57 protein-coding genes and 1 pseudogene (1 of these 58 cut by a window edge) are annotated in these 55,793 nt (G+C 68.8%); 30 read left to right on the plus strand and 28 right to left on the minus strand.

Going from position 1 to position 55,793, the window contains the following annotated elements; genetic code table 11:
- Positions 1-18 precede the first annotated feature (18 nt).
- Positions 19-600 carry a tat pathway signal sequence gene (locus ACRC20_RS15915; protein WP_438687352.1) on the plus strand — a complete coding sequence of 194 codons (582 nt, stop codon included), beginning with the start codon at positions 19-21 and terminating at the stop codon, positions 598-600.
- Between the two features lie 9 nt (positions 601-609).
- Here ACRC20_RS15915 and ACRC20_RS15920 read toward each other — a convergent pair.
- Positions 610-819, minus strand: a pseudogene (locus ACRC20_RS15920) (winged helix-turn-helix transcriptional regulator); the annotation flags it as partial.
- 43 nt (positions 820-862) lie between these two features.
- Between ACRC20_RS15920 and ACRC20_RS15925 the strand changes: the two are divergent.
- Positions 863-2,275, plus strand: a complete 1,413-nt coding sequence (locus ACRC20_RS15925; protein ID WP_438687353.1) for a DNA repair protein RadA — start codon at positions 863-865, stop codon at positions 2,273-2,275.
- On the opposite strand, the gene ACRC20_RS15930 is transcribed toward ACRC20_RS15925, so the two are convergent.
- Entirely contained in the window at positions 2,159-2,632 is a 474-nt protein-coding gene (locus tag ACRC20_RS15930; protein WP_438687354.1) for a MerR family transcriptional regulator, read from the minus strand. The genes ACRC20_RS15925 and ACRC20_RS15930 overlap by 117 nt on opposite strands.
- A gap of 66 nt (positions 2,633-2,698) precedes the next feature.
- Here ACRC20_RS15930 and ACRC20_RS15935 point away from each other — a divergent pair, with 66 nt between their 5' ends.
- Positions 2,699-3,649 (plus strand): polysaccharide deacetylase family protein, encoded by a 951-nt coding sequence (locus ACRC20_RS15935; RefSeq protein ID WP_438687355.1) that lies wholly within the window; start codon positions 2,699-2,701, stop codon positions 3,647-3,649.
- Here ACRC20_RS15935 and ACRC20_RS15940 read toward each other — a convergent pair.
- Positions 3,580-4,245, minus strand: coding sequence for a hypothetical protein (locus ACRC20_RS15940; protein ID WP_438687356.1), 666 nt, complete (start codon positions 4,243-4,245; stop codon positions 3,580-3,582). The genes ACRC20_RS15935 and ACRC20_RS15940 overlap by 70 nt on opposite strands.
- Positions 4,246-4,270: 25 nt before the next feature.
- On the opposite strand from ACRC20_RS15940, the gene ACRC20_RS15945 reads away from it, so the two are divergent.
- Both ACRC20_RS15945 and ACRC20_RS15950 read left to right on the plus strand, forming a co-directional pair.
- Positions 4,271-5,170, plus strand: a complete 900-nt coding sequence (locus tag ACRC20_RS15945) for an A/G-specific adenine glycosylase (protein ID WP_438687357.1) — start codon at positions 4,271-4,273, stop codon at positions 5,168-5,170.
- Between the two features lie 26 nt (positions 5,171-5,196).
- Positions 5,197-5,688 carry a TspO/MBR family protein gene (locus ACRC20_RS15950; protein WP_438687358.1) on the plus strand — a complete coding sequence of 164 codons (492 nt, stop codon included), beginning with the start codon at positions 5,197-5,199 and terminating at the stop codon, positions 5,686-5,688.
- Between the two features lie 13 nt (positions 5,689-5,701).
- On the opposite strand, the gene ACRC20_RS15955 is transcribed toward ACRC20_RS15950, so the two are convergent.
- A complete protein-coding gene (locus ACRC20_RS15955; RefSeq protein ID WP_438687359.1) occupies positions 5,702-6,523 on the minus strand; it encodes a HoxN/HupN/NixA family nickel/cobalt transporter in 822 nt (273 codons plus the stop codon).
- An 85-nt stretch (positions 6,524-6,608) separates the two neighbouring features.
- Positions 6,609-7,013, minus strand: coding sequence for a hypothetical protein (locus tag ACRC20_RS15960; RefSeq protein WP_438687360.1), 405 nt, complete (start codon positions 7,011-7,013; stop codon positions 6,609-6,611).
- 143 nt (positions 7,014-7,156) lie between these two features.
- Here ACRC20_RS15960 and ACRC20_RS15965 point away from each other — a divergent pair, with 143 nt between their 5' ends.
- Positions 7,157-7,909: a hypothetical protein gene (locus tag ACRC20_RS15965; RefSeq protein ID WP_438687361.1), complete on the plus strand. Its 753-nt coding sequence runs from the start codon at positions 7,157-7,159 to the stop codon at positions 7,907-7,909.
- Here the strand turns inward: ACRC20_RS15965 and ACRC20_RS15970 are convergent.
- The 15 genes from ACRC20_RS15970 to ftsH form a co-directional block, all read right to left on the minus strand.
- Positions 7,893-8,654, minus strand: coding sequence for an alpha/beta fold hydrolase (locus tag ACRC20_RS15970; RefSeq protein ID WP_438687438.1), 762 nt, complete (start codon positions 8,652-8,654; stop codon positions 7,893-7,895). The two genes, ACRC20_RS15965 and ACRC20_RS15970, sit on opposite strands and share 17 nt — an antisense overlap.
- A gap of 61 nt (positions 8,655-8,715) precedes the next feature.
- Positions 8,716-11,244, minus strand: coding sequence for an ATP-dependent Clp protease ATP-binding subunit (locus ACRC20_RS15975; RefSeq protein WP_438687362.1), 2,529 nt, complete (start codon positions 11,242-11,244; stop codon positions 8,716-8,718).
- Positions 11,245-11,561: 317 nt separating this feature from the next.
- Complete coding sequence (locus tag ACRC20_RS15980) at positions 11,562-11,903, minus strand: histone-like nucleoid-structuring protein Lsr2 (protein WP_438687363.1); 342 nt, start codon at positions 11,901-11,903, stop codon at positions 11,562-11,564.
- Between the two features lie 256 nt (positions 11,904-12,159).
- Positions 12,160-13,665: a lysine--tRNA ligase gene (gene lysS / locus ACRC20_RS15985; protein WP_438687364.1), complete on the minus strand. Its 1,506-nt coding sequence runs from the start codon at positions 13,663-13,665 to the stop codon at positions 12,160-12,162.
- 21 nt (positions 13,666-13,686) lie between these two features.
- Positions 13,687-14,115, minus strand: a complete 429-nt coding sequence (locus ACRC20_RS15990; RefSeq protein ID WP_438687365.1) for a rhodanese-like domain-containing protein — start codon at positions 14,113-14,115, stop codon at positions 13,687-13,689.
- Between the two features lie 252 nt (positions 14,116-14,367).
- Positions 14,368-15,156, minus strand: a complete 789-nt coding sequence (locus ACRC20_RS15995) for a type III pantothenate kinase (protein WP_438687366.1) — start codon at positions 15,154-15,156, stop codon at positions 14,368-14,370.
- A complete protein-coding gene (gene panC, locus ACRC20_RS16000) occupies positions 15,156-16,085 on the minus strand; it encodes a pantoate--beta-alanine ligase (protein ID WP_438687367.1) in 930 nt (309 codons plus the stop codon). The genes ACRC20_RS15995 and panC overlap by 1 nt, the downstream gene beginning before the upstream one ends.
- Before the next feature lie 44 nt (positions 16,086-16,129).
- Positions 16,130-17,785: a DUF6779 domain-containing protein gene (locus tag ACRC20_RS16005; protein WP_438687368.1), complete on the minus strand. Its 1,656-nt coding sequence runs from the start codon at positions 17,783-17,785 to the stop codon at positions 16,130-16,132.
- A gap of 208 nt (positions 17,786-17,993) precedes the next feature.
- The gene (locus ACRC20_RS16010) at positions 17,994-18,725 is read right to left on the minus strand and encodes a hypothetical protein (protein ID WP_438687369.1); all 732 of its coding nucleotides are present in this window, start codon (positions 18,723-18,725) and stop codon (positions 17,994-17,996) included.
- Between the two features lie 83 nt (positions 18,726-18,808).
- Positions 18,809-19,291: a DUF3180 domain-containing protein gene (locus ACRC20_RS16015; RefSeq protein WP_438687370.1), complete on the minus strand. Its 483-nt coding sequence runs from the start codon at positions 19,289-19,291 to the stop codon at positions 18,809-18,811.
- Between the two features lie 16 nt (positions 19,292-19,307).
- Positions 19,308-19,841, minus strand: a complete 534-nt coding sequence (gene folK, locus ACRC20_RS16020; RefSeq protein WP_438687371.1) for a 2-amino-4-hydroxy-6-hydroxymethyldihydropteridine diphosphokinase — start codon at positions 19,839-19,841, stop codon at positions 19,308-19,310.
- 44 nt (positions 19,842-19,885) lie between these two features.
- Positions 19,886-20,260 (minus strand): dihydroneopterin aldolase, encoded by a 375-nt coding sequence (gene folB / locus ACRC20_RS16025; protein WP_438687372.1) that lies wholly within the window; start codon positions 20,258-20,260, stop codon positions 19,886-19,888.
- Between the two features lie 12 nt (positions 20,261-20,272).
- Positions 20,273-21,133, minus strand: a complete 861-nt coding sequence (gene folP / locus ACRC20_RS16030; RefSeq protein ID WP_438687373.1) for a dihydropteroate synthase — start codon at positions 21,131-21,133, stop codon at positions 20,273-20,275.
- On the minus strand, positions 21,130-21,744 hold the full coding sequence (gene folE, locus ACRC20_RS16035) for a GTP cyclohydrolase I FolE (protein ID WP_438687374.1): 615 nt from the start codon (positions 21,742-21,744) through the stop codon (positions 21,130-21,132). Before folE ends, folP begins: the two co-directional genes overlap by 4 nt.
- Positions 21,745-21,759: 15 nt before the next feature.
- Positions 21,760-23,859, minus strand: coding sequence for an ATP-dependent zinc metalloprotease FtsH (gene ftsH / locus ACRC20_RS16040; protein ID WP_438687375.1), 2,100 nt, complete (start codon positions 23,857-23,859; stop codon positions 21,760-21,762).
- A gap of 279 nt (positions 23,860-24,138) precedes the next feature.
- Between ftsH and ACRC20_RS16045 the strand changes: the two genes are divergently transcribed.
- Positions 24,139-24,804: a hypothetical protein gene (locus ACRC20_RS16045; protein ID WP_438687376.1), complete on the plus strand. Its 666-nt coding sequence runs from the start codon at positions 24,139-24,141 to the stop codon at positions 24,802-24,804.
- A 70-nt stretch (positions 24,805-24,874) separates the two neighbouring features.
- Here the strand turns inward: ACRC20_RS16045 and ACRC20_RS16050 are convergent, their stop codons facing one another.
- On the minus strand, positions 24,875-26,416 hold the full coding sequence (locus ACRC20_RS16050; protein WP_438687377.1) for a fatty acyl-CoA synthetase: 1,542 nt from the start codon (positions 26,414-26,416) through the stop codon (positions 24,875-24,877).
- 154 nt (positions 26,417-26,570) lie between these two features.
- Here ACRC20_RS16050 and ACRC20_RS16055 point away from each other — a divergent pair, with 154 nt between their 5' ends.
- The gene (locus tag ACRC20_RS16055) at positions 26,571-27,386 is read left to right on the plus strand and encodes an enoyl-CoA hydratase/isomerase family protein (RefSeq protein ID WP_438687378.1); all 816 of its coding nucleotides are present in this window, start codon (positions 26,571-26,573) and stop codon (positions 27,384-27,386) included.
- Here the strand turns inward: ACRC20_RS16055 and ACRC20_RS16060 are convergent.
- Entirely contained in the window at positions 27,383-29,044 is a 1,662-nt protein-coding gene (locus ACRC20_RS16060; protein WP_438687379.1) for a sigma-54-dependent Fis family transcriptional regulator, read from the minus strand. The genes ACRC20_RS16055 and ACRC20_RS16060 overlap by 4 nt on opposite strands.
- A 324-nt stretch (positions 29,045-29,368) precedes the next feature.
- On the opposite strand from ACRC20_RS16060, the gene ACRC20_RS16065 reads away from it, so the two are divergent.
- Genes ACRC20_RS16065 through ACRC20_RS16115 form a run of 11 tightly spaced genes read left to right on the plus strand, consistent with a single transcriptional unit; the run spans position 29,369 to position 40,189 of the window.
- A complete protein-coding gene (locus tag ACRC20_RS16065) occupies positions 29,369-31,129 on the plus strand; it encodes an FAD-dependent oxidoreductase (protein WP_438687380.1) in 1,761 nt (586 codons plus the stop codon).
- A gap of 4 nt (positions 31,130-31,133) precedes the next feature.
- Positions 31,134-31,733, plus strand: a complete 600-nt coding sequence (locus ACRC20_RS16070; RefSeq protein ID WP_438687381.1) for a cytochrome c oxidase subunit 3 — start codon at positions 31,134-31,136, stop codon at positions 31,731-31,733.
- Positions 31,734-31,766: 33 nt separating this feature from the next.
- Entirely contained in the window at positions 31,767-32,093 is a 327-nt protein-coding gene (locus ACRC20_RS16075; protein ID WP_438687382.1) for a cytochrome C oxidase subunit IV family protein, read from the plus strand.
- 11 nt (positions 32,094-32,104) lie between these two features.
- Positions 32,105-32,938 (plus strand): hypothetical protein, encoded by an 834-nt coding sequence (locus ACRC20_RS16080; RefSeq protein WP_438687383.1) that lies wholly within the window; start codon positions 32,105-32,107, stop codon positions 32,936-32,938.
- A gap of 30 nt (positions 32,939-32,968) precedes the next feature.
- Positions 32,969-34,474 carry a CoA-acylating methylmalonate-semialdehyde dehydrogenase gene (locus tag ACRC20_RS16085; protein ID WP_438687384.1) on the plus strand — a complete coding sequence of 502 codons (1,506 nt, stop codon included), beginning with the start codon at positions 32,969-32,971 and terminating at the stop codon, positions 34,472-34,474.
- Positions 34,475-34,485: 11 nt separating this feature from the next.
- A complete protein-coding gene (locus tag ACRC20_RS16090) occupies positions 34,486-35,634 on the plus strand; it encodes an acyl-CoA dehydrogenase family protein (RefSeq protein WP_438687385.1) in 1,149 nt (382 codons plus the stop codon).
- Entirely contained in the window at positions 35,631-36,674 is a 1,044-nt protein-coding gene (locus ACRC20_RS16095) for an enoyl-CoA hydratase/isomerase family protein (protein WP_438687386.1), read from the plus strand. The genes ACRC20_RS16090 and ACRC20_RS16095 overlap by 4 nt, the downstream gene beginning before the upstream one ends.
- Complete coding sequence (gene mmsB, locus ACRC20_RS16100) at positions 36,671-37,555, plus strand: 3-hydroxyisobutyrate dehydrogenase (RefSeq protein ID WP_438687387.1); 885 nt, start codon at positions 36,671-36,673, stop codon at positions 37,553-37,555. The genes ACRC20_RS16095 and mmsB overlap by 4 nt, the downstream gene beginning before the upstream one ends.
- On the plus strand, positions 37,548-38,324 hold the full coding sequence (locus tag ACRC20_RS16105; protein ID WP_438687388.1) for an enoyl-CoA hydratase: 777 nt from the start codon (positions 37,548-37,550) through the stop codon (positions 38,322-38,324). The genes mmsB and ACRC20_RS16105 overlap by 8 nt, the downstream gene beginning before the upstream one ends.
- 15 nt (positions 38,325-38,339) lie before the next feature.
- Entirely contained in the window at positions 38,340-39,839 is a 1,500-nt protein-coding gene (locus ACRC20_RS16110; RefSeq protein ID WP_438687389.1) for an aldehyde dehydrogenase family protein, read from the plus strand.
- 38 nt (positions 39,840-39,877) lie between these two features.
- The gene (locus ACRC20_RS16115; RefSeq protein ID WP_438687390.1) at positions 39,878-40,189 is read left to right on the plus strand and encodes an EthD family reductase; all 312 of its coding nucleotides are present in this window, start codon (positions 39,878-39,880) and stop codon (positions 40,187-40,189) included.
- Here the strand turns inward: ACRC20_RS16115 and ACRC20_RS16120 are convergent.
- Positions 40,186-40,716: a GNAT family N-acetyltransferase gene (locus tag ACRC20_RS16120; protein ID WP_438687391.1), complete on the minus strand. Its 531-nt coding sequence runs from the start codon at positions 40,714-40,716 to the stop codon at positions 40,186-40,188. The two genes, ACRC20_RS16115 and ACRC20_RS16120, sit on opposite strands and share 4 nt — an antisense overlap.
- Positions 40,717-40,727: 11 nt before the next feature.
- Positions 40,728-40,895: a hypothetical protein gene (locus ACRC20_RS16125; protein WP_438687392.1), complete on the minus strand. Its 168-nt coding sequence runs from the start codon at positions 40,893-40,895 to the stop codon at positions 40,728-40,730.
- A gap of 92 nt (positions 40,896-40,987) precedes the next feature.
- On the opposite strand from ACRC20_RS16125, the gene typA reads away from it, so the two are divergent.
- The 5 genes from typA (at position 40,988) to ACRC20_RS16150 (ending at position 46,902) form a co-directional block, all read left to right on the plus strand.
- The gene (gene typA, locus ACRC20_RS16130) at positions 40,988-42,892 is read left to right on the plus strand and encodes a translational GTPase TypA (protein WP_438687393.1); all 1,905 of its coding nucleotides are present in this window, start codon (positions 40,988-40,990) and stop codon (positions 42,890-42,892) included.
- 3 nt (positions 42,893-42,895) lie between these two features.
- Positions 42,896-43,966 carry a nucleoside hydrolase gene (locus ACRC20_RS16135; protein WP_438687394.1) on the plus strand — a complete coding sequence of 357 codons (1,071 nt, stop codon included), beginning with the start codon at positions 42,896-42,898 and terminating at the stop codon, positions 43,964-43,966.
- Between the two features lie 147 nt (positions 43,967-44,113).
- Positions 44,114-45,913 (plus strand): alpha/beta hydrolase, encoded by a 1,800-nt coding sequence (locus ACRC20_RS16140; protein WP_438687395.1) that lies wholly within the window; start codon positions 44,114-44,116, stop codon positions 45,911-45,913.
- Positions 45,914-45,916: 3 nt separating this feature from the next.
- The gene (locus tag ACRC20_RS16145; protein ID WP_438687396.1) at positions 45,917-46,561 is read left to right on the plus strand and encodes an LppA family lipoprotein; all 645 of its coding nucleotides are present in this window, start codon (positions 45,917-45,919) and stop codon (positions 46,559-46,561) included.
- An 8-nt stretch (positions 46,562-46,569) separates the two neighbouring features.
- A complete protein-coding gene (locus tag ACRC20_RS16150; protein ID WP_438687397.1) occupies positions 46,570-46,902 on the plus strand; it encodes a WXG100 family type VII secretion target in 333 nt (110 codons plus the stop codon).
- An 11-nt stretch (positions 46,903-46,913) separates the two neighbouring features.
- Here ACRC20_RS16150 and ACRC20_RS16155 read toward each other — a convergent pair whose 3' ends face one another.
- From ACRC20_RS16155 to ACRC20_RS16165, 3 genes are all read right to left on the minus strand, one after another.
- Complete coding sequence (locus tag ACRC20_RS16155) at positions 46,914-47,807, minus strand: alpha/beta fold hydrolase (RefSeq protein WP_438687398.1); 894 nt, start codon at positions 47,805-47,807, stop codon at positions 46,914-46,916.
- A 53-nt stretch (positions 47,808-47,860) separates the two neighbouring features.
- Entirely contained in the window at positions 47,861-48,415 is a 555-nt protein-coding gene (locus ACRC20_RS16160) for a hypothetical protein (RefSeq protein ID WP_438687399.1), read from the minus strand.
- 85 nt (positions 48,416-48,500) lie between these two features.
- Positions 48,501-49,187, minus strand: a complete 687-nt coding sequence (locus ACRC20_RS16165; protein WP_438687400.1) for a TetR/AcrR family transcriptional regulator — start codon at positions 49,185-49,187, stop codon at positions 48,501-48,503.
- 205 nt (positions 49,188-49,392) lie between these two features.
- Here ACRC20_RS16165 and ACRC20_RS16170 point away from each other — a divergent pair, with 205 nt between their 5' ends.
- The 6 genes from ACRC20_RS16170 to ACRC20_RS16195 all read left to right on the plus strand — a co-directional run bounded on the left by ACRC20_RS16170 (position 49,393) and on the right by ACRC20_RS16195 (position 55,715).
- Entirely contained in the window at positions 49,393-50,952 is a 1,560-nt protein-coding gene (locus tag ACRC20_RS16170) for a flavin-containing monooxygenase (RefSeq protein WP_438687401.1), read from the plus strand.
- A gap of 25 nt (positions 50,953-50,977) precedes the next feature.
- Positions 50,978-51,844 carry an SDR family NAD(P)-dependent oxidoreductase gene (locus tag ACRC20_RS16175; RefSeq protein WP_438687402.1) on the plus strand — a complete coding sequence of 289 codons (867 nt, stop codon included), beginning with the start codon at positions 50,978-50,980 and terminating at the stop codon, positions 51,842-51,844.
- Positions 51,845-51,953: 109 nt separating this feature from the next.
- Positions 51,954-52,982, plus strand: a complete 1,029-nt coding sequence (locus ACRC20_RS16180; protein WP_438687439.1) for an AurF N-oxygenase family protein — start codon at positions 51,954-51,956, stop codon at positions 52,980-52,982.
- A 166-nt stretch (positions 52,983-53,148) separates the two neighbouring features.
- A complete protein-coding gene (locus ACRC20_RS16185; RefSeq protein WP_438687403.1) occupies positions 53,149-54,237 on the plus strand; it encodes an AurF N-oxygenase family protein in 1,089 nt (362 codons plus the stop codon).
- Between the two features lies 1 nt (position 54,238).
- Entirely contained in the window at positions 54,239-55,300 is a 1,062-nt protein-coding gene (locus ACRC20_RS16190; protein WP_438687404.1) for a 2Fe-2S iron-sulfur cluster-binding protein, read from the plus strand.
- Between the two features lie 43 nt (positions 55,301-55,343).
- Positions 55,344-55,715 (plus strand): DUF4873 domain-containing protein, encoded by a 372-nt coding sequence (locus ACRC20_RS16195; protein ID WP_438687405.1) that lies wholly within the window; start codon positions 55,344-55,346, stop codon positions 55,713-55,715.
- A gap of 4 nt (positions 55,716-55,719) precedes the next feature.
- Here ACRC20_RS16195 and ppk2 read toward each other — a convergent pair whose 3' ends face one another.
- Positions 55,720-55,793: the final stretch of a polyphosphate kinase 2 gene (gene ppk2 / locus ACRC20_RS16200; protein WP_438687406.1), read on the minus strand. The gene runs 829 nt beyond the window's last position; 74 of the gene's 903 nt are visible here — the last part of the coding sequence; its start codon lies off the right edge, out of view — the gene reads right to left on this strand; the stop codon is at positions 55,720-55,722.

Consider the following 55,793-nt stretch of genomic DNA (forward strand, 5'->3'; position numbering starts at 1 on the left):
CTACCCGGAGGACAGAGGATGGCAGTCACCCACAACCAGCGACGTCGGACGGTGGCGCTCGTGGCAGGACTGGCGGCCGTCGCGGCGCTCTCCTCGTGCAGCGCGGGGTGGAACAACCAGACCGGGTCGCAGCAGGCCGCCGTCGACGGCGCGCCCGTCGACTCCAAGCTGGTCGCGGTGCGCAACGCGTACGTCGCGCTCGCCGGGCAGGAGGGCTCGCTGTCCTTCGTCGCCGTGAACTCCTCGATCCGCCCACTGCGGCTGACCTCGGTCTCGGTGGTGTACCCCTCGGGCAAGCGGCAGGACCTCGCCGAGCTCGCCAACAAAGAGATCCCCGCCCAGGGGCGCCTGCAGGTCGGGCCGGTCCCGGCGCAGGCAACGGCGGACGGCGCGGCGGACAAGTCCCGCGCCGAGTTCGCCGCGAGCCCGTCTTTGAATCTCGCAGGCGAAAAGCTCGCGGCAGGGCTGTCGGTCCGGGTCGAGTTCAAAGTCGTCGCGCCGCCGTCGCAGAACCCGAGCTTCCCGAACGAGGAGCGCAACAGCTTCCACGCGGACATCCCCCTTGTCGGCAAGGGCGAAAGCCCCGCCAAGCACGACTGACGACGCGCCGCCGCTCAGCGGCCGGAGCGCCACAAGCACCGGGAAGAGGGCCCGCCCCTTGTCCGTGAGCACGTAGGCGGCACGGGCGCCACCTGCCTCCGAGACGCGTTCGAGGATCCCGTGCTCGACGAGATTGCGCAACCTGGCGGCCAAAATATTCTTCGCCACTCCGAGGCTCTGCTGGAATTCGCCGGGGCGCTCGGAGCCGCCGGGCGCGTCCGAGGCCCGGAACTTGTCGGACCCCCCTGCCACACTGTCGGGCATGAGCACAGCCCGTGATTCGAGGAAGGCCGACCAGCGCGAAGGCAGGCACCGCTGCGAGGAATGCGGCTCCGTCCATGTGAAATGGCTCGGCCGCTGCCCCCGTTGCGGGGCATGGGCGACCCTCGTGCCGGTGTCCGACGGCGCGGACGGGCGCAAAGCCGTGGTGGAGCCGATCACGCAGATCCAAGGCTCGGACGCCTTGGCGCGGCCAACCGGGATCCGAGAGTTCGACCGGGTGCTCGGCAAGGGGCTCGTCGCGGGGTCGGTGGTGCTCCTCGCGGGCGAGCCCGGGGTCGGCAAGTCAACGCTCCTCTTGGAGACCGCGAAGCAGTGGGCGTTCGCGGGGCGCCGCTGCCTGTACGTCTCGGGGGAGGAGTCTCCGGCGCAGGCCAGGGGCAGGGCCGAACGTATCGGGGCCATGCACGACGGAGTCTTGTTCACCGCCGAGACGCGGCTTGAGGCGATCCTCGCGAGCTGCGTGGAGCTCAAGCCCGAGCTGGTGGTGGTGGACTCGGTGCAGATGCTCCGCTCCACGGGCGAGGCCTCGGGGGCGATCAGCCAGATCCAGGAGGCCGTCCGCCGTTTCAGCGCGCTCGCCAAAGCGCTCGACATATCGGTCGTGCTCATCGGCCATGTGACCAAGGACGGCGAGATCGCAGGCCCCCGGTTCCTCGAGCACCTCGTCGACGTGGTGCTGACGTTCTCGGGCGAGCAGCACTCCAGGTTGCGCCTTCTGCGCGGGGTGAAGAACCGGTTCGGGCCGAGCGACGAGGTGGGCTGCTTCGAGCAGACCGAGCACGGCATCTCGGCGGTCGCCGATCCGGGGTCGTTCCTGCTCGGGCGGCGCGAGCATCCGGTCGTCGGCTCGGCGGGCACCGTGGTGATGCACGGCAGGCGGCCCTTGCTCGGCGAAGTCCAAGCGCTGGTCGCGCCCGCCGCGCGCGGGCCGAGGACTGTGGTGAGCGGCCTGCGCTCGGACCGAGTGGCGAAAATCGTCGGGGTGCTCTCCGCGAGATGCGGACTGGACCTCAGGGACAAGGACGTCTACCTCTCGACGGTCGGCGGCATGTCGATGCACGAGCCGAGCGCCGACCTCGCGATCGCGCTCGCGATCGCGGGAGCGGCCTCCGGCGAAGCCCTGCCTCTCGGCCTCGTCGCCTTCGGCGAGGTCGCGCTCACCGGCGAGGTCGTCGCCGTGAGCGCCACCGAGCAGCGCTTGGCCGAAGCCGCCCGGCTCGGCAGGACGAGCGCGATCATCCCGGCGGGCGAGGACCTGAAGCCGGGCGCCGGGAAGTCAGTCGCGGGCCTCGACCTCGTCCCGGTGTCGACCACCGGGGCCGCGCTCCGGCGGCTGAGCAGCCTCGCCGCGCTCGGCGGAGCCTCCCGAGGAGGGCTCGACATCGTCGCGTAAGGCCGCGACGACCTCTTCGAGATAGCTCGAGATGGCGTCGCGGTTGCGGACGAGAAGCCGAATCCGCTCGGCCATCCGGTCGCGCTCCCCCGCCAGCAGCGCCAGCACCTCCGGCGTCGCGTCCTTGATGTGGATCTGCCGAGGCCTGTCGAGGCACGGCAGGATCTGTTTGACGACCCGGGTCGGCAGCCCGATATCGAGCAGGCCCCTGATCTGGACCACTTGATCCACGAACGCCTCGGTGTACTCGCGGTAATTGTTCGCGATCCGGGAGGGAGCGATCAGCCCTTGCTCCTCGTAGTACCGCAGAAGGCGACGAGAGACGCCCGTGCGGTCCGACAGTTCCCCGATTTTCATGTGGCAGACCTCATAGCGAGTTGTGCAAGCCTTCACATCCGTGTGAAGGTTCTAGCATCCGATTCTATGCGCCACACCCTGTACCCCTACCGCCCCATTGTCGATCGCGAGCCGATTCATTGGCCAGGAGGCGCCCGAGTCGCCTTCTACGTCGGCCTCAACATCGAGCACTTCCACCTCGGCCGCCCTTCCACCAGCATCTATCCGGGCACTCGCGACCTCGTGCCGGATCCGCTCAACCATGGATGGCGCGACTACGGGACCCGCGTGGGGTTCTGGCGGCTGCTTGAGACCCTCGACCGGCACAAAGTGCGCGCGAGCGCGCTGCTCAACTCGGATGTCTGCGAGCACTACCCGCAGATCATCGAGGCAGGTTTGGCGCGGGACTGGGCATGGCTCGCGCACGGCAAAAGCAACTCCGACCTGCAAACCGGGCTGCCGCCCGACGAGGAGCGGGCCCGCCTCGCGGAAATTGTCGAAGTCATCGGCAAGGCCGTGCGCAAGCGTCCGCTCGGCTGGCTCGGCCCGGCGCTCTCCGAGACGTTCCACACCCCGGCGCTGCTTGCCGAGCTGGGCCTGCGCTACGTCCTGGACTGGTGCGCCGACGACCAGCCGTTCGAGACCGACGTCCCGGGGCTGCTCAGCGTCCCGTATTCCGTCGAGCTCAACGATGTGCTGCTCTTCGTCGGCAGGAACTTGAGCGGCCCGGATTTCGTCCGCATCGTGGAAGACCAGTTGGAGCAGCTCGACGCGGACTCGGCGGAGAGCGGCCGGGTGATGGCGCTGTGCCTGCACCCGTTCGTGATCGGACAGCCGTTCCGGAACAAGTACCTCGACCTCGCGCTCGAACGCGTTGTCAACCACCCCCGCGTGTGGGTGACGACGAGCGACGAGATCGCCGAGCACTACCTGCGCGAACGGGCCGCCTCGGCTACGGCGCGGTCTCGTCAGGGGGCAAGGACGTTGAACGTCACCGGCGCGGAAACCTTCTGCCCCAGCTGCGCCACCACGCGGTAGTAGCCGGGCTGGATGTCGACGCGCTCGTCCTGGCAGCCAGGAGAGGAGGTCTTGCCGGTCCAGGTGGCCTGGTAGGCGATCTGCTGGCCAGGCTTGAGCATCTGCAGGCTCTGCCCGTTCGTCGGGGCGCAGTCCTGGCTCGACCAGATCCGGGTCGCGCCGTCGAGCGTGGACACGACGAACGCCTGCATGCCGTCCCCGACATCCCGCTGGCAGGCGAGCGGCGAGCCGTTCGTCACCACGCCGGTGAATTTCGGCTGCTCGCCGACGGTGTATGTCGCTTTGTCCGCAGAGGCGACCATCGCCAGCCAATCGTCCGAGCACGGCTGGCCCGCCTGGGCGAGCGTCGGCGGCGGCGGGGGCTGGGATTCGGACGCGGAGGGCGACGGCGAGGAGTCGGGGGCCTTCGAGGGCGAGACGCTCGCGGCAGCGGACACGGACGAGCGGGCCGGGGGCTTGGACCCCCCGCCCCGCACCAGCACGAAAACCAGGGCGATAATGGCAACCAGGATGAGCGCGCCGACCCCCAATGCCAGCGAACGCCGCCGCAAGTACACCTCCGGTGGCAGAGATTTGGGTCCTGACTCTCCTGTCACGAGCGCGACACTACTCGGCAACGACATGATTTCTGGCGAGGCACACCCGGACGGGCTCGAATTCTCAGAGTCGGGGCGGGCATTGATCCGATGGTTCGACGAGCATGCGCGGGCGTTGCCGTGGCGCGAGCCCGAAGTCACGCCGTGGGGAGTGCTGGTGAGCGAGGTCATGCTGCAACAGACGCAGGTGGAGCGCGTGCGGCCGGTCTGGGAGGAATGGACCGACCGGTGGCCGACTCCCGCCGCGCTCGCGGCGCAGCCGCTCGCCGAGGCGCTGCGCGCCTGGGGGCGGCTCGGCTACCCGAGGCGCGCGGCGCGGCTGCACGAGGCCTCGCGCGTGATCGTCGCGGAGCACGACGGGCTCGTGCCCGACGAGCTCGAAGCGCTCCTCGCCCTCCCCGGGGTCGGGGACTACACGGCGCGCGCGGTGCTCGCATTCGCGTTCGGGCAGCGCGCGCCGGTGGTGGACGTGAACGTGCGGCGCGTGCTCCGCCGGGTGCTGCACGGCGAGGCGGACGGACAGGCCAGGGCCCGAGACCTGCCGGACACGCTCGCGCTGCTGCCCGAAGACCCCGCCTCGGCGAGCAGGCTCTCCGCCGCGCTCATGGAGTTGGGCCAGACCGTGTGCGCGCCCGAGGCGCCGCAGTGCGCCGTCTGCCCGATCCATCCGTGCCGATGGGCGAACGAGGGCAAGCCTGCGGCGCAGGCCCCCGCGCAGCGGCGTGCCCCCCGTTACGCGGGCAGCGACCGCCAGGCCAGGGGCGCCATCCTCGCCGCGTTGCGCGCGAGCGCCGATCCGCTGCGCAAGGCGGAGCTGGACCAGGTGTGGCTCGCAAACCCCGACCAGCGCGAGCGCGCCCTCGCGTCGCTGGTGGCCGACGGGCTCGTCCACGTGGACGACGGCAGGATCGCGCTCGGCGGCTGAGAGCCATTCCGGGCTAGACTCGCGACATGCCCCGCACCGCAGCAGAGAAACGGCAAGAATCTCTCGCGCTCGCGACTTCCATGCTGGCCGTGGCCGCTGTGGCCGGGACCGGTTCGGTCGCGTCGATCCGCGCCAAGGAGGACTACGCGCGACTGCGCCAGCCGTCGTGGTCTCCGCCCGGCTCGGTTTTCGGCCCGGTCTGGACCGTTCTCTACGCGATGATGGCCACGGCGGCCTGGCTCGTGTGGCGCGAGAAGCCCCGAGCCTCGGCCCGGCCCGCATTGGCCGCCTACGCCGCGCAGCTCGGGCTGAACGCCCTGTGGTCGCCGCTGTTCTTCGGCCTCGGCAAGCGCGGCGCGGCATTCGCCGACCTCGTGTTGCTCTGGGGCGCCGCCACAGGCGCCACCGCGCTGTTCGCGCGGCGCAACCGGCTGGCCGCCGCGCTCCTCGCCCCTTATCTCGTCTGGCTCGCCTTCGCGGGCGCGTTGAACTGGTCCGTGTGGCGGCGCAACAAGTGACCGGCCTGCCCGCTCATCCTGAAGCCGCCGCCCGGCTCCGGGCCGCGAACGCCAGCCGCGCGGCCCACAGCCCCAGGAACAGCGCCACCACGGCATAGCCGACGTATTCGAGGTCGACCACGTCGTGGTCGACCAGCACGCCTGCCAGCTCGACAAGCCCGACCCCGAGCGCCACGGCGACCGAAAGCCCGGTGACCGCGATGTTGTAGCGGCGCTCGCGCTCCGCGTCCTGCAGCGCGCGGCGGTACGCGAGGCCCATGAGCCAGCCGTCGAGCGTGTCGAAGAAGCTCATCCCCGCCGCGAAGGCCAACGGGATCGCCAAGGCCGACCACAGCGCCGCCCCGCTGGCCGCCGCCGCGCCCGCGAGCACCAGGAGCGCGATCTCGCTGGCCGTGTCGAAGCCGAGCCCGAACAACAGCCCGACGACGTACATCTGCCACGGCCTCGTGACCAGCTCCGCCTTGCTGGACAGCCAGCCCGAGGAGGACCGTTCCCGGCCCCGCGCCGCGTCCACGAGCGCCCTCAGGTTCAAAAGGCCGACGACCAGCAGGAAGCCGATCGACACCAGCGAGCCGAACAAGCCGAGCGCCTGCCGCGTCGCCGAATCGTCCAAGAGCAGCGGGGCCGCGTACTTCGTCCCCGCCGCCGTCAGCGCCGCCATCGCGAACACCACCGTGGAATGCCCGAGCGCGAACCAGAGGCCGACCGTCTTGGGGGCCGTCCCCCTCTTGACGAGCCTTCTGGTGACGTTGTCCACCGCGGCGATGTGGTCGGCGTCGAAGGCGTGGCGCACGCCGAGGAGCAACGCGGTGAGCAGCACGCCGAGACTCAGCATCCGGCCAGCCTACCAATGCCGCCGCGCGTCCGTCGGAATTGCCGGAGCCGAGCGGCTAGCCTCAGCCCGCCCCCGACGAAACAGCTCAGCCGCCGACAAGGCCGAACGCCTCTGGCAGCGGCCCGTAGAGCTCCTGCAGGGATTTCGCCAGTTCTCGTTTGTCCTGCTCGTCCAGCACCGACAACGGCAGCCCCCGGAACCGCGCGACGATCGATTTCGTCGCCTCGGCCCGGTCTGCGAAAGCGAGCAGCTGGTCCGCGTAGCCGCGCAGCCGCTCCCCTTTCAGACGCAGCTCGTCAAGCCCCTCGGGCACTTCCTCCTCGCAGTCGTCCGCAGTCAGCTGCAGCGCGTGGAAATGGTCCAGAACGCCGTCGGCGAGCTGGCGGTACCGTGTCGCCGAGGCTCGCATGTCCGACGGCCGCAGCGCCTCGCCCGCGCGCATATTGTCCTCGAACCGCCCCACCGGGTCCTCTGAATAATCGCGAGCCACCTGCCCCGCCCCTCTCCTGCGCCGTCTCCTGCCTCTGATCGACCGAACGTACCGGACCCCCGCGAACACGGCAACTGCTGGCTCTGTCGGCCGCATCGGCGAGTCGCGGCGGGATTGCGGCATTCCGAGAGAATATGGCTGGGATGAACGCCACCCCCGAACAACCGGCCGTCGCGAGCACCGGCCTCGGCAGAGTCGCGCACGACGCCGAGCGCCTCGGGCAGCAGCTCGAAGAGCACGCCCCCGCGTGGCTGCGCCCGCACAACCCGGAGAACCGGCTGCCGGTCGTCGCCGCGATCCTCGTGGCGATGGCCCTGCAGTTGGCGATCCCCGACGCGTACGGGCTGCACCCCCGGTGGCTCTTGCCGGGCCTCGAGCTCGCCCTCCTCGCGGTCTTGACGGTGATCAACCCGATCCGGCTGACCCGGTCCACCTGGCTGGGCAAACGGGCCAATATCGCGCTCGTCGCGGCGATCAGCCTCGACAACGCGGCCTCCTCCGCGCTCCTGGACTACCACATCGTCACCGGGCAGACCGGAAAGGACGCCGCCGAGCTGCTCGGCAGCGGGGCGGCCATCTACATCACGAACATCATCGCCTACGGCGTCTGGTACTGGCTGCTGGACCGGGGCGGCCCGTTCGCCAGAGGAGCGGGCAAACACCCCTACCCGAGCTTCCTCTTCCCGCAGATGACCATCGGGCGGCTCGCGCCGAAAGACTGGGTCCCCCGCTTCTTCGACTACCTCTACGTGAGCTTCACCAACGCGACCGCGTTCTCCCCGACCGACACCATGCCGCTCACCCGCTGGGCGAAAGCGCTCATGGCGGCGCAGAGCCTGGTCGCGCTCTCCACCGTGGCGCTCGTGGTGGCCCGCGCGGTCAACGTCTTGAGCTGATCCGCGCTTCGCGCAAAAACTCCGTCACCAGCTGCTGGAATTGGCCGGGCGCCACGTCGTGGGCCAAATGCCCCGCGTCGAGGACCACGTGCCGGGCCGACCGGCTCCGCTGGGCTCTTTTTCGTTCTGCCATCTCGCGCATCTGGCCCGCAGGCGTGACGCCGTGCGCGGCCTCCACGAGCAGCGCCGGCGCCTGGACCGCTGCCCATTCGGCCCAGTAGTCCCGCTTCCCCCATTGCGCCGCGATCGCGCACCACACGTCGATATGCCCGTGCAGCCGGTACCCGCCCGGCGACCCGTCCGCACCGGGAATCCGGTCGAAGGACTCGCGGAAGTACCGCCCGGCGACTGGTCCGACGAGCGCGTCCACCGCATCGTCGTCCGGGAACTCCACCGGCCAGCTCTCCAGCCACGGCTCCCAGGGCCCGAGGGTCCGGCCACGGAAATCCGGAGCCATGTCCTCAACGACCAGCGCCTGGACCAGCTCTGGCCGCGCCGCCGCCAGACACCACGCGTGCAACCCGCCCATGGAGTGGCCGACCACCACCGCAGGGCCGTCCGCGTGCGCCTCCAGCACCGCCGCCGCCTCCTCGACGAAACGCTCGGTCGCGATGCTCCGGCCGTCGCCTGTTTCGAGGTCCGGGCGCTCGCCCCGGCCTCTATGCCACGACGCGTCGTACACGACAACCCTGCCGAGCCCCTGCAGCCACGGCAGGTGCCGCGACCAAGTTCGGCCCCGGCCCATCAATCCGTGCAGCAGCAGGATCGTGGGGCCGGGGCCGAAACTAGAGCCGTAGACGGCGGCGTTATTCTCCAGCGGGCTCACCGGCGGCGGCGAGCACCGGCTCGGCGGTCGCGGTCGCCCGGAAGACGAACTTGGCGTCTTCGCCCGAGCCTTCGCCGTCCCAGCCCTCGACGTCCACGAGGATCGTCTGTCCCGCGCCGAACTCGCCGAAGAGGATCTTCTCCGACAGCTGGTCCTCGATCTCGCGCTGGATGGTCCGGCGGAGCGGACGGGCGCCGAGCACCGGGTCGAACCCGCGCTTGGCCAAGAGCGCCTTGGCCTGGCCGGTGAGCTCGATGGCCATGTCCTTCGCCTTGAGCGCGACGCCGACACGGGCAGTCATGAGGTCGACCATCTGGACGATCTCATCCGTCGTGAGCTGGTGGAAGACCACGATCTCGTCGATACGGTTGAGGAACTCGGGCCGGAAGTGCTTCTTGAGCTCGTCCTGGACCTTCTGCTTCATCCGCTCGTAGTTCGACGTGTTGCCCTCGCCGGAGCTGAAGCCCAGTCCGACCGCCTTCGAGATGTCCGAGGTGCCGAGGTTCGAGGTGAAGATCAGCACTGTGTTCTTGAAGTCGACCGTACGGCCCTGGCCGTCGGTGAGGCGGCCGTCCTCGAGGACCTGCAACAGCGTGTTGTAGATCTCGTGGTGGGCCTTCTCGATCTCGTCGAACAGGACAACGGAGAAGGGCTTGCGGCGCACCTTCTCGGTGAGCTGGCCGCCCTCTTCGTACCCGACGTAGCCCGGAGGCGCGCCGAACAGGCGGGAGGCGGTGAAGCGGTCGTGGAACTCGCCCATGTCGATCTGGATGAGCGCGTCGTCGTCGCCGAACAGGAAGTTCGCCAGCGCCTTGGAGAGCTCGGTCTTCCCGACGCCGGAGGGGCCCGCGAAGATGAACGAGCCGGACGGGCGCTTGGGGTCCTTCAGGCCCGCGCGGGTGCGCCGGATCGCCTTGGCGACCGCCGCGACCGCGTCGCGCTGGCCGATGATCCGCTTGTGCAGCTCGTCCTCCATGCGGAGCAGGCGCGTGGTCTCCTCCTCGGTGAGTTTGAAGACGGGGATGCCGGTCCAGTTGGCCAGCACCTCGGCGATCTCCTCCTCGTCCACCTCGGCGACCACGTCCATGTCCCCCGAGCGCCACTGCTTCTCGCGCTCGGCGCGCTGGGCGACCAGCTTCTTCTCCGAGTCGCGCAGCCCGGCCGCCTTCTCGAAGTCCTGCTCGTCGATCGCGGACTCCTTCTGCCGACGGGTGTTCGCGATCTGCTCGTCGAAATCCCGAAGGTCGGGCGGCGCGGTCATCCGGCGGATGCGCATCCGCGCGCCCGCCTCGTCGATGAGGTCGATGGCCTTGTCCGGGAGGAACCGGTCGTTGATGTACCGGTCCGCGAGCGTGGCCGCCGCCGCGAGCGCCGCGTCGGTGATGGAGACGCGGTGGTGCGCCTCGTAGCGGTCCCGCAGGCCCTTGAGGATCTCGATGGTGTGCGCCACCGAGGGCTCGCCGACCTGGACCGGCTGGAACCGGCGCTCAAGGGCGGCGTCCTTCTCGATGTACTTGCGGTACTCGTCGAGCGTCGTCGCGCCGATGGTCTGCAGCTCGCCTCGGGCCAGCTTGGGCTTGAGGATCGAGGCCGCGTCGATCGCGCCCTCGGCCGCGCCCGCGCCGACCAGGGTGTGCAGCTCGTCGATGAAGAGGATGATGTCGCCCCGGGAGTTGATCTCCTTGAGGACCTTCTTCAGCCGCTCTTCGAAGTCGCCTCGGTAGCGGCTGCCCGCGACCAGCGACCCGAGGTCGAGCGTGTAGAGCTGCTTGTCCTTGAGCGTCTCGGGCACCTCGCCGTGGACGATGGCCTGCGCGAGGCCCTCCACCACGGCGGTCTTGCCGACGCCGGGCTCGCCGATGAGGACCGGGTTGTTCTTGGTCCGCCGCGACAGCACCTGCATGACGCGCTCGATCTCCTTCTCGCGCCCGATGACCGGGTCGAGCTTGCCGTCGAGCGCGGCGCGGGTGAGGTTGCGGCCGAACTGGTCGAGCACGAGCGAGGTGGACGGGGTGCCCGCCTCGCCGCTGCGACCGCCCGCGCCCGCGGCCTCAGGCTCTTTGCCGCCGCCGGAGTACCCGGAGAGCAGCTGGATCACCTGCTGGCGCACCCTGGACAGGTCCGCGCCGAGCTTGACCAGCACCTGGGCCGCGACGCCCTCGCCCTCTCGGATCAGGCCGAGCAAGATGTGCTCGGTCCCGATGTAGTTGTGCCCCAGCTGCAGAGCCTCCCGCAGGGAGAGCTCCAGCACCTTCTTCGCCCTCGGCGTGAAAGGGATGTGCACCGACGGGCCCTGCTGGCCCTGGCCGATGATCTCTTCGACCTGGCTGCGCACCGCTTCCAACGAGATCCCGAGGGATTCCAACGACTTCGCCGCGACGCCCTCTCCCTCGTGGATGAGGCCCAGCAGGATGTGCTCCGTGCCGATGTAGTTGTGGTTGAGCATCCGGGCCTCTTCCTGGGCCAGGACCACAACCCGACGCGCGCGGTCGGTAAATCTCTCAAACATTCCGTGTCACCCTTCTCTGTGCACCGTCAGAAGCAGTCACGACCTCGACGTCTCGCCGAGCTATCTCCACTCTAGTGGCTCTCGACGCCTTCTCGCGGCGAGTTTCGGAGGTCGCGTGAGGAAAATCCATACTTGACCATACCCGACTAAACGCGGCGAGCGCTCGGTTTACTCCATGAGACGGTACGCCCGGAGCGAACACGCCCGAACGGGCGCGGCCGTGGGAAGTTCACTCGCGAAGCAACGCCTCCCCAAGCCGGAAGCAACGCCTCCCCAAGTCGGAGGCGTTGCGCCAGCCCTCGCGAATGAACCTCCGGTCAGCGGCCCTTCGAGTTGTACGCGTCGATGATGTGCTGCGGCACACGCCCACGGGGGGAAACCTCGTAGCCGTTCGACCGCGCCCAGTCCCGGATCGGGCCGAGCTGCTCTTTGTCGACCTTCGCCGCGACCTTCACGGGATTCCCCGCCGCCTTGCGACGACCGCTCACCTTCGTGGCGCTCGAAATCCACGGCTCCAAGAGGTCGCGCAGCTTCGTCGCGTTCTTCTCGGAAAGGTCAATCGTGTAGCTCGCCCCGTCAAGTCCGAATGCGACTGTTTCGGCCGCGACGCTCTCTCCGTCAAGGTCGTCGATAATGGTGACCGTAACTTTTTTCGCCATACTCTTTCCTCATTCTCCTCTATTGCCGCAATACTCTATCTGCCGCGATCCTTCGTCGTCCACACATAGTACGGCACGCACGAAGAAAATCTCCCAAAATCCTCGCGCAGGTTTGTTTTTCACGACTAATTCCCAGACTTCTCTATCGCAAAGAAGCCTTGCGCCACGTGTTGACCAGGTCGGACCACAGAAACATGCCAATTCTGAGCAGGCGCGCGGGCTCCCGCTATGCGGCCCGCACCCGAAACGGAGCCGTCTAAGACTGCGGCCGAGTGACGGGGAAGAGCACCGTGTCCCGGATGCCGAGCCCGGTGAACGCCGTCAAAAGCCGGTCGACGCCGAGCCCGATACCCCCCGCCGGGGGCATGCCGTGCTCCATCGCGGTCAAGAAGTCCTCATCGAGCGGCATCGCCTCGCCGTCGCCCGCGCTGCGCAGGAGGGCCTGCGCTTGGAAGCGCTCGCGCTGGACGACCGGGTCGACGAGTTCCGAGTAGCCGGTCGCGAGCTCGAAACCGCGAACGTACAGATCCCACTTCTCCACCACGCCCGGAATACTGCGGTGCTGGCGAACAAGCGGCGATGTCTCTGCCGGGAAGTGCCGCACGAAAGTCGGCTCCCGCAAGTGGTCGCCGATCAAATGCTCCCAAAGCTCTTCGACTATCTTCCCAGGCCCGGCAGATTTGATCTTTTCCTCGACCAGGCCCGACTTGACCGCCAGCTCGCGCAACTGAGCAACATCGGTCTCCGGAGTCACCTGGACCCCTGTCGCTTCGGAAAGAGACGGGTACATTTCTAAGACGGTCCAATTCCCGCCCACATCATAGGTCGAGCCGTCGGCTAAAACGAGCTCGGTGGACCCGAACGCGCCTTGCGCGACTTCTTGGACCACTTCCCTCGTCAACACGGCCATAGTGTCGTATGTGCCGTACGCCTCGTATGCCTCCAGCATCGTGAACTCCGGAGAATGCGTCGCATCAATTCCTTCGTTGCGAAAATTTCGGTTGATCTCGAAAACGCGCTCCAGGCCGCCGACGAGGCAGCGCTTTAAAAAGAGCTCCGGGGCTATTCTCAGATAGAAGTCGATGTCCAACGCGTTCGAATGGGTGATGAACGGCCGGGCGGTCGCGCCGCCTTGGATCGTCTGCAGGATCGGAGTCTCCACCTCCAGGAAGCCGCGCCGCTCAAGCGCGCCGCGCAGCTCGCGGAGCACCGCCACGCGGGTGCGCGCTATGTTCCTGGCCTCCGGGCGCATGATGAGGTCGAGATAGCGCTGGCGCACCTGCGTCTCTTCCGACAACTCTTTATGCGCGACAGGAAGCGGGCGCAGCGCTTTGGCGGCGAACTGCCAGCTGTCCGCCATCACGGAGAGCTCCCCGCGCTTCGAGCTGATCACTTCGCCCCGCACGGAGACGATGTCGCCAAGGTCCACATCGGCCTTCCACCGGGCCAACGCCTCCTCGCCGACCCCGTTCAAGCTGATCATGGCCTGCAGCCGAGAGCCGTCGCCCGCCTGCAACGTCGCGAAGAGGAGCTTGCCCGCGTCGCGCTGGAAGATCACCCGGGCCGCCACGGTTGCGACGACCCCGGTGGACGCGCCCGTCTCCAGGTCCGCGAACTGCTCGCGGATCTGCGGCAACGTGTGCGTGATCGCCAACTCGACCGGGTACGGCTCGTCGCCCCTGGCGAGCACGCGGTCCCGCTTCTCCCGGCGGATCCGCAATTGCTCGGGCAGGTCGAGGTCTTCAGCGGTCTGATCAGTCACGGAGGAACAGCGTACCTGCTGCTACCAGTGGGCGGCGAACGTGGCCGTGTCCCGTTTCGCATGGGGAGCCGAAGCGGCCGCGAAGGCTCGGCGGGCCGCCCGCAGCGCCGCGAAACCGCCCACCACGTCCGACACCCGCTCAAGCCCCATGGCGCGGAGCCTGCGCGTCGCGTGCAGCGAGCTCAGGCCGTTCGCGCTGACCAGGATCCACCACGCGTCGGCAGCCGACGCGCGGCACAGGCTCTCGTCGCTCCCGGGGGCGCACCGCGCGGCAAGGGCGAACTGGTCCACCGCGAGAGCGCCCGCCAGAACGCCTTGGCCGGACCGTGCGGCCTGGGAACGGATGTCGACGAGCACCGCGCCCGCGTCGAGGGCGAGCCGGACGTCCTCCGGCGAAAGCCGCTCGGCGACTGCGGTACGAGGAGCGTGGGTCAAGGCTGGGAGCGCCACTGCGATTGTCTTTCTGCGTCGAGACTGTGTGCCGGAACGAGGTGCCCGAAACTGCGTGTCCGAAAAATAGGGAAAACGAGGCTGGGTTCAGCGACAACAGCGACACAGACATGCGACGGCCAGGGCGGGGGGAACCGATGCCCTTGGCTGCATGTCCTCAGTATGCGGCGCGGCGGCGCATAACGCAAGCGCTGGGGGCGCCTCCCGCGAGCCAGACTTGCGAGCTTGCGAGCCAGGCTCGTGGGGGAGGGGTTATTTGCCCGCGCGGGCGTGTCGCTCGAACACCATCCGCAACCCGGTCAACGTCAGCCAAGGATCGTGCGCGCACGGCGTGTCCAGCTCGTCGACGAGCAGCGGGGCAAGCCCGCCGGTGAGCACCACGCGCGGCGGATGCGGCGCTTCGAGCGCGGCGACCATGCGCCGGACCAGGCCGTCCACTTGGCCCGCGAAGCCGAACAGGACGCCGGACTGCAACGACTCCACGGTGCTCTTGCCGATCACCGATCTCGGATGGGTCAGCTCCACCTTTGGCAGCGCGGCAGCGCACTGCGCGAGCGCGTCCACCGAGATCGCCATGCCGGGCGCGATGGCCCCGCCGAGGAACTCCCCCTTCGCGGAGACCGCGTCCACCACCGTGGTCGTGCCCATGTCCACCACCACGCAGGCGGTCTGGAACTGGTGGAACGCGGCGAGCGCGTTCACCACCCGGTCCGCGCCGACCCCTTTCGGATTGTCCACGAGCAGCGGCACCCCGGTGCGCACTCCTGGCTCGACCATGAGCGACCTGCGCCCGGCGAAATGCCGGGGAATCATCAGGCGCAGCTCGCGCAGCAAGGCGGGAACTGTGGAGAGCGCGGCGACCCCGGTGACCCGGTCGACCCGTTCGCCGAGGAACCCCTCCACCGCGAGGTAGATCTCGTCGCCGGTGAGCTTCGGGTCGGTGTGCACCCGCCACGAGTCGACGAGCCGCGCCGAGCCGCCCGCCCCCTCGAACAAACCCAACGACACATTGCTGTTGCCGATGTCGAAGACGAGCAGCATCAGCTCGCGCCCCCGTCGGCAGGCGCAGGGCCGCCGAGGCGCACCGGCATGTTGTCGATCAATCGCGTCTTGCCGCAGCGGGCCGCGACGAGCAGTCGGGCCTCGCCCGGCTCCGTCGCGCCGCTCGGATCGACGGGGCTCAAATCCATAGGGCGCAGCTCGGGGTCGCGCAGCTCGAGGTAGTCCACCTCCAGACCGGGGTAGCCGTCGAGCGTCCTGCGGGCAGCTTCGAGCGCGGCGGCCCCGCCGCGCGCCCCCGCGTCCGCCCCCGCGCGCAAGGCCGCCGAGAGCCCCAACGCCTGTTCCCGCTCTTGCGGGCTCAAAAAGACATTGCGGGAGGAGAGCGCGAGGCCGTCCGGCTCCCGCACCGTCGGAACTCCCAACGCGGCCACCGGCAGGTCGAGGTCCTTGATCATCGCCCGGATCAACGTGAGCTGCTGGTAGTCCTTCTCCCCGAACAGCGCCCATGCCGCTCCGGAGGCCGAGAGCAACTTCAGCACGACGGTCAGCACGCCGGTGAAATGCCCCGGACGGTGCGCCCCCTCCAGCTCGTCGGCGAGCGAGCCCGGAACCACCTGCGTCCCGCCCCATCCCGACGGGTACATCGACGCCGGGCCGGGGGTGTAGACGACCCGCACCTTCTTCTCCTGGAGCGCGTCGAGGTCGGCGGCGAGCGGCCTCGGGTAGCGCTCGAAGTCTTCGCCCTGCCCGAATTGCAACGGGTTGACGAAGATAGAGACGACCACCGTGGCGTGCGGCAGCCGCTTCGCGTGGTCGACCAATGCCAAATGCCCTTGGTGCAGCGCGCCCATCGTGGGGACCAAGGCGACATGCTTCCCGACTGCTCGCAGCCGATCGGTGAGCTCCCGCAGCTGTTGCGGGCTGTGGCACAGGACAGGGTCGCTATGGCCGAGGGACAGTTTCGTCATTTCTTCCGCCTCTCTCCGATGGAGCACGGCACACGCGCGAGCGATCAGTTCGCCTCGTCGTCCGACATCTGGGCTTCCGACATCTGGGCGCGCCTGCGCCGCCCATGGTATCCGGCTGCTTCGTCCGGAGTGAGCCGGGAGAGCAACTCTCCGACGGAGTGCCCGGAAGCATGCGCGCCCGCGAGCGCCGCCGCAGCGGCAGCCGCGTCATGCCCTCCGGTGGACGCGGCTGCCTCGCCGCCCTCTGCGGACTTCGCCCTGCGTCCGCCGCGCGATTCATTCGGCTTGGCCCGGCCACTGGCCTTGCCCGCGTGCTTCGATTTCTCCGATTTGCCGTGCGCCGCCTCTGCTTGAGGCTGCGGCGCAACCTCGACATGCTCAGGCTCCAGCTCGTGTGCGACGGGCTCCGGCTCGGGCTCGGCAGGCTCCGGCGCGGACACCAAGGGCTGCGGCGCAACCTCGACATGCTCGGGCTCCGGCTCGGGCTCGGCAGGCTCCGGCGCGTGCGCGGCAGACTCCGGCTCGGACACCAAGGGCTGCGGCGCGACCTCGACATGCTCAGGCTCCGGCTCGTGCGCGGCAGGGCCAGACTCCTGCACAACTAGCTCCGGCTCGGCGGGCTGGCTGTACCAGCTCGGGTACTCGCTCGAAGATTCGGCTTCCGTCTCTTGCTCAGTGGTCGGCTGGGCGTACCAGCTCGGGTAGTCGAGCGCCTGCGCGGTCTCGTGCGCGACCGGCTCCGGCTGCTGCGAGGCGGCTGGCTGCTCCTCCGCCCAGTTTTGCGAGCCCTCCCAAGCAGCTCCCTGAGGCTGCTGTTGCTGCCAAACGACCGGCTGCTCCACGGGCGGGCGCTCCTCCACGACCGGCTCCGGGGTTTGCGCGACCGGCTCGGCGATTGGCTCAGCCTCGGCGACTGGCGCGACGGGCTCGGCCTCGGCGACCTGCGCGAGCGGCTCCGGCTTCGGCGTCTCGAACTGCCCTTGGCCCACGCCCGTGTGCTGCGGCTGCGCAGGCTCTCGGCGCCCTTGGTCGGATTGCGATGGCAGCCAGAGCTTCGGCGGGCCGGGCTCTCCTCCGCCCGAAGGAGGCGCCCCCGCCCCGCTCGCAGTCCCCCACTCGCGGGGCTCGTGCGAAGAACCCCCGCTCGGGGGATCCTCTGCGGCACGTTTGCGCGGCTGGGCCTCGTGGGCGCCGAGCGACTGGCGCGCCACCAAAAGCTCGTCGAGACGGGTCGCCCGCGCCTTGAGCGCGGGCTGGTCGTATTCGAGGTCTTGGTCCAGCAGCTCCTGGAGCTGGCTTCGGAGCACCACGACCTGTTGTTGCAGCTCCGCGAGGGCGTTGTGCGTTGTCGTGTCGGCCTCTGCGGTGAGCTGTCTGCGCAGCTCGTTCTCCAGCGAAAGCTCGTAATGGTGCCTCGCCGCGATCTCCCTTTCGAGCTGCAGGTCGTAGATCAGCTTGTAGTCCGAGGCCTTCGCGGAGACCAGCTCCGCCTTGCGCCGCGAGTGGTCGGCGATGAACGCCCACCCCAGCGCCGCCCACAGGGCGAAGACGAAGCCGAACCGCATCAACGTGTCGTTCCCGGTGTAGATCACCGCGACGCTCGCGACCACGGCGAAGACGAAGCAGGCCGCGTACGCCACGCCCAACAACGCCCCCCCGCTCGTCTTCTTCCGGCGACGCTCCAGCGCGGGCTCGGTCATGCGACCGCCCTACGGAAGCCCTTCTTCGGAGCGAAGAGGACAAAATTCGAACGCATGGTGAAGACCATACCTCCCAAACGCCGTATCCACCGGGACACGAGCAAGAACATACACAGAAAGTTCCCCAGATACGGCGAGAAGTTCCCCAGATACGGCGAGAGGCCGGGCCCGGGCGGGCCCGGCCTCTCGCCGTGTCTGGAAGGGGATATCACTCGCAGGCGGTGCGCAAACGCCCGACCGAGTCGTTGTACTCGGAGATCGCGCCCTGGATCATGTCGCCGTTCTGGTTGTCGATCAGGTAGATCCAGTCGTCGGACGCGTGCGCCAGGTCGGTCAGCGCGGCGACGATGTCGCTCGGGAACCCGGAGGTCGGGACGGTGGAGCGGATCTTGTCGAGAGCGCCCTGGTAGCCCGCTCGGGCGGACTCGCTGGCAGCGGCCAGGTCGTCGTCGCTCCAGCTGGCGTTCTCGACGGCGGCCAGGTCGTTGAACTTCTTCGTGTCCTTCGCGACCTGGGCGGTCACCTCGCGGGAGAAGGTGCAAGCAGCAGCTTTGACCTGGGCCGGGTTGGACGGCTTCGCGGGGGCCGGGGCCTCAGGGGCCGCAGTCGCGGAAGAGCTCGGCGCGGCGGAGGAAGACGGCTTCACAGCCGGGGCGTCCTCGTCCTCGCCGTTCGGCTCGGCGGCGTCCTGGTCCTCGGCCTCGGACGGCTTCGGCGCAGAAGAGCTGGCGTACGGGTTGTACGAGGTGGCCGGAGCCGGGCTGCCAGTCGTGCTCGCGCCCGTGCTCGCGGAAGGAGCGGAGGTCGACGTGGCGGTGGTCTCCGACGTGGGAGTGGTGTCGTCGTCGGGGTCCGCCATAGCGTGTCCCGGAAGCGTCAAAAACATCCCCGCGCCAGCGAGGGACAAGAAACTAACAGCGCTGACCCATGCATTCTTCATAGGCACAGAGAGTACACGGTGGATTCTGGGATCAACCTTGTAAGCCCCTGTGAATTTATCGTGTCGCCTCACAGCCCGTGTTCTCACGACCCCGCGCCGGAGGATGCGCCGCCGCGCGGATCGTCATGGCCCCCATGCGGGGCACGGCAGCATCTGCGCAGCCACAAAGCCCCCGCAACGAGCGCTGCCGAGCAGAAAACCCCGATGAGGCCGCCGGGGAGGTTCCGCTCGGCGATCAAAAGCTGGCCCTTGTGCAGCAGCGCGTCCATCCCCAACGCGGCCCAGAATCCGAGGACGAAGGCGCCTGCGAACACCGAAGCCGCCGCGAGCGCCCCTGCCCGCGCCACGAAAACAGGTGGGACGAGGCCCGGCCCGACGCCGATCCTGTTGTCCCGCACCCTCGCTCTCAGATAGCTGCCGAGCCCCGCCTCGACAAGGCCTGCCGCCAAGAGCGGCACCCCGGCGCTCGCCGCCACCGGCATGGTCCGAAGCCCCGGCCAGCACAACGCCACGAGCACGCCGACAAGGGCGCAGCCAACGCACTCGACGAAGCCGATCTGTTTCAACGCAGTCCGATCCGACTCATAGCAGGCGCAGGGCGCCGAGGGAGAGCGTGAGCGAGGTCCGGCGCACCGAGGTCCGCTCGGAAGCCGCGAGCGACTCGACGAGCTCTTTCACCGAGACATCCCAGTCCCGGGCGGCCAAACGCGCCTCCGGCTGCACATCGAGCCACGGGACCAGGACGAACGCCCGCTGATGCGCCCGAGGATGCGGCAGCAGCAGCTCGGGCTCGTCCGCCAAGATCGAGGCCCCGTCCTCCCCGTAGCAGGCGATCACGTCCACGTCCAGCGTCCGGGGCCCACGGAAGGCCTCGCGTTTCCGGGCGGCCAGCGTCTCGATCCGCTGCGCCTCGCGCAGCCAGTCCATGCTGCCGAAGCCAAGATCGGACACCACGAGCACCGCGTTGAAGTAGTTCGGGCCGACCGCGCCCCACGGATCTGTCTCGTAGACCGGGGAGCCCGCCCGGACTCGCTCGCCAAGCGCCGCGACCGCGAGCTGCAAATACCCCAGCCGGTTGCCCAAATTGGACCCGATGGAGAGCACTGCCGTGGTCATACCCTCCGTTATACAGCCACCTCGGAGTCCGAGGCGCGGAAGCCTCAGCCTTGCGCCGTCCTTCTCGACCGGCGCGCCACGACGGCGACGTCACCGAACGGGACCGGGATCGGGGCCTTCGGCTTGTGGACGGCGGCCTCGACGGCGTACACCCTCGGGTCGCGCATCACGTCTTCCGCGATCTCGGCGGCGAGGCCCTCGATCAGCTTGCGCGGCGGGCCGCCCACGATCTCCGCCGCCCGCACCGCGAGCGCGCCGTAGTCCACTGTGTCTTCGAGGTCGTCGCTGCTCGCGGCTTTGGCCAGATCGCACCAAAGCGTGATGTCGACGACGAACTCCTGCGGGACCGCCCGCTCCTCGTCGCTGTAGCCGTGACAGGCCCAGACAGAGACGCCACGCAATTCGATCCGGTCAGCCATGGGTCCACGTTATCAATCGCGCCGAACGGGCCCGCCTGCCCCGGCGGCGCCCTCCCTCGTGAAAGCCGCCGCAGCCGCAGCAGCAGCCCGATTCGGACGGGGAGCATGCACGCGCGCGCCCCACGCCCCGAGCGCCGCCGCCAGCGCGGTCACAGCGACCGTCCCCGCCTCCCGCCAGGCGAGCTCTGCCTCGTCGGAGGCCGCGTCCCCGGAGACGAGCGAGCGCCCCGAGCCGAGGAACCGCTTGCGGGACGCGCCGACCAGCACCGGGAACCCCAGCTCGCGCAGCTCGCCGAGGCCTCGGATCAACGCCCAGTTCTCAGCCGCGTCTTTGCCGAAGCCGAGCCCCGGGTCGAGGACGATCTGATCGCGGCGCACGCCTGCGGCGAGCGCGGCCTCCGCCCGGACGAGCAGCTCGTCCGCCACATGCCGCACGGTGGTCCCGCCACTGCGGTAGCTGTGGTCGCGTGTCGGAGCCCCCGGCCAGTGGCCGAGCACCAGCCACGCGCCTGATTCCGCCACGGCGGGAGCCAGGCCAGGATCGCACAAGCCGCCCGACACGTCGTTGACCATGCTCGCGCCCTGCGCCAAGACGGCCCGCGCGACGCCCGCGTCGCAGGTGTCCACACTGACGAAAACCCCTTCGGCGGCCAACGCCGAGACGGCAGGGAGGATTCGGCCGAGCTGCTCCTGCGCGCCGACCTGCGATGCTCCGGGCCGAGTCGACTCGCCGCCGACGTCCACGATGTCGGCCCCTTCTGCCGCGAGGCGCACGCCCTCGGCCACCGTCTCCTCGACCTCCTCCCGCCCCGCCCCGGAGAAGGAGTCCGGCGTGCAGTTGAGGACGCCCATGATCATGAAGTCGGATGTCATGGGCGGAGGATAAACCCTAGCGCCTCCGCCCGAGAGGACGGATTGGTCCGCAAGAGGCCGCGAACCGCCGACGTCGTCACTTTGGCCGATTGCTGCCGGTCGCCACGGATCTGCATGCACAGATGCTCGGCCTCCACCACGACGATGACCCCTCGGGGCCGCAGATGCTCCATCAGCGCGTCCGCGACCTGCGAGGTCAGTCGTTCCTGGATCTGCGGGCGGCGGGCGTAGAGGTCGACGAGCCGGGAGAGCGTCGAGAACCCCACCACCGAACCGCCGACGCCCGGGATGTAGCCGACGTGCGCGGCGCCGTGGAACGAGAGCAGATGGTGCTCGCAGACCGATTGCACCGTGATGTCTTTGACCAGCACCAGCTCGTCGTGGTCGGCCGCGAAGCTCTCCCCGAGCACATCCTTGGGGTCTTGTTCGAGGCCGGAGAACAACTCGCGGTAGAGCTTCGCGACTCGGGCGGGGGTGCCGGTGAGGCCTGGGCGGTCCGGGTCCTCGCCGACCGCGAGGAGCAATTCGCGAACTGCGGCCTGCGCCCGCTTCTCGTCAAAGGCTGGCGCCTGCTTGTCCAAGGCCGAGGCCGGTTCGTCGGAACTGCTCACGGAAACCCCAGCCGCTCAGCCAGCCTGGTGGGGCTGGCCTGCGGGCAGGTTGGAGGAAGCGGGCACCGGCGCGAGCGACGGGCTCGGCGCTGGTTCCGCCGGGCTCTGCGCCTGTCCTGGAGCTTGGCTCGGGGCCTGGCCCTGCGCGTGCTGCGGCAGGATCGGCGGCCAGTGCTCGCCGCGCTCGAGGGCGAGCTCTCTCGGAGTCTTCACCGGCGGACGGTCGGACGGAGTCCGCTCCCCGAACACGTCGAAGGCCGTGATCTTCGGCCGCTTCTTCACCGTGACGAGGATTTCCTCAAGCTCGCGTTGGTGCAGCGTCTCCTTCTCCAAGAGCTGCGAGGCCAGCGTGTCGAGCTCGTCGCGGTACTCCACCAACGCGGCCCACGCCTCGGTGTGCGCCGCCTCGATGAGGTCGCGGACCTCCGCGTCGATCTCCTTGGCGACCTCGTGCGAGTAGTCGGAGCGCTGCCCCATGGCCCGCCCGAGGAAGGGATCCTCCTGCTCGTCGCCATAGCGGACCGCGCCGAGTTTGGAGCTCATCCCGTACTCCATGACCATCGTGCGGGCGATCTTCGTGGCCTGCTCGATGTCGGAGGAGGCCCCCGTGGTCGGCTCGTGGAAGACCAGCTCCTCCGCCGCCCTGCCGCCGAGCATCATGACGAGGCGGGAGATCAGCTCGGACCGGGTCGCGAGCCCCTTGTCGTCCTCCGGAACGCTCACCGCGTGCCCGCCGGTGCGCCCTCGGGCGAGGATCGTCACCTTGTAGACCGGGTCGAGGCCGGGCATCGCCCAGCCCGCGAGCGTGTGGCCTGCCTCGTGGTAGGCGACGATCTTCTTCTCGAGCTCGCTGATGATCCGGCTCTTGCGGCGCGGGCCGCCGATCACGCGGTCCACCGACTCCTCAAGCGCGGCGGTCGTGATGAGCTGGCCGTTCTCGCGGGCGGTGAGCAGCGCCGCCTCGTTGAGCACGTTCGCGAGGTCCGCGCCGGACATGCCGACCGTCCGCTTGGCGAGCCCTTCGAGGTCCGCTTCCGGCGCGATGGGCTTGCCCTTCGAGTGCACCGCGAGGATGGCGCGCCTGCCCGCGATGTCCGGGTTGCCCACCGGGATCTGCCGGTCGAAGCGACCGGGGCGCAGCAGGGCCGGGTCGAGGATGTCCGGCCGGTTGGTGGCCGCCATGACGATCACGCCTTGGCGCTCCGAGAAGCCGTCCATCTCGACCAGGAGCTGGTTGAGGGTCTGCTCCCGCTCGTCGTGGCCGCCGCCGAAGCCCGCGCCGCGCTGGCGCCCGACCGCGTCGATCTCGTCCACGAAGATGATGCAGGGACTGGCCCCCTTGGCCTGCTCGAAAAGGTCGCGGACCCTGGAGGCTCCGACGCCGACGAACATCTCGACGAAGTCCGAGCCGGAGATGGTGAAGAACGGGACGCCCGCCTCGCCCGCCACCGCGCGGGCGAGCAAGGTCTTGCCGGTGCCGGGCGGGCCGAACAGCAGCACGCCGCGCGGGATCTTCGCGCCGAGCGCCTGGTAGCGGGCGGGGTTTTGCAGGAAGTCTTTGATCTCGTAGAGCTCCTCGACGGCCTCGTCCGCGCCCGCGACATCGGCGAAGGTGACCTTCGGGACGTCCTTGGAGAGCTGCTTGGCGCGCGATTTGCCGAAGCCGAAGCCCCTCGGCGAGTTTTGCATCCGAGTGATCGCGAAATAGAACAGCACCCCGATGAGCAGGATCGGGCCGTACAGGACCAGCATCTGGGAGAGGAAGCCCGGATCGTTGTTGACGACGTCGTATTTGCCGTTGCCCCCGTTGTCCTTGCGCAGCTGCTCGAGCTTGCCGAAGACCGTGTCCAAGGCCCCGCCCGGGACCGCCGCGTAGATCTTCGTCTTGCCCTTGGTGCTCTCCGCAGGCTTTTCCAGCTCGATGCGCAACTGCTGCTCGGCGTCTTCGAGCACGGCGGATTTGATGTTCTTCGGGTCGTCGAGCTGTCGCATCGCGACAGAGGTCTCGACCTGCTCGAAGCCCTTGGTGTCGTCGCTCACGTAGGAGAAGATCCGCCAGATCGCCAACGCTGCGGCCACGAACACGACTATGCGGATCAGTGCCGATCGGTTCATGTTCTCGTTCGGTCGGTCAGGACCTGTCCTCTCGTTCTCTGGTTCGTCCGCGGCGGGGCCGCTGAAGCAATGCGTCCCGTATACCGGAAGTTCTAGTCTAGGCTACGCGAAGGCGCCGACGAGTTCCGCCGTCTGTTCACGAGCAGCTGAAATATCGCCCCGCCCCGCGCCTTCGAAGGGCAGTCCGCCCCGCCCAGCCGAAGCCCCGCCTCGTCGTGATCTCGCCCACAAGCCGAGGTAGCATGGCGGTGTCCGAAGACGACATGGAAGGAGACCTCGATGGGCCCCTCGCGCATCTTTGCCGTGGTCGGGCTGTGCGCCGCGACGCTGGCGGCGCCTGCCCCGCTCGCCCCGGCCGCGCCCGCAGGCGCCTCGTGCCCCGCTGTCGGCGCCATCGACGACCTGCTCGGCGACATCCGCTTCGACCTCGGCAACCTGCGGGGCGTGTTGGACAACGTCTACGCGAGCCCGGACGTGAAGAAGCACGACGAGGACTTCCGGCTCAACCTCCTCGTGAACGCCGTCGGGCGGCTCAAGGACGCGGCGGGCCAATCCGGCAGCGGCGAGGCGCGGCGCGCCGCCGCCGAGGTCGAGGCGGGCTTCGAGGCGCTGAAGTCGGCCGTCCACGATCAATTCGTCGTCCTGCAGGACGAGCATTACGACTTCTACAGCTCGATCCACTACCGGTCGCCCCGGCTCGCGGGCGGCACGCCAGCCGCGCCCGAGGCCTACGACGCGATCGACGCGTTGGACGACCAGCGCCAAGCCTTCGCCGACCTGGCAGACGGGCTGCGCGCAAGGCTCGGCTGCGCCGCGCCGCGCGACGACGAGGACCGGCCGGACGGGACTGGGCCCGACGAGACCGGGCCGGACGGGACTGCGCCGCAATGCCGGTTCCACCCCGGCTCCTACCAATGCGACGCGACCGGGAGCATCGAGCACTAGCCCTGCCTCGGCTGGCACAAAGCCATCGGCTCGGCGCTCGCGACGGTCCCGCGCAGAAGCTGCCACGGGATCAGCGGTCGTCCCACTGGCGCAACTCGCGTTTGAGGATCTTGCCGGACTGGTTCCGAGGCAGATCGTCGACGAAGACATACCGCTTCGGAGCCGCCTGCGGCGAGAGCCGGTCCGCGACGAACGCCCGGAGCTCCTCCTCCGCCACCGGCGGCGAAGCCACGACGAAGGCGGTGACCGCCTCGATCCATTTCTCGTCGGGCAGTCCGACGACGGCCGCCTGCTGCACGGCCTCGTGCCCGTGCAGCACGTCCTCGACATGGCGGGGGGCGATGTTCACCCCGCCGCTGTTGATGATGTCTTTGATCCGGTCGACGATCGTGATGTACCCCTCGTCGTCGATCTCCGCGAGGTCGCCGGAGTGGAACCAGCCGTTCCGGAACGCCTCGACGGTCTCCGTCTCTTTCCCCCAGTAGCCCGAGCAGAGCTGCGGCGACGAGTAGACCACCTCGCCGCGCCCCCCTGGCCGCACGTCGTCGCCCTGCTCGTCGACAACGCGCAGCGTCACGAACCGCACCGGCCTGCCGCACGACTGCGGACGTTTGGCGTGCTCGTGCGGGCGCAGCACCGTCGCGAGGGGCCCGATCTCCGATTGGCCGAAACAGTTGTAGAAGCCGGCGCCGGGCAGTTGGCTCCGCAACGAGGACAGCGTCGCCGCAGGCATGACCGACGCTCCGTAGAAGGCTTTCTTGAGCCCAGAGAAGTCCCGCCCGGCCAGGTCGCCGCGCTTCGCGAACGCGATCCACACCGTCGGCGCGAGGAAGACGGCCCCGTTGCCGTGCCGTTCGAGCGTGTCGAGCACCGTGTCGAGGTCGGGCGTGCGCAAGATCGTGCTCGTGGCTCCCACCATGAGGTACGGCATCAGGAAGGTGTGCATCCCCGCAGAGTGGTAGAGCGGCATCGGATGCAGCGGCCGGTCGTGCTCGGCGCAGCCGAGCGCTTCGACAGCGGACAGGTACTCGTAGAGCAAAGCCCGATGCGTCATCATCGCGCCCTTGGGGCGCGACGTCGTTCCCGAGGTGTACAGCAGTTGGGCGAGATCGGTGTCGGCGACTTCGCCCGGAGCCTCGGGGACTGGGCCGCTCGTCGCGAGCGCCAAGAACGAGTCCGCCGCGCCGAAGAGCGGCATCGCGGTGTCGACGCCGGGCACGACGAGTTTTTCGAGGCCAGGCCTCAGCTCGGGGTCGCTGAGGACAGCCGCCGCCCCGCATTGCGCGAGCAAGTAGGACAGCTCCTCCCCTGACAAGGCGTAATTGACCGGGACGTGCACCAAGCCCGCCCGGGCGCACGAGAGGAACGCGATGGCGTACGCGTCGGAGTTGCGGCCGTAGGCGGCGACCCGGTCGCCCTTGCGCAGACCTCGCCGCAGCAGCTCTCTCGCCCCTCGTGCGACGGCCTCGTCGAGCTCCCGGTACGTCCACGACCGGTCCTCGAAGAGGATGGCCACGCGGTCGGGCCACCGCTTGGCCCCCACCGCGACGACCGTGTCGACCGTCGCGGTCCTTGTGAACCGGTCGACCAGTGTCTCCGCACGCTGACGCATTCGCATCGTGTCCTCTCCAGCGATAATCCGCATCCAGGCGTGTCCGCAACGCCGTCCGGCCTTGCGCCGCGTCCAATGCTGCACAATGGCGCGCCCGCCAGCTGTTCCATATCTGGACACTCGCAGGATCGGCATACGGGTAGCGTCGAGCGCTATGACGACCACAGACAGCCAGGGGCCGGTTCTCGCTGCGCCAGTGCTCACGACACCAGTGCTCATTGCAAGAACCGGGCCGACCGTCCGGATCACGCTCAACCGCCCCGACCGGTACAACGCCATCGACGAGGCGCTCGCGGCCCAGTTCCGCAGCGCCGTCGAGGCGGTCGCCGCCGACCCCGAGGTCCGGGTCGTGGTCCTCCAGGGCGCGGGACGCGCGTTCTGCGCAGGCGGGGACGTCCTCGACATGGCCTCGGCGGAGGCCCCCGGCGAATACCTTCGCCAGCTCGCCACGACCATCCACGCCGCGCTCGAACAGCTCGCGACGCTGCCCGTCGTGGTCGTCGCCGCCGTGCGGGGCGCGGCCGCGGGCGGCGGCCTCGGCCTCATGCTGGCCTGCGACCTCATTGTCGCGGGCGAAGGCGCGACGTTTTCCGCCGCATACGGGAAAGTGGGCCTCACACCCGATTGCGGGTTGTCGACCCGGCTCCCGGAGGCGATCGGCATGCAGCGGGCGCTCGCGATGGCCGTCGGCGGCAAGACGCTGACCGCGAACCAAGCCCTGGACTGGGGGCTGGTCACCGATGTCGTCCCCGACGAGTCGCTCGAAGCCCGCGCCGAAGAGCTGGTCGCAGCAATCCTGGCGGAAGCGCCGAGGGCGTTGGGCGGAGCGCGGCAGCTGCTCCGCGCCGCGCGGCGCTCCCCGTTCTCCGACGCGTTGGCAGCCGAGGCCGAGACGATCGGCCTGCACGGCGAACACGAAGAGGCACGTCGGCTGACCGCCGCGTTCGCCGCGCGGCGCAAACGCGGCTAAGGGCGGCTCGCGTCGACGCGGTAGCGGCGGATAGCGCTGTACAACGTCGTGCGGCTCATCCCGAGATACTCGGCGGCCAGCCGCTTGTTGCCGCCCGTCCGCCGCAGCGCCTCGACAACGGCGTCCCGCTCCGCTTGTTCGAGCGGCGTGAGCCGACGGCGGAAATCCGCCCGGCGGTACGGCTCGGGCAAATCGGCGACGGTGATTTCGCCGCACGCGCGCAGACGCCCGACCTGTGACACCACAGCGGCCAACTCGGCGAGGTTGCCCGGCCACTCCTGCCGGGTGAGCACGTCCACAGCGTCCGTCGACAGATGCGCGCCGCTGTCCTGGCCGAGCATCGTCCTGATGAACGCCGGGATGTCGCCGCGCCGCGCGCGCAATGGCAGCAGCTCGACATGGTCGTGGCACAGCGCGACCAGCCGGGCGTGCTCGCCGCCGAGCTGGGCGAGCGGCCCGCTCGTGAGGACCACACTGGCTTCGGACCCCGCTGCGCCGATGGCGACAGCCAGATGCCGGGCGAGCGACGGGCTGAGCAGGTGCACGTCCTCGATGACGACCGCCTGCGAGGAGGCCAGGGCCGTGCGCGCCTCGGCCAGCCAGGACGACGGCGACTGGCCTGACTGACCTCGGTCTGCCTGACCCCTGTCCGCCTTGCCTCTGTCCGCGGAGTCGAAAGCGGGCAGCCACGCCGTCGCCGCCCCCTCCACGAGCCTGCGGGCCTCGGTGGTGCGCCCCGTGCCCGGCTCTCCCGCGATGATCGTGACCGACGACGAGGCATGGGGCGCCTGCGGCGGAACCGAGACGACATCCCGCTTCGCGGCCTCGAAGTCGAGCACCAGCACCACGCCGCCCTGCTTGCACTCGGCCTCGACCCTCGCCGTGCCGCCGCGCAACTCGACCGTCGTCATGGTGGTGGCGGCCCGCCGCGTCACAGAGTCCGCGACAGCCCGCAAGGCGATGTGGTCGGCCTGGGTGAGCAGACTGGCGGCGGCGTTATTGGTGAACAGCGATGTGGCGCCGATGACGACGACCGGGGCGCCGGGGCGCTGGCCGCAGCTGATGCGGAAGGCGTCGACCAGCGCATGGTCGTCGGCGCTGGCCCGCGCGGCCAATTCGCGCTCGATCTCCCGAACTGTGGCCACGACGAACGGCTCGATCAGCGCGGTGTCCTCGGCCGCCACACAGCTCATGTCCAGCACGCCAGCGAGGCGCTTGGTGACCGGGTTGACGACGGGATGCCCGTAGCAATGGAACCCGCGCAACGCCTCGGCGTAGTGCTCGGGCCCGTTGATCCGCAATCCCTCGCGCGTCTCGACGACCGTGCCGACGCAATTGGTGCCCGCCGTCTCCTCCGCGAGGACACGGCCGACCGTGACGCCCGACCGCTCGACGTGGTTGCGAATCATCTTGTCCCCGGCGCGGATATCGACCACGCGCGCGTTCCGGTCGCCGAGGACGAGCACGAACCCCGTGCCTGCGAGCTTGTCGAGGACGCCGTCGAGCACAGTCGCGGACGCTTCGGCGATCTGGCCGTGACCCGCCTCGCCGAGCGTCCGGTCGTCGTCCAGGCACGAGCGCGGATCGACCCCGCAAAGACGCGACCGCCGCCATGACTCGGCTATCGCCCGAGCACGTGGCTCCTGATCAGTCCTCATAACGCCATCCTGAATATCTCTGGCACAAAATGCGCTTCACGTCTCTCCCTTGTCTTAAGATAACAGATATGTGATGCACACCATGAATTCTATCCTTTTTGACTGACATCATTGACCAACGACATTGACAGAAACGGGGGGAGCCGCCGATCGAACTAGCCCCCCGCACAGCCCCGACCATGCGGGCGGAAGTGTCCATTTTTCAAACATCGGACAACGGAAATCCGCGAATATGCTGCATCAACGCAGACGACACCGACGGCGGGACAGACCTTGCACACGGAGCACACGTGCTGCGATTTCAGAAATCAAGGAGGACGACTGATGGCTCGAGGAACGGCGCCGAACAGGCAGAGGGCCGCTGCGGCGGCCTTCCCCGCAGGAGCGGCGGACGGCAGGAACCGAGTGGCGATCTTCGGCGGCGGCCCCGGCGGGCTGTCGGCCGCGCTCGAGCTCGTCGAGCGCGGCTTCGAGGTGGACCTGTACGAGAAGAAGCCGCTCCTCGGCGGGAAGTCGCGCAGCGAGACCGTCCCAGGCAGCGGCACGGACGGGCGTAAGGACCTGCCGATCGAGAGCGGTCCGCACGCGTACTGGGGGACGTACCCGCACTGGAACAACACGCTCTCCCGCGTGCCCGCCGCCAACGGCGAGGACTCGGTCCTCGCCAACTTGACCACGGTCAGGGAACTCCTCGAGAACACATTCCAGCAACCGCCGGGGAGTTCCGCCGTGACCTACCTCCGCGCCGCCCTGTCCCGGAAGGACCCCGCCGTCCGCGAGCTCCGGCGCATCACGAAGCTCTGGGAGCTCCCCCGCCTGCTGTCCAAGCTCACAGCCTTGGCCACCTCGGGCATGTTGCGCCAGTACCACGAGCTGGAGCACGCCACGCTGGTGGAGTACACGGGCCCCGTGTCGCAGGAGTCGTTCGAACTGCTGGCCCTCGTGGTGGCCCAGGTGAAGGTGGCTCCCGACCAGGTGAGCGCGCGGCAGACGGCGCGGAACCTGCAGATCTTCAGCGCCTACTTCGGCACGAAGGGCGTGGCGAAGGAGGCCCGAACGGTCGTTGGCATCACGCGCGGCCCAGCCAACGAAGCGGTGTTCGACCCGTTCGGCACGCATTTGGAGAAGCTGGGCGTTCGTGTGCACTTGGAGCACGAGCTGCTCGGATTCGACTCGGCGGGCAGCCGGATCACCGGCGCGCGGGTGCGCGACGAGGCGGGCGAGGAGCGGACCGTCGAGGCGGACTGGTACATCTTCGCCGCCCCGCAAGACATCGCGGCGAGGGTGCTCGACGAGAAGATCGTCCAAGCGGACTCCCGGCTGGGGCGGCTGGACCGCCTTGGCGAGCAATGGCTGGGGGCGGCCAACCTCATCCTGAAAGGCCCGTTGCTGCCGAGCGTCTTCGTCGGCGGCCCCTGGCAGCTGGCCGTGGTGGACTACAGCGCCGTGATCGCGGACTTCGGCGGGGAGTACGGCGACGGCACCGCGACGCAATGGGTCTCCCTCGACCTCCAAACCTGGGACACCCCCGGCATCGTCCACGGCAAGACCGCGAAGGAGTGCACCAAGGAGGAGTTCCTCGACGAGCTCCTCGCCCATACGGCCCGGGTGTCCCCCGAGGCCTGGGGCAAGCTCGACCGCGACGACATCATCCGATGGGACGTCAGCAGGCTGCTGCGCTTCGAGCCGGGCAAGCGGCTGATCAACGACGAGCCGCTCTTCGGAGCCGTCCCGGGCACGTGGAGCGGGCAGCCAAACGCCGTCACCGCCGTCGACAACCTGTTCGTCGGCGCGACCTTCGCCCGCACCACCGGCGGCATCGACTCCATGGACAGCGCATGCGAGGCCGCCCGCCGGTCGGTCGGCTCGATCCTGGACAAGACCGGGACCCCCGGCGAGCGGCCCTTCGTCGACAGCTTCGAAGCCAAAGGCTGGCTCAAGAGGCTCTGGGACTACGACGATCGCCGCTACCGCAAGGGCCTGCCGAACGTGTTCGACCGGATCAAACCCTTCCGCGCCGGACAACACTGGCGCGACGACCTCGCGCACTCACACCACGACAGCGAATGGCCCGAGAGGATCTGACGACATGACTCTGACAGCAAGCCGCCCTGCCCGGCTGGAGGCCAGCCCCATCAGGGGGCACATCCCCGGCGAACCGGGCCTGTGGATCGTGATCTTCGTCGAGCTGGTGATGTTCGGCCTCTACTTCTGCGCGATCGGCTACTACACGGTGCACCAGCCCGCGATGGTCGAGTCGTCCCAAGGGCATCTCAACCAGACCGTCGCCGCGATCAACACGGTCCTGCTGATCACCGGCTCCCTGTTCGTCGCGCTCGGCGTGCAGGACGCCCGAGCCGGACGGCTCGACAGCGCCCGGCGGAACCTCCTGTTGGGCGTGGCCAGCGCCGTGGGGTTCGGAGCCTTCAAAGCGTACGAGTACGGCGAGAAGTTCGCCGTGGGCATCGTGCCGAGCACGAACTTCTTCTTCCAAAGCTATTTCGTGTTCACCGCGCTGCACATGCTCCACGTCGTGCTGGCTGGCGTGCTCCTGTGCGTCGGAGCCTCGTACGCCAAGTCCGCGCAGAAAACGCGCACCCGTCTGCGGTTCATCGAGGGAGTCGGCTGCTACTGGCACATGGTCGACCTGATCTGGGTCGGCCTCTACGCCGTGCTCTACCTCGTCTGACGACAGCCACACAAAGGGAAAGAAGGGATCGACATGACCATCGAGACGACGATGGAGAGCAGCGGGCCGCAGGCACGGGCGGACGAGCCGAGCGACTCCCCCGCCGCAGAGAGCCGAGGCGCGCTGATCGCCGTCTGGGCCGTGCTCGTCGCCGCGACCGTGGCTTCGCTCGTCATGGGCTTGGAGCGCTCGCACCATTCGCAGATCTTGCCCGTCGCCATCCTCCTGGTGTGCTTCGGCAAGATCCTCCTGATCGGACACTACTTCATGGAGCTCAGGGCCGCCCACCGCGTCCTGCGCCTGCTCTTCATCGGCTACGTGGCCGCGACCTGCGTCGCGCTGCTCGGCTTCTACGCGTGAAAGGAACACTCATGTCCTCCTCAAATGACATCCCCGACGCGGCGGCGGAGGCCCGATCGGCGAAGATCCAGCTCCGATGCCTCTATGCGGCGTTAGGGATCGGGGTCCTGGTGCTCGGCACGGGACTCATGGCGTTGGCCCCCTGGGACGGAGAAGTGTTCTGGGGGGTCCTGCCGCCGAGGACCGGGATGAGCGGCTCGGAGATCGCGCGGGTGTACATCGAGCACCGCACCCGGATCCAGGTCGCGGCAGCGGTGGTCGCGCTGATCGCGATCCCCTACCTCATCCTCTGCACGGTGGTCGTGCCCCGGATCCGGAAGATGGAGAAGGGCTTCCCGATCTTCACCACCATGTGGACGGTCTCCATCGCCATCACCGCCGTGACGCTGATGCTGATCTCGATGTTCTTCGCCATCGCCGCCTACCGCCCGAACGAGGTGGACCCCAACACCACCAGGCTCTTCAACGACCTCGCCTGGCTTGGGATCATCTACACGGCTCCGTTCTTCAACGTCTGGGCGGCCGCGCCGGGCATCGCGACACTGCTCTGCGAACGCGGGAAAGAGACGCTCCCCCGCTGGAGCGCGTACGTCAGCCTGCTCACGGCGGCCTGGTCCCCCGCCATCCTGACCGCCGTCTTCCTGCACGGGCCGTTCGCCTACGACAGCCTCTTCGGCACGTGGCTCCCCCTGCTCATCTTCGCCAGCTTCATGGCCGTCATCTTCGGGTCGACGGGGATCGGGCTCGCCAAGGAGATCCGCGAACACCGCGCCGCCGAAGAGGCCCGCGAACTCGACCACGCCCGCCCGCCCGCGCACGCCGCTCTCGCCACGGCAGGCCGCTAGATCCCCGCTCAATCCAGGAGGTTTCCCATCATGAGCCAGCTGCCACAGCTGACCCACTTCATCGGCGGACAACGCGTGCCGGGCAGGTCCGGACGCTTCGCCGACGTCTACGACCCCTCGGCGGGCTTCCCGAGCAAACAAGTCCCCCTCGCGGATTTGTCCGAGGTCGACGCGGCGATTTCCAACGCCGCGCGAGCCCAACAGGTCTGGGCGGCCTACAACCCGCAGCGGCGCGGCCGCGTGCTCGCCCGATTCGTCGACTTGGTCCGCGCCGAGATCGACGACCTCGCGAAGACGCTGTCCGAAGAGCACGGCAAGACCGTCGACGACGCGCGCGGGGACATCGAGCGCGGCCTCGACGTCTGCGAATTCGCCGCAGGCGTCCCGCACCTCCTCAAGGGCGAGTACACCAGCGGGGCGGGCTCGGGGATCGACGTCTACTCGCTGCGCCAGCCGCTCGGCGTCGTCGCGGGCATCACCCCGTTCAACTTCCCCGCGATGATCCCGCTCTGGAAGGCGGCTCCGGCGCTCGCCTGCGGCAACGCCTTCGTGCTCAAGCCGTCCGAACGCGACCCGTCGGTGCCGCTGCGCATCGCCGAGCTGTTCCTCGAGGCGGGCCTGCCGCCCGGCGTGTTCAACGTCGTCAACGGGGACAAAACCGCAGTGGACGCGCTGCTCGCCGACCCGCGCGTCGCGGCGATCGGCTTCGTCGGCTCCACCCCGATCGCGCAGTACATCTATGCCAACGCGGCGGCGAACGGGAAACGCTCCCAATGCTTCGGCGGGGCGAAGAACCACATGGTCGTGATGCCGGACGCCGATATCGACCAAGCCGTCGACGCCCTGGTCGGAGCCGCATTCGGCTCGGCGGGCGAGCGCTGCATGGCGATCTCGGTCGCCGTCCCGGTCGGCGCGGAGACCGCCGACCGGATCGTGGCGGAACTGGCCAACCGGGCACAGAAGCTGGTGGTCGGGCCGTCCCTCGACAAGGGGGTCGACTTCGGCCCGCTGGTGAGCGCCGACGCGCTCACGCGCGTGCGCGACTACATCGACATCGGCGTCGCCGAAGGGGCCGAGCTGGTGGTGGACGGGCGCGGCTTGACGGTTCCCGGCCACGAGAACGGCTTCTTCATCGGAGCGTCGCTGTTCGACCACGTGCGGCCCGACATGCGGATCTATCGGGAAGAGATCTTCGGGCCGGTGCTGTCGGTGGTGCGCGCGAACGACTACGAGGAGGCACTGCGGCTGCCGTCCGAGCACGAGTTCGGCAACGGCGTCGCCATCTTCACCCGCGACGGCGACACCGCGCGGGACTTCTGCGCCAAGGTCGACACCGGCATGGTCGGCGTCAACGTCCCCATCCCGGTCCCGGTGGGCTACCACACCTTCGGCGGGTGGAAGCGGTCCGGGTTCGGCGACCTGAACCAGCACGGCCCGGACTCCATCCGCTTCTACACCAAGACCAAGACGGTGACGCAGCGCTGGCCGTCGGGCAACAAAGACGGAGCCTCCTTCGTCATCCCGACGATGGACTAGGGCGGGCGTCCTTGTTCGACCTGACTGCGGAGCAGCGCGAGATCTCGCGCACCGCACGCGAATTCGCCGACGTCCACCTCGCGCCGCACGCCCTCGATTGGGACCGCGACAAGCATTTCCCCGTCGAGGTCTTCCCCAAGGCCGGAGCCCTCGGGCTCGGCGGCGTCTACATCAAGCCCGATGTCGGCGGCTCCGGCCTGACCCGCCTGGACGCAGCGCTGGTCTTCGAGGCGCTGGCCACCGGCTGCGCGGCGGTGTCGGCGTTCATCTCGATCCACAACATGGCCGCCTGGGTCATCGACGAGTTCGGCGACGACGACCAGCGCGGGCGGTGGCTGCCGTCGATGTGCGCCATGGAGTCCCTCGGCGCCTACTGCCTCACCGAGCCCGGCTGCGGCAGCGACGCGGCGGCCTTGCGCACGACGGCGGCCCGGGACGGGGACGAGTACGTGCTCAACGGGGTCAAACAGTTCATCTCTGGGGCCGGGGCCGCCGACGTGTACGTCGTCATGGTCCGCACCGGCGAAGCCGGGCCGCGCGGCATCTCGGCCGTCGTGGTGCCAGCCGACACGCCTGGGCTGTCCTTCGGGGCGCCGGAACGCAAAATGGGCTGGCACGCGCAGCCGACCGCCCAGGTCGTCTTCGACAACGCGCGAGTGCCGGTCGCCAACCGGATCGGCCGCGAGGGCCTTGGCTTCGCCATGGCCATGCGCGGCCTCAACGGCGGCAGGCTCAACATCGCCTCCTGCTCGCTCGGCGGGGCGCGCGCGGCGCTGGAGAAGGCGCTCGACTACCTGCGGACCCGGCGCGCGTTCGACGACGAGCTGATCAACTTCCAGGCGTTGCAGTTCCGCCTCGCCGACATGGCCACCGAGCTCGAGGTCGCCCGCACCATGGTCTGGCGGGCTGCGAGCGCGGTCCAAGACGGCGACCCGCGCGCCGTCGAGCTGTGCGCGATGGCCAAGCGGTTCGCGACCGACGCGGGCTTCTCAGTGGCGAACGAGGCGTTGCAGCTCCATGGCGGCTACGGCTACCTCGCCGAGTACGGAGTCGAGAAAATAGTCCGCGACCTGCGGGTGCATCAGATCCTTGAAGGGACGAACGAGATCATGCGAGTCATCGTGTCACGCGGGCTTGTCAAAGACGGGCTGGCCGCATGACCGACCAGATCCTGACCGGCGTCACGGGCGGCGTCGCCATCCTGACGCTGAACCGCCCGAAGGCCCTCAACTCGCTGACCCACGAGATGGTCGTCGCGATGGCGCAGGCGCTCGCCCAATGGGAAGCTGACGACGGCGTCCGCGCCGTGGTGCTCGCCGGGGCGGGCGCGCGCGGGCTCTGCGCGGGCGGCGACGTGGTCGCCATCCACGACAGCGCCAAGGCGGGCGGCGCGGCGGCGCGCGAGTTCTGGCGCGACGAGTACCGGCTCAACGCGCAGATCGCCGCGTTCCCCAAGCCGTATGTGGCGCTGATGGACGGCTTCGTGATGGGCGGCGGCATCGGCGTCAGCGCGCACGCCAACACCCGGATCGTCACCGACACGTCGCAGCTCGCCATGCCCGAAGTCGGCATCGGCTTCGTCCCCGACGTTGGGGGCACCCGACTGCTGGCGCGCGCCCAGGGCGAGATCGGACTGCACGCCGCGCTCACCGGAGCCTCCTTCTTCGGCGCGGACGCGATCGCGCTCGGCTTCGCCGACCACTACGTGCCGCACGACCGGCTCAGCGCGTTCGTCCAGACGATCGTGGAGCGCGACGTCGCCGCCGCGCTGGCGGCGCATGCCGTCGCGCCGCCAGCGAGCGAGCTCCTGGCCCAGCAGCATTGGATCGACGAGTGCTACAGCCTCCGCACCGTCACCGATATCGTGTCGGCGCTGCTCTCGCATGCCGACACGCGGGCCAACGCGGCGGCCGAGCTGATCATGACCCGCTCCCCCCTCGCCTTGTCGGTGGCCTTGGCCGCCGTGCGGCGGGCCCGCGAGCTGCCGACCCTGGAAGACGCGCTGGCTCTGGAGTACCGGGTGTCGAGCGCGGCCCTGCGCTCCCACGACCTGGTGGAAGGCGTCCGCGCGCAGTTGATCGACAAAGACCGCAATCCGAAATGGAGCCCCGAAACGCTCGCCGAGGTCGCCACAGCCGACGTCGAGGCGTTCTTCCAACCCGTCGCCGACGAACTGGACTTCCGAAAGGAGCAACTATGAGCGCCATCGCTTTCATCGGCTTGGGGCATATGGGACTGCCCATGGCGGCCAACCTGGTCAAGGCCGGGCATGCCGTCGCCGCGTTCGACCTCTCGGCTGCCGCGCGCGCTACAGCCGCCGAAGCGGGCGTTCCGCTCGCCGAGTCCGGGGCGGAGGCGGCGCGCGGCGCGGACGTGGTCGTCACGATGCTGCCCAAGGGCGCGCATGTGCTCGCCGCGTACCGCGAGCTGCTGCCCGCCGCGAGCCCGGACGCGCTGTTCATCGACTCCTCCACCATCGACATCGCCGACGCCCGCGCCGCGCATGCGGCGGCGACCGGCGCGGGGCGGCGGTTCGCGGACGCCCCGGTGTCCGGGGGCGTTCCCGGCGCGACGGCGGGCACGCTGACCTTCATGGTCGGCGCCGACGAAGCCGTGTTCAAGAGCGCGGAGCCGGTCCTCGCCGCGATGGGCAGGCGCGTGGTGCACTGCGGCGGCCCCGGCGCAGGCCAAGCCGCCAAGATCTGCAACAACATGATCCTCGGCGTGTCGATGATCGCCGTGAGCGAGGCGTTCGCGCTCGGCGAGCGGCTGGGGCTCGAATACCAGGCCTTGTTCGATGTCGCCGCCAACGCTTCCGGCCAGTGCTGGGCGCTGACCGCCAACTGCCCGGCGCCTGGGCCGGTGCCCGCCAGCCCGGCCAACCGGGATTACGCCCCCGGGTTCGCGACAGCCCTCATGGCCAAGGACCTCGGCCTGGCGGCGAGCGCGGCGCGCGCCAGCGGCCTCGACGCGCGGCTCGGCCTCGCGGCGGCGGATATCTACGACGACTTCAACGCCGACGGCGGGGCAGGCCTCGACTTCTCGGCGATCTTCACCCGGATCAGGGAGCGCCATGTCTGAGTTCGAGACCATCATCGTCGACCGCGAGGACCGGGTCGGCGCGATCACCCTGCACCGGCCCGAAGCCCTCAACGCCCTCAACTCCCAGGTCATGCGGGAAGTCCTCGCCGCCGCGAGGGACTTCGACGCAGACCCAGATGTCGGCGCGATCATCATCACCGGCAGCGGCAAGGCCTTCGCCGCGGGCGCGGACATCAAAGAGATGGCCGACCAGTCGTTCGGCGACATGTTCGGCAGCGACTACTTCGCGGCCTGGGGCGCGCTCGCCGCAGTGCGCACGCCCACCATCGCCGCAGTCGGCGGCTACGCGCTCGGCGGCGGATGCGAGCTCGCGATGATGTGCGACCTGGTCATCGCCTCCGAGACCGCCAAGTTCGGCCAGCCCGAGATCAAACTGGGCGTGCTGCCCGGCATGGGCGGCTCGCAGCGGCTGACCCGCGCCATCGGCAAGGCCAAGGCGATGGACATGATCCTCACCGGGCGCGTCATGGACGCCGCCGAGGCCGAGCGCAGCGGGCTGGTGTCCCGCGTCGTGCCCGCCGAGACGCTCTTGGAGGAGGCCCACACCGTCGCCAGGACCATCGCCGCGATGTCGCTCTCGGCGGCGATGATGGCGAAGGAGGCGGTCAACCGCGCGTTCGAGTCCGGCCTGTCCGAGGGGCTGCTGTTCGAGCGCAGAATCTTCCACTCGGCGTTCGCGACCGCCGACCAGTCCGAAGGCATGGCCGCCTTCGCCGAAAAGCGCCCCGCGAAATTCGTCCATCGCTAACAAGGAGAAACAACCATGCCAGTATCTCTGACCGCGACCCTCAGCCCTGCGGTCCGCGCGTTTTTAGAGCGCCCGAAAAACCTGCTCATCGGCGGGGAGTGGACGCCTGCCGCGTCCGGCGCGACCTTCCCGACCTACGACCCCGCGACCGGGCAGGTCCTCGCCGAAGTCGCCAAAGGGAGCAGCGAAGACGTCGATCGCGCGGTCAGCGCCGCGCGGAAGGCTTTCGAGGGCGCCGCATGGCGGAACATGAAGCCCCACGTCCGCCAGCAGCTCCTGTGGAAGGTCGGCGACCTCATCACCGAGCGCGCCGAGACCTTCGGCCAGCTCGAATCGCTGGACACCGGCAAACCATCGGTGATCGCAAAGCTGGTCGACGCCGACTGGTCCGGGGACCAGTTCCGCTACGCGGCGGGTTGGGCGACCCGCATCACCGGCCAGACCATCCAACCCGCGATGCCGCTCGCCCCGGACTCGAAATTCCTCGCCTACACCCTGCGGGAGCCGTACGGCGTCTGCGCGGGCATCACGCCGTGGAACTACCCGCTCATCATGGCGACCATGAAAATCGCCCCGGCGCTGGCGGCGGGCAACACCATCGTGCTCAAGCCCGCCGAGGAGACGCCGCTGACGACGCTGCTGCTGGGCGAGCTCTTCGAAGAGGCCGGATTCCCGCCCGGGGTGGTCAATGTCGTCACCGGCTTCGGCGAAGCCGGAGCACGGCTCGCCGAGCATCCCGACGTCGACAAGATCGGCTTCACCGGCTCGACCGAAGTGGGCCGGAAAGTGCTCTCGGCCGCTGGCGGCAACCTCAAGAAGGTGTCGCTGGAATTGGGCGGCAAGAGCCCGAACATCGTCTTCGCCGACGCTGATTTCGAAGCAGCGGTCGCAGGCGCGGTCTCCGCGATCACCTTCAACCAAGGGGAGTCGTGCGTCGCAGGAACGCGGCTCTTCGTCCAAGAGCCTCTCTTCGACGAGTTCACCCGAGCGGTCGCAAAGGCCGCGAGCCAGCTCAAGGTCGGGCCGGGCATCGACCCGACGACCCAGATCGGGCCGATGATCTCCCAAGAGCACCTCGACCGCGTCGCCGGGTACGTCGCGCAAGGGCAGGCGGACGGCGCCCGCGCGCTCGGCGGCGGCAGCAGCCTCCCCGACTCCGGCTATTACATCGAGCCGACGGTCTTGGTCGACGTGACCCCGCAGATGAGCGTGTACCGCGAGGAGATCTTCGGCCCGGTCGTCGTCGCGCTGCCGTTCGGCACGGCCGAGGAAGCGATCGCGCTGGCCAACGACACGAGCTTCGGCCTGGCCGCCGGAGTGTGGACCAAGGATTTGAGCACCGCGCACCTGGTGGCCGCCGGGGTCAAGGCCGGATCCGTGTGGGTCAACCAGTACAACGCGTTCGACACGGCGCTGCCATTCGGCGGCTACAAAGCGTCGGGGTGGGGCCGCGAGCTGGGCGACGCCGTCGACCTCTACCTGCAGACAAAAGCAGTGAACATCCAGCTCGCCTGAGCTGCGCGCCCAGCATCGAGCACGACGAAGGAGACACCATGCACCGAGTGACCGTCATCTACCCGTCCACGCCGGACCCGGAGAAGTTCCGCGAGTACTACGAGCGCGCGCACGTGCCGTTGGCCGCGAAGCTGCCCGGCCTGCTCGGCTCCAACTACAGCCTCGACGTGCAGACTCTCGAAGGGGACGAGACGTTCGCGGCAGTGTGGCACGGCGACTTCGCCTCGCCCGAGGCGATGGTCGCCGCGCTCACTTCGCCGGAGGGCGGCGCGGTGACCGGAGACCTCGTCAATTTCGCGCCCCCTGGCGTGCGAATCATCCACTACGCCCTCGGCGGTTCCGCCGTCTAGCCCGCTCCGAGCGCCAGGACCATTTCGAGCTCGCGCTTGTCCGTCGGGCAGCGCCTCCCGGTTTCGACGAAGCCGAGCCGCTCGTAGATCTTCCGCGCGCCCGTGTTGTGCTCCACGACGTCGAGGTACAGCTCCGCGAGCCCCTCGGCCTCCGCTTGGCCGATCACCGCCGCCGAGAGCCGCTCGCCCAGACGCAGGCCCCGCGCTCTTGAGGAGACGAACACGCTGATGAGCATCCCCGTGCCCGCGGGCAGCGCCTCGGTCAACGCGTTCGCGGCCTCTGCGCCCTCGGCAGGCTCGCCCGTCGGCGTTGCGAGGCCCGCCATTCCGACGACGTCCTCGCCGGACAGCGCGTAGCAATAGCGGTTCTTCCCCATGAGCTCGCGCCACCACGGCTCCGGCTGTTCCACCATGTCTTCCAGCCTGCTGCTGAACATCTCGGGCGCGGTCCGCAGCGCCTCGAGGCGGATCTCGCGATGGCGCTTCCAGTCGTCCGGGCCGAGCCTGGCGACGGTGATCTCCGTCATGCCTGTGGAGCTTACTTCTTCCTCGCCTGGACCAACAGCCATTTCGGCACCTTCTCCACCTGCTCCAAGTTCACCATCTTGTCGACGCGCATGAGCACAACGGGGCAGTTCACGCACCTGGGGTTGCTCTTGCAGCATTTCTTCTTCGGCTTGAGGCCGGCGAACTTTTTCGCCTTCACACAATTAAGCTTAGCCTTACTTGGGGCGGCATGCCAGCGCGCGGCCCGGCCAGATTCGCTTTCGCCGCCTCGGCCTGTCACAATTGCCATCTGTGACGCACACGGACTTCCGCAACATCGCCATTGTCGCCCACGTCGACCACGGCAAGACCACTTTGGTCGACGCCATGCTCCGGCAGTCGGGCGCGCTCACGCACCGTGGTGACGACACCACGGACCGCGTGATGGACTCCGGCGACCTCGAGCGCGAGAAGGGCATCACCATCCTCGCGAAGAACACCGCCGTGCACCGGCGCAACGCCGACGGCTCGCTCACCGTCATCAACGTGATCGACACCCCCGGCCACGCGGACTTCGGCGGCGAGGTGGAGCGCGGCCTGTCCATGGTCGACGCCGTCGTCCTCTTGGTGGACGCGAGCGAGGGCCCCCTGCCGCAGACCCGCTTCGTGCTCCGCAAGGCGCTGGAGTCCTCCCTGCCGGTGATCCTCGTGGTGAACAAGACCGACCGTCCCGACGCCCGGATCTCGGAAGTGGTCGAGCAGACCCACGATTTGATCCTCGACATCGCCTCGGAGCTTCCCGACGAGGCCGCGAAGGCCGCCGAGCACGCCCTCGACCTGCCGATCCTGTTCGCCTCCGGCCGCGCGGGCATCGCCTCCAAGGCCCAGCCCGCAGACGGCTCGGTCCCCGACGGCGAGAACCTCGACGTGCTCTTCGAAGAGCTGATGGAAGTCGTCCCGCCGCCCTCGGGCGACCCCGAAGCGCCGTTCCAGGCTCTGGTCACCAACCTCGACGCCTCCCCGTTCCTCGGCCGCCTCGCCCTGCTGCGCATCCACAACGGACAGCTGAAGAAGGGCCAGACCGTCGCCTGGATGCGCGAGGTGGACGGCGAGCCGCAGGTCTCGAACGTCCGGATCTCCGAACTTCTGGTGACGACCGGCGTGGAGCGCGCCCCCACCGACCTCGCGGTCGCGGGCGACATCGTCGCGGTCGCCGGGATCCCCGAGATCATGATCGGCGACACCCTCGCCGACCCCGAGAACCCCGTCGCCCTGCCCCGCATCGCCGTGGACGAGCCCGCGATCTCGGTCACCATCGGCACCAACTCCTCGCCGCTCGCGGGCCGGGTCTCCGGCCACAAGCTCACGGCCCGGATGGTGCGCGCGCGCCTCGACCAGGAGCTCATCGGCAACGTCTCGATCAGGGTGCTCGACATCGGCCGCCCCGACGCCTGGGAAGTCCAGGGCCGTGGCGAGCTCGCCCTCGCGATCCTCGTCGAGCAGATGCGCCGGGAGGGCTTCGAGCTCACCGTCGGCAAGCCGCAGGTGGTCACCAAGATCGTCGACGGGAAGCGGCACGAGCCGTACGAGCGGCTGACCGTGGACGCCCCGTCCGAGTTCATCGGCGCGATCACCCAGCTCTTGGCCGACCGCAAAGGCTCGCTGGAGGACATGGCGAGCCACGGCACCGACTCCACCCGGATGACCTTCAAGGTCCCCTCGCGCGGGCTCATCGGCTTCCGAACCGAGTTCCTCACCACCACCCGAGGCACCGGGATCGCGAACGCCGAGTTCGACACCTACGGCCCCTGGGCGGGCGAGATCCGAGGCCGCCACACCGGCTCGCTCATCTCCGACCGGACCGGCGCGGTGACCGCGTACGCGCTCACCAACCTCGCCGACCGTGGCACGTTCTTCGTCTCGCCGGGCGACCAGGCGTACGAGGGCATGGTCGTCGGGCTCAACCCGCGCGCCGAGGACCTCGACGTGAACATCACCCGCGAGAAGAAGCTCACCAACATGCGCGCGTCCACCTCGGACACGACCGAGACCCTGGTCAAGCCGATGGAGATCGACTTGGAGATCGCCATGGAGCTCTGCGCGAACGACGAGTGCGTCGAAGTGACCCCCGAGATCATCCGGGTTCGCAAGGCCGAGCTGCTCGCCACGGACCGCGCCAAGTCGCGCAGCAAGGCCAAATCCGCCAACCAGGGCTGATTCATGGCTATCCCCATCTTCGCCGACGTCGACACCGGGATCGACGACGCGTGGGCGCTCCTGACGGTGCTGTCCCACCCCGAAGCCGACCTGGTCGGTGTCGGGTGCACGGCGGGGAACGTCCGGGTGGACCAGGTGTGCGCCAACACGCTCGCCGTTCTCGAACTCGCCGGACGGACCGACATCCCCGTCTCCCAAGGCAGGGAGACCCCGTTGCGCCTCGCGCCCGGCGAATGGTTCGAGATCGCCGACGACACCCATGGCGGCTGCGGGCTCGGCTACGCGGCCCTGGACGAGGCGCAGGCCTGGACCACGCCGCACGACGCGGCTGAGGCCTGGGTCGAGGCCGCGCGGACCCGCCCGGGCGAGCTCGTCGGGCTGGTCACCGGACCGCTCACCAATCTCGCGCTCGCGCTGCGGGCGGAGCCCGAGCTGCCCCGGCTCCTGCGGCGGCTCGTGATCATGGGCGGGGCGTTCGACCATCCGGGCAACACCACGCCCGCGGCGGAGTGGAACATCCACGTGGACCCGGAGGCCGCGAAAGAGGTCTTCGACGCATGGTCCGAGGCGATCGAGCGCGGAGCCGCCTCGATGTCCGGCGGGGAGCCTGTCGCGCTGCCGGTGGTCTGCGGACTGAACCTCACCGAGCGGATCGTCTTGACCCCGCAGCGGCTCGGCAAGCTCGTCGAGCTGGTCGAGGGCGCCCCCGCTCCGGCGATGTCCCCGGAGGACCCGCGCGGCAAGCGCTCGACGGCGCGCAACCCGCTGGTGCGCCTCTTGGAGGACGCCACCCGTTTCTACTTCGAGTTCCACCACGACCAGGGCGACGAGTACATCGCGCATATGCACGACCCCTTCGCCGCTGAGATCGCCATCGACCCGGAGATCGCGCTGACCGCGACTGCGGCGGTGGACGTGGAGCTGCTCGGGCTCATCACGCGGGGCATGACCGTGGCGGACTGGTCCGGCAAGTGGCGGCGCGAGCCGAACGCCGCGGTCGCGGTCGCCGCCGACCCCGGCGCGTTCTTCGACCGGGTGATCCCCCGCCTCGCCGCGTTCCTACGCGGGCTCTGAAACCCACGCTGTCAGGCAACCTCGCGGTATCTCCGGACTGCGGAGCCCGGCCCGAGTATGTAGATTCCCATGCCAACAGGGATGGCGCACGACAGAACGGACTGGCAGGACTTCACTTCCCGCCCATAAGGACGAGAGGAAGCGGCGGTGAATCTGGCAGATGTCCGGGGTGTGGACACCTCAGGGCTGGGAGATTTGGCGACCAGTCTCGCGTCGCGCGCGTCGTCGTTCGAGGAGGCGCGGGCGCAGTTCGCGAAGATCACGCAGTTCCCAGGGTGGCAGGGGGCGGCGAAGGACGCGGCGGCGAGCAGTTTCCAGAACACTGACAAGAGCCTGCTTGACGATGTTGCGCGTGTGTCGGCTGTCCATCAGGCAGCGTTTGAGCTGGCGTCCGATTTCCAACAGTTGCAAACGAGGCTGCGCGAGCTGGAGCAGCAGGCCGCGTCCATCGGCGCGAAACTGGGCGACGATGGGAAGGTCATGTTCCAGGACGGGGCGCATCCGGACGACGCGCAACGGCACCGCGCCGTGGTCATCGGGGACGCGGCGTACGAGTTGGTGTTGGACGCTGACCGGCTCGACCAGAAGGCGGGCGAGGTTCTGAAGAAGGCCGCGAGCGGGGAGATCGCGGCAGCGGGTACGGGCAACGAGACGACGGCGGCGCTCGCAGGAGCGGCACAAGGCACTCTTGGGGTGGCCGAGCCCCCGAAGGGCGAGAACGGGAAGCCCGTGTCGCCGGATTTCAACACGGCATGGTGGAACGACCTGACCAAAGAGCAGCGGCAGTGGGTGCAGAGCATGCACCCGGAGTGGGTCGGGAACCTTGACGGGGTGCCCTCGTCAGCTCGCGACGAGGCGAACCGCACAATGCTGCCGGGTGATATCGCGAGGTTGCAGGCGGAGGTTGACCGGTTGCAAAAGCAGAAGGACAACGAGTTCGGGCATGGCACGTTCAGCAACACGGATTCGGACTTGTGGTACGCGCAGCGGCGGCTGGAGGGCGCGAAGGCCGTCCAGCGCGCGTTGAACGACAATCCGGGCGCGAAGCTCCTGGTTTTGGACCCGGACTACGGTGAGCGCGGGCGTGCCGCCATCGCATTGGGCGACCCGGACACCGCAGACCACATCGCGGTCACCGCTCCTGGTGTGAACTCGTCTCCTGAGCACAGCATCGGGGGCATGACCAGAGAAGCGGGCGATCTGAAGGCCGAGACAGAACAGGTTCTCAAGAACAATGGCCATGGGAACGAGACCGTGTCTACGATTGCGTGGGTCGGGTACGAGCCGCCGCAGGCTCAGATTGATGCCACCCACATGAATCCGTTCGGCGACGGCTTCGACAATGTTGGCCCAGGTGGTGTGCTGGACGAGCCTGGTGGCGCGTCTGAGGTTTCGAGCGAGGCGAAAGCCAAGGTTGGGGCGGCGAACTTGTCGTCGTTCTACGAGGGGCTCAGCGCCGCGTGGCACCCTGAGTCGGGCGACTCCGGCACGAGCCCGCACATCACTGCCCTCGGGCACTCCTACGGATCGCTCACCACTTCGCTCGCGCTTCAGCAGACCTCGTCGGGAATCGTGGAGAACGCGGTGTTCTACGGCTCTCCTGGTTTGAATCTGGACTCCGCGAACCAGCTTCCGGTCCCTGTGGGGCACGCGTACGACATGCAGGCCCCCGACGACCCGATCCAAAAGGTGCCGGACTACACGGGACGTTACGGCGCGAATCCTACTGAGATCCCAGGGTTCACCCAGTTGTCCGCCCAGGCAGGGGACACGACCGGCGACGCGGCTCCTGGTACGACGGTGCACCATGATGGCGCGTCCGGGCACTCGGACTATCCTCGGAGCAGCAATGGACAGCTGCGCATGCCCGGCTACAACATGTCTGTGATCGTCGCCGGGATGACTGGTCAAGACGGTCGCCCCGACCTCACAGTTAAAGGAAAATGACCTATGGCGAATCCGGTCGATGAGCGGGGCTGGTTCAAACGGCACGCGAAATGGCTCTGGACTGGCCTGGCTGTTTTGCTCGTCGCGGTCCTGGTCGCGTGCGGTATCGGGGCGTATCGGTTTCTGGAGGGCTTGAAAGGCATGGACGACGAGCCGCAACACATGGCAAAGAGCGACGTCCCCGCGTTCGAGGAGCGCTACCGGGACAAAGGCAGCGTCCAGCAGGCGGCGAAAGAGCTTGAGGCCGCCATCGCCAAGACCGCCGACAAGATCGCCGCGCTCGTCCCCGGCCTGACCTGGAAATGGCAGTACGATCAGGGCAATGTCGGCTGCCCGCAAGACAAGGCCGCAGACACGCGGGTCACCCGGTTCGCGACTCGCCTAGCCGGTTTCGAAAGCGCGATCCCGGAGGATGTGTGGCCCCAAGCGGTCGCCATCGCACGCGCCGACGCGGAGTTCCTTGGGATGACAGACAAGGTCGCCTACCAGGACGCGGCCAAGAACCACGACATAGTGTTCTCCTCCGAGGACGGAGGAGAGATCAGGATCGGTACAGCAGTTGAAGCCTCCATTAGAGGCAAGACACCATGCCGGTTGATGGAGGACTGGTACACGAGCCGCAACATCCCCGTGCCGGGCAAGAGCTAGGAGCTTCGATGTCAGCGAACGAGCAACCCGCAGGCGCGGGGCCGAAAGTGGCTGTGAGCCTTGACGAGCTCCGCGCCGGGGCGGGCCAATTGCACGACCTCGCGGAAGAGGCCACGGCCAAACTCGCCAGCAGCGACCAAGCGTTGGAGACCTCTTCTTCGGCGTGGCACGGCCTCAGCTCGGCCGCAGCCTACGCCGCCTACGCCGAGTTCGAAACCGCACGGGGAAAAGCCGCCACCGGTTCACTCGCCACAGCGAGCGAGAACGTGGGCCACGCCGTGAATCATTACGAGCACACCGACAACACGAACGCAGACTCTCTCGGCCTCACGAGCCGGTAGCGGCCGCGTTCCTACAACGACGCGGCTGAGGGCTTCTCCAGCGCGGGCGAGGCCTTCGCGGCCTCTTGCGCCTTCACCCACGGCGCGATGACCTCGACGAGCGCCTGGGGCCGTCCGATCCAACCGGCGTGCCCGAGGCGTTTCTTGATGTGCTCTTGTTTCGGCTCCGTGCCCTTGAACAGGCGGAGGAACTCCGTCATCACTTTGGGCGGCACGATGTAGTCCGCCTCGATCGTGACGCCGAGGACGGGGACGGCGATCTCGCCGATCGCCTCTTCCGCGTCGAACTCGACACGCGACGGCTGGAACTTGCCGGTGAGGATGACCCTGCTGGAGTCCCACAGCATGCCGCGGGGCTGGCGCCCGTAGCCGCCGTCGAACCGGGCGAAGGCCGCGGGGTAGACCCGGAAGACCTGGGCTCCGAAGTTCATGCCGACGACCCCGAGGGAGACGATCTCGGCGTGGAGCTTATTGGCGTAGTTCCGCCGGTGCGCGATGCCGGTGGTGAGCATGGCGAGCCCGTCGACCTCGCCGGGGTGCTGCGACACGTACAAGCTCGCGAGGTGCGCGCCCAGGCTGTGGGCGAACAGGTAGACCGGCGCTCCGGGGAACAGCTCGTGGACCTCGGCGATGATCTGCGGGAAGTCGTCCTGGATGTGGCGCTTCCACCCCCAGTTGCGAAACGGGTTCGGCCGGGGCCTGCTCGCGCCCTGCCCGCGCAGATCGAACGTGACGACCTGGATCCCCTGTTCGAGGACGCTGAAGGCGAACTTGTCGAGCGCGGCCACCGGGGTGCCGTAGCCGGGCGCCACGACCAGGACCGGAGCAGTCGGGTTGTCTTGCGACTCGAAGATCCGCAGGTACGTGTACGCCTCGTGGGTGAGGTCGATGCGACGGATGCGCATAGCCGGTGCCTCTCTATCCTTCTTGTCTCGTCGGGCTCACTCGGAGACCATGTTCATTGTGCGAAGCGCCAGTGGCAGGTGACTTCGTCGCCGTATCCTGCGGCGGCTTTGTTGTCCAGGACGTCGTTGTCCACGTTCAGGGAGCAGGTCGGCCCTGCGAGGTTGCCGTTGCTCTTGTGCGGGACCTTGACCACAAGGGTGATCTCCACGAGCGAGCCTTCCAAGTCGACGACCGAGCCTTGCGCGGACGGCTCCCACGGCAGCTGGACGACCTGGTCGAAGGTCTGGACCTGCGGCTGGCCCTCGTTCGCGAGGTGATGGACCACGGTGTATTTGACCTGGGCCGATTCCGGGGTGTTCGCGGCGCCCGGCTCCGCGTAGGCGTGCGCGCGCAGGTACACCCGCTGCCCGATCTTCCCGTTGGCGCGCAAGTCGTCCAAAGAGTCGTTGGCGAACCAGAACAGCACGGCCGCGCCTGCCGACAGGCCGAGCGCGACGACGACCCCGACCACGACCCACGGCCAGACCCTGCGCTTGCCCGCCTCCGCCGCCTCGCGCATCGCTTCGAGGTCGGCGTACGGCACCGTCCACGAGTCGTCCTGGGTCATCTTTCGTCCTTCTCGGTCAGCGTCGCCAGCTATAACGTCGTTTGCTCACGACCAGGATACAACGCGGGGCCCGCTCCGGCGCCCGTCACCCATGGCCGTTCGCGGCCAACGGCCTCGCGAAGGCGTACAGCGGCGCGTCGAAGTCCAACATGAAGCCCTCCGCCTTGGCCGTGGCCTCCACCATGCCCGCCAGCACCGCTTCGAGCTGCGCGACGAACTGCTCGACCGAGGTCTTCGGGACGCCGTCCTTCATCCACCAGTCGGCCGCCGCCGCGACCGCGCCGACGATGGCGGCGGCGGGCAGCTCGACATTGTCCTTCGGCCCGCCGATCTGCTCGCCGACGTCGCCGAGCATCGCGGCGATCTCAGAGGCGAGCAGGCGCCCGTTGTCGAGCACGCGGCTCGCCCCGCCGCCGAGCAGCATGTCGTTCATCAGCGCGCGGAACACGTTCGGATGCGCCGCGAGCAGGTCCGCGTAACCGGTGAGGCCCAGCCTCAACAGCTCCCGCGCCGTGGGCGCGCTGCTCATCGGGAGCACGACGACGCGCTCGGTGATCAGTTCTTTCACCCGGTCCGCGACGGCCTCGAAGAGCTCGCCCCGGTCCGCAAAGTACCGGTACAGCGTCGGCTTGGGCTTGCCCGCCTCGGCGGCGATCTCCTGCATGCTCACGTCCGGGCCGAGCTGGTCGACGGCGCGGAACGCCGCCTCGACCAGCTCTGCCCGCACCTGAGCGCGATGGCTGTCCCATCGCGTCGCTCTCCGATCGGCCATAGCACCATGTCTACCACGACAGCCGTCGCAGCCGCGGCCGTTCGGACGTCGGCCATCCCTCGTCATACGAAGTGATCTATTTCACTTTCCATGCAAATGTGATACATGCGACACCTACTCTTTCTCGGACCGATGGTATGCGCTACCGTTGGTCTCAGTTACATTGTGATCCACACCACGGATCCGTCTCACGAAGGGCGCACCTATGAGATCTGACGCAGCAGGCCCCGCGCCGTCCTTGTCCGAGGGCTGCGCGGGGAAGCCGATCCGCACCGGCACGGTCATCATCGGCGCGGGGTTCTCCGGACTCGGCATGGCCATCGCGCTCCAGAAAGAGGGCCGCCACGACTTCGTCGTCCTGGAGAAGGCAAGCGGCGTCGGCGGCACCTGGTTCCACAACACCTACCCCGGTTGCGCCTGCGACGTGCCCTCGCACCTGTACTCCTTCTCCTTCGACCAGAACCCGGGCTGGAGCAAGCTGTGGTCCGGCCAGCCCGAGATCCTCGAATACCTCGAAGGCGTCGCCGCCCGGCACGGCCTCGGCCCGCATCTGCGCCTGAACACGACCGTGGCCGGGGCGCGCTGGGACGACGAGACCCACACCTGGCGTGTCGCCACGGCCTCCGGGCAGGAGTACGTCGCCCGGTACCTGGTGAGCGGAGTCGGCGCGCTGCACGTCCCTTCGATCCCACGGCTGCCGGGGATCGAAGGCTTCGCGGGCCCGGCGTTCCACTCCGCCGCATGGGACCACTCGGTCGATCTTGCGGGCAAACGGGTTGCGGTCGTCGGCACCGGGGCGAGCGCGGTCCAACTCGTCCCGCAGATCGTCGACAAGGTCGCCGAGCTGCATCTCTACCAGCGCACTGCGCCCTGGGTCTTCCCGAGGACGAACGTCCCCATCCCCGCCGCCGTCCGCTCGTTGTTCCGGCGCGTGCCGCTCGCCCACCGAGCGCTGCGCGCTCAGATCTACTGGACTGCCGAGCTCGGCGCATACGCGATGAACCGCCGCCCCGCGCTGCTCAACGGCCTCGCCTTCCTCGGGCGGCGCTACATCGCCTCGCAGATCAAAGACCCCGCGCTGCGCGAGAAAGTCACGCCGCGCTACACGCCCGGCTGCAAGCGGCTCCTCGGCTCGGACACCTACTACAAGGCCCTGGCCAACCCGAAGACCCAGGTGGTCGTCGACGGGATCGACCACGTCGAGGGCAACACACTGGTGTCCCGCGACGGAACCAGGCGCGAGGCGGACGTCGTCGTCTACGGCACCGGCTTCAGCGTCGACGGGTCCTACCGCGCGGTCGGCCTCTTCGGCGCGGGCGGCGAGGATCTGCACGAGCGCTGGGCGGCCAACGGGATCCAAGGCCATCTCGGCGTCACGGTCGCCGGAGTCCCGAACGCGTTCATCCTGCTCGGCCCCAACACCGGCCTCGGGCACAACTCGATCGTCTTCATGATCGAAGCCCAGATCCGCTACGCGGTCCAGGCGATGCGGCTGGCCGAGTCGCGAGGAGCGACGAGCCTCGCCGCCAAACCCGCCGCCCAGGCCCGTTTCAACGACGAGGTGCAACGCAAGCTCGCCACCGCCGTGTGGTCGGTCGGCGGGTGCAAGAGCTGGTACGTCGACGAGCACGGCCGGAACTGGACGCTCTGGCCCGGATTCACCTGGGAGTACTGGCTGCGCACCCGGAAAGTGGACGCGGCCGAGTTCGACTTCGCCACCGTCCCGGCGCGCGGGGCCGCCCGCCCGCAACCGGCAAACGCCTGAAACAACCCGAAACCAAAGGAGCAGCATGCGAAACTTCCAGGGCCGCGTCGCGGTCATCACCGGAGCCGGATCCGGCATCGGCAGGGCGCTCGGCGTCGGCCTGGCCAAGCGGGGGGCGCAGCTCGCGCTGTCCGACATCGACCTCGACAACGTCGCGGAGACGGCTTTGCTCTGCGAGAAAGAGGGGGCCAAAGCAATCCCCTACCGGCTCGACGTCGCCGACCGCGAGGCCTTCCACTCGCACGCGGAGGACGTCGTGCGCGACTTCGGCGCGGCGAACCTCGTCGTGAACAACGCGGGGGTCGCGCTCGGCAGCGACATCCTCAACACCTCCTGGGAGGACCACGACTGGCTCATGGGCGTCAACCTCGGCGGGGTCGTCAACGGGACCAAAGCGTTCCTGCCCAAGCTGGTCGAGGCGGGCGAGGGCCACGTCGTCAACATCTCCAGCGTGTTCGGCCTGATCGGCGTGCCGAGCCAAGCCGCGTACAACGCCGCGAAGTTCGGAGTCCGCGGCTACACGGAGGCGCTGCGCCAGGAGCTGCGCATCGCGCGGTCCCCGGTCAGCGCGACATGCGTGCACCCCGGCGGCATCCGGACGAACATCGTGCGCAACGCCCGAGGCGTCTCGCGCGGATCGATCACGCCCGACATCGCGGCCAAAGGGTTCGAGCGGATCACGATGACCACGCCCGAACGGGCCGCCCAGGTCATCCTGCGCGGGGTCGAGCGCGACCGGGCCCGCGTGCTCATCGGCCCCGACGCCAGGGTCTTCGACCTGATCCCCCGCCTGATCGGGCCCCGCTACCAGGACATCGTCGGATTCTTCGGCCCGCTCGCCTACCGGCTGGCGCAAACGCCCCTGGCGACCCGGCTCGCCGAACGGCTCTGAACCGCCCCTCGGCGCGGTTTCGCCGACACAGCCAACAGCACCAACAGCACCGGAACGGATGACAACGATGACGAACACCCTCTCGCAACCGGCGGACACAGCGCAGTCCATGGGGGCCACCTTCGTGGCCGCAGGCGCCTCGCAGACCCAGGCCAAACGGATCGGCGACCGGCAGAAAACGGCGGCGCGCCTGCTGCGCGCCTCGGTGGAGCGCAGCTACGACGCCGAGGTCGACATCGACTGGGACGAGCCATGGCTCGACGGCAAGACGTTCGGGCCCGAGCACCGGCTCTCGCTCTACGGCACCCGCATCTGGGACAAGCTCAGCCCCGAGCAGCGCAGCGACCTGGCCCGGCACGAGATGGCCAGCGTGCTCAGCTTCGGCATCCTCGCCGAGGCCGGGCTCAGCGCCGTCCTGTTCCGCAAGCTCATGACGGGCAAGCTAGCGGACGACGCCACCCGCTACCTGCTCAGCGAGATCGGCGACGAGACCCGCCATTCCACGATGTTCTCCCGGATGATCAACAAGCTGGACGTCGAGCCCTACCGGCAGCCGAAGTTCCTGATCAGGATCCTCAGCGTCGGGGCGCAGCTCATCCCGCTCGGCGCCTCGGCCTGGGGCGGGACGCTGCTCATCGAAGAGGTCCTCGACCGCCTCCAGCGCGAGTCCATGATCAGCGAGCAGGTGCAGCCGCATCTGCGCCAGCTCTTCAAAATCCATGTGCTCGAAGAGGCCCGGCACATCACCTACGCCCGCGAGGAGCTCGTGCGCAGCTACCAGGCGTCCAACCGGCTCGGCAAAGCCTTCCACCGCCTCGTCCTCGCCGTGATGTGCGCCGGGGTGCTCCCCGCGCTGGCGAACCCACAGGTCTACCGCCGCGCCCTCGGCATGTCGCCGCTGCGCGGGGCCCTCGTCGCGCAGCTCAACCCGAACTACCGGGTGCGGGCGACGTTCGCGTCCGAGCCCATGGTCCGCTACTTCCACGAGGTCGGGCTGATCACGGGCAGGGTCACCGCCAAGGTGTGGAAAGCCACCCGCGCTTTGCCTGACGACCTGCACGAAGAGATCTTCGGCGCGCCGCCGTCGACCAGCGGCTCCCGGCTCAAACGGCTCGTGGCGAGCGCGGTCGGGGTTTGAGCATATGGTGATCCATGCCACAAAGAGAAGTCGGAGAGGTCGCAAAACACTGTCAAAGAGCACGTTTTCACCTTGCGCTCCAGATCACACCGAGCCTAGAATCGCCTTACAAATACATCGTTTTGTAAACAGCACAGTTCCCGCTCAGGCACAGATGGAGACCGCGATGACCAGCACCCTCGGTCCGCACACCGACATATCCGCCCAGAAAATCGCGCAGGACAGGGGCGCGGGCTTCATCGCCTCGGGAGCCTCGCAGACCCGGGCGAAGCGCATCGGCGACCGCGACAAGACCGCCGCGCGGCTGCTGCGCTCCGCCGTGGAGCGCAGCTACGACGGCGAGGTGGACATCGACTGGGACGAGCCATGGCTCGACGAGAAGCTCTTCTACCCCCCGCACCGGCTCACCCTGTACGGCACCCGCATCTGGGACAAGCTCTCCCCCGAGCAACGAGTCGAGCTCGGCAAGCATGAAATGGTGCGGGTGTTCAGCTTCGGCATCCTCGTCGAAGGGGTGCTCAGCGTCATGCTGTACCGCAATATCGCCGACGGGACGCTCGTGGACGACAGCACCCGCTACATGCTCACCGAGATCGGCGACGAGACCCGCCACTCGATCATGTTCTCCCGCGCCGTCAACAAGATCGGGGTCGAGCCGACCCTGTTCCCCCGGTTTGTGACGAAGGCGGTCATGGGCGTCATCAGCCTCCTGCCTCTCGGGGCCTGGTCCTTCGGCTGGACCTTGCTCTTCGAGGAGGTCCTCGACCGGTTGCAGCGCGAAGCCGTCCCCGACGAGGAGATCCAGCCGCACCTGCGCCAGGTCTTCAAGATCCATGTGCTCGAAGAAGCACGGCACATCACCTTCGCCCGCGAGGAGCTGGTGCGCAGCTACCAGGCCGCAGGCCGGATCCGGCAAGGGCTGGACCGCGTGCTCATCGCTCTCGCGACCTCGCTCGTGGCTCCGCTCACGTTTTGGCCCGGCCTCTACCGGCGGGCCATCGGCATGTCCGCGTTCCGCGGATTCCTCGCCGTGCAGCTCGGGCGGAACTACAGCGAGAACGTCCAGTTCATGTGCGAGCCCATGGTCCGCTACTTCCACGAGGCCGGGCTGATCAGGGGTTGGCTCACGACGAGGATCTGGAGGGTCGCGCGGGCGTTGCCGGACGACATCTACGAGGAAGTCGTCGGCAGGCCCCGCAAGGAACGCACGCCCTCGCTCGCAGGCCGGGCCGTCCGCTGGCTCGTGGGGGCCTGAGATGACCGCCGCCGCAGACGCGCCGCAGCTGGGCTCGCACGTCCGCCAGCTGACGGTCTCCGAGGTCGTCCGCGAGACGAAGGACGCCGTCTCGCTGGTCTTCCCCGTCCCCGACGACCTGGCGGAGACGTTCAAATACTGGCCGGGCCAGTACCTGACCCTGCGCATCCCGAGCGAGCGCACCGGGTCGGTCGCCCGATGTTATTCGCTCTGCAGCTCGCCGCATCTGGACGACAACGAGCTCATGGTCACCGTGAAGCGGACCCCGGCCGGATACGCCTCGAACTGGATCTGCGACAACGCCGCCCCCGGCATGTCGGTCCCGCTCTTGCCCCCCGCAGGCGTCTTCTACCCGAAGTCCTTCGACCACGACATGGTGTTCTTCGCGGCGGGCAGCGGGATCACCCCGGTCATCTCGATCATCAAATCCGCGCTCGCCGCAGGCTCCGGGCGGATCGCCCTGTTCTACGCCAACCGCGACCAGGAGTCGGTCATCTTCGCGGAGCAGCTCGCGGTGTACGCCGAGGAGTTCCCCGAGCGGTTCGCGCTGACGCACTGGCTGGAGTCCGAGCGCGGACTGCCCGCCGTGGCGGACCTCGCCGCGTTCGTCTCGGACAAACGCAGCTGGCGGCTCTTCATGTGCGGCCCCGCGCCGTTCATGGACTCGGTCGGGACCGGAGCGGCCGAGGCCGGGGTGAACCCGGTGCTGGTGCACCGGGAGGTCTACTTCTCCCTCGACAACGACCCCTTCGCGCCGGTCGTGGCGCGCCCGGCCTCCGACCTGCCGCCCGCCCGGGTGACCGTGCAGCTCGACGACGGGGAGCACGTGCTCTCCTGGGACCGCGAGACCCCTCTGCTCGACCATCTCCTCGAACGCGGCATGGACGTGCCGTACTCCTGCCGCCAGGGCGAATGCAGCTCCTGCGTGTGCAGCGTCGTCGACGGCGAGGTGCGCCTCCTGCGCAACGAGACGCTCGTCGACGAGGACATCCGCCTCGGCCTCACCCTCGCCTGCCAGGCGGTGCCGGAGACCGACGAAGTGATCATCGCCTTCGACCAGTGACCTTCCGACCATCGACGCCGACACGAGCAAGGGGACTTCGCACATGATCGACCAGCACGCCGAGCACGCCTACGAGGGGCCCGCCGAGATCGAGATCGACGGCAGCTCGGTCCCGGTCCAGGTGGTCCTTCGCGGGCATCTGCAGTCCCTCTCCGACGGCCGCTACAAATGGTACGGGCGGGTGAAGGCGGACGCCGGGATCAAGGCGCTCGTCGGCGAGCGGGCGCAAGGCTTCCTCGTCACCGAGCACGGCAGGGCGAAGGCCGTCTTCGACGACTTGGACTTCTGGGACCGCTACCGCGTGACAGGCCGCAGCCGCCCGCCGTTCCACCTGCCGTCCACGACCGAAGAGGCCGACGCGGAAGCGGCGGCGCACGAGGCGCAGCTCATCGCCGCGCAGCGGGCCGAGGCCTGACGGCCTACTCCCCGCCCAGGAGGTCCGCCGCCCTGCCGACGACGAGCGGGTCGGGCTGGCCCACGACCTCGTGGTCCT

It is taken from the genome of Segniliparus sp. (assembly GCF_051660745.1).
GTDB lineage: Bacteria > Actinomycetota > Actinomycetes > Mycobacteriales > Mycobacteriaceae > Segniliparus.

Coding starts and splice junctions, on each gene's coding strand:
- ACRC20_RS16055 (WP_438687378.1), top strand. CDS start 26,571: ATGACGACCACAGACAGCCAGGGGCCGGTTCTCGCTGCGCCAGTGCTC.
- ACRC20_RS16045 (WP_438687376.1), top strand. CDS start 24,139: ATGGGCCCCTCGCGCATCTTTGCCGTGGTCGGGCTGTGCGCCGCGACG.
- ACRC20_RS16160 (WP_438687399.1), bottom strand. CDS start 48,415: ATGACCCAGGACGACTCGTGGACGGTGCCGTACGCCGACCTCGAAGCG.
- ACRC20_RS15980 (WP_438687363.1), bottom strand. CDS start 11,903: ATGGCGAAAAAAGTTACGGTCACCATTATCGACGACCTTGACGGAGAG.
- ACRC20_RS15930 (WP_438687354.1), bottom strand. CDS start 2,632: ATGAAAATCGGGGAACTGTCGGACCGCACGGGCGTCTCTCGTCGCCTT.
- ACRC20_RS15955 (WP_438687359.1), bottom strand. CDS start 6,523: ATGCTGAGTCTCGGCGTGCTGCTCACCGCGTTGCTCCTCGGCGTGCGC.
- ACRC20_RS16165 (WP_438687400.1), bottom strand. CDS start 49,187: ATGGCCGATCGGAGAGCGACGCGATGGGACAGCCATCGCGCTCAGGTG.
- ACRC20_RS16190 (WP_438687404.1), top strand. CDS start 54,239: ATGACCGCCGCCGCAGACGCGCCGCAGCTGGGCTCGCACGTCCGCCAG.
- ACRC20_RS16105 (WP_438687388.1), top strand. CDS start 37,548: ATGTCTGAGTTCGAGACCATCATCGTCGACCGCGAGGACCGGGTCGGC.
- ACRC20_RS16050 (WP_438687377.1), bottom strand. CDS start 26,416: ATGCGTCAGCGTGCGGAGACACTGGTCGACCGGTTCACAAGGACCGCG.
- ACRC20_RS15925 (WP_438687353.1), top strand. CDS start 863: ATGAGCACAGCCCGTGATTCGAGGAAGGCCGACCAGCGCGAAGGCAGG.
- ACRC20_RS16145 (WP_438687396.1), top strand. CDS start 45,917: ATGGCGAATCCGGTCGATGAGCGGGGCTGGTTCAAACGGCACGCGAAA.
- ACRC20_RS15950 (WP_438687358.1), top strand. CDS start 5,197: ATGCCCCGCACCGCAGCAGAGAAACGGCAAGAATCTCTCGCGCTCGCG.
- ACRC20_RS16095 (WP_438687386.1), top strand. CDS start 35,631: ATGACCGACCAGATCCTGACCGGCGTCACGGGCGGCGTCGCCATCCTG.
- ACRC20_RS15965 (WP_438687361.1), top strand. CDS start 7,157: ATGAACGCCACCCCCGAACAACCGGCCGTCGCGAGCACCGGCCTCGGC.
- folK (WP_438687371.1), bottom strand. CDS start 19,841: ATGACCACGGCAGTGCTCTCCATCGGGTCCAATTTGGGCAACCGGCTG.
- ACRC20_RS16065 (WP_438687380.1), top strand. CDS start 29,369: ATGGCTCGAGGAACGGCGCCGAACAGGCAGAGGGCCGCTGCGGCGGCC.
- ACRC20_RS16155 (WP_438687398.1), bottom strand. CDS start 47,807: ATGCGCATCCGTCGCATCGACCTCACCCACGAGGCGTACACGTACCTG.
- folB (WP_438687372.1), bottom strand. CDS start 20,260: ATGGCTGACCGGATCGAATTGCGTGGCGTCTCTGTCTGGGCCTGTCAC.
- ACRC20_RS16080 (WP_438687383.1), top strand. CDS start 32,105: ATGTCCTCCTCAAATGACATCCCCGACGCGGCGGCGGAGGCCCGATCG.
- ACRC20_RS16185 (WP_438687403.1), top strand. CDS start 53,149: ATGACCAGCACCCTCGGTCCGCACACCGACATATCCGCCCAGAAAATC.
- ACRC20_RS16170 (WP_438687401.1), top strand. CDS start 49,393: ATGAGATCTGACGCAGCAGGCCCCGCGCCGTCCTTGTCCGAGGGCTGC.
- ACRC20_RS15975 (WP_438687362.1), bottom strand. CDS start 11,244: ATGTTTGAGAGATTTACCGACCGCGCGCGTCGGGTTGTGGTCCTGGCC.
- ACRC20_RS16180 (WP_438687439.1), top strand. CDS start 51,954: ATGGGGGCCACCTTCGTGGCCGCAGGCGCCTCGCAGACCCAGGCCAAA.
- ACRC20_RS16150 (WP_438687397.1), top strand. CDS start 46,570: ATGTCAGCGAACGAGCAACCCGCAGGCGCGGGGCCGAAAGTGGCTGTG.
- ACRC20_RS16005 (WP_438687368.1), bottom strand. CDS start 17,785: ATGACCGAGCCCGCGCTGGAGCGTCGCCGGAAGAAGACGAGCGGGGGG.
- ACRC20_RS15935 (WP_438687355.1), top strand. CDS start 2,699: ATGCGCCACACCCTGTACCCCTACCGCCCCATTGTCGATCGCGAGCCG.
- ACRC20_RS16120 (WP_438687391.1), bottom strand. CDS start 40,716: ATGACGGAGATCACCGTCGCCAGGCTCGGCCCGGACGACTGGAAGCGC.
- ACRC20_RS15970 (WP_438687438.1), bottom strand. CDS start 8,654: ATGGGCCGGGGCCGAACTTGGTCGCGGCACCTGCCGTGGCTGCAGGGG.
- ACRC20_RS16115 (WP_438687390.1), top strand. CDS start 39,878: ATGCACCGAGTGACCGTCATCTACCCGTCCACGCCGGACCCGGAGAAG.
- ACRC20_RS16060 (WP_438687379.1), bottom strand. CDS start 29,044: ATGAGGACTGATCAGGAGCCACGTGCTCGGGCGATAGCCGAGTCATGG.
- mmsB (WP_438687387.1), top strand. CDS start 36,671: ATGAGCGCCATCGCTTTCATCGGCTTGGGGCATATGGGACTGCCCATG.
- ACRC20_RS16135 (WP_438687394.1), top strand. CDS start 42,896: ATGGCTATCCCCATCTTCGCCGACGTCGACACCGGGATCGACGACGCG.
- ACRC20_RS15945 (WP_438687357.1), top strand. CDS start 4,271: ATGATTTCTGGCGAGGCACACCCGGACGGGCTCGAATTCTCAGAGTCG.
- panC (WP_438687367.1), bottom strand. CDS start 16,085: ATGACGAAACTGTCCCTCGGCCATAGCGACCCTGTCCTGTGCCACAGC.
- ACRC20_RS16085 (WP_438687384.1), top strand. CDS start 32,969: ATGAGCCAGCTGCCACAGCTGACCCACTTCATCGGCGGACAACGCGTG.
- ACRC20_RS16175 (WP_438687402.1), top strand. CDS start 50,978: ATGCGAAACTTCCAGGGCCGCGTCGCGGTCATCACCGGAGCCGGATCC.
- ACRC20_RS16010 (WP_438687369.1), bottom strand. CDS start 18,725: ATGAAGAATGCATGGGTCAGCGCTGTTAGTTTCTTGTCCCTCGCTGGC.
- ftsH (WP_438687375.1), bottom strand. CDS start 23,859: ATGAACCGATCGGCACTGATCCGCATAGTCGTGTTCGTGGCCGCAGCG.
- ACRC20_RS16195 (WP_438687405.1), top strand. CDS start 55,344: ATGATCGACCAGCACGCCGAGCACGCCTACGAGGGGCCCGCCGAGATC.
- ACRC20_RS16075 (WP_438687382.1), top strand. CDS start 31,767: ATGACCATCGAGACGACGATGGAGAGCAGCGGGCCGCAGGCACGGGCG.
- folP (WP_438687373.1), bottom strand. CDS start 21,133: ATGACATCCGACTTCATGATCATGGGCGTCCTCAACTGCACGCCGGAC.
- ACRC20_RS16070 (WP_438687381.1), top strand. CDS start 31,134: ATGACTCTGACAGCAAGCCGCCCTGCCCGGCTGGAGGCCAGCCCCATC.
- ACRC20_RS15995 (WP_438687366.1), bottom strand. CDS start 15,156: ATGCTGCTCGTCTTCGACATCGGCAACAGCAATGTGTCGTTGGGTTTG.
- ACRC20_RS16110 (WP_438687389.1), top strand. CDS start 38,340: ATGCCAGTATCTCTGACCGCGACCCTCAGCCCTGCGGTCCGCGCGTTT.
- ACRC20_RS15915 (WP_438687352.1), top strand. CDS start 19: ATGGCAGTCACCCACAACCAGCGACGTCGGACGGTGGCGCTCGTGGCA.